General features: G+C 69.5%; 59 protein-coding genes and 2 riboswitches (1 of these 61 only partly in view). Of the genes, 46 read left to right on the plus strand and 13 right to left on the minus strand.

The annotated features are described in order from the left end of the window. The first annotated feature begins 168 nt into the window (after positions 1 to 168). The 4 genes from AB2385_RS04440 to tpx all read left to right on the plus strand — a co-directional run bounded on the left by AB2385_RS04440 (position 169) and on the right by tpx (position 5,638). Entirely contained in the window at positions 169 to 2,109 is a 1,941-nt protein-coding gene (locus AB2385_RS04440; RefSeq protein ID WP_367653730.1) for a hypothetical protein, read from the plus strand. Continuing rightward, complete coding sequence (locus AB2385_RS04445) at positions 2,106 to 4,133, plus strand: ATP-dependent helicase (protein ID WP_367653731.1); 2,028 nt, start codon at positions 2,106 to 2,108, stop codon at positions 4,131 to 4,133. The genes AB2385_RS04440 and AB2385_RS04445 overlap by 4 nt, the downstream gene beginning before the upstream one ends. Before the next feature lie 7 nt (positions 4,134 to 4,140). Continuing rightward, complete coding sequence (locus AB2385_RS04450) at positions 4,141 to 5,043, plus strand: PD-(D/E)XK nuclease family protein (RefSeq protein ID WP_367653732.1); 903 nt, start codon at positions 4,141 to 4,143, stop codon at positions 5,041 to 5,043. A gap of 85 nt (positions 5,044 to 5,128) precedes the next feature. After that, positions 5,129 to 5,638 (plus strand): thiol peroxidase, encoded by a 510-nt coding sequence (gene tpx, locus AB2385_RS04455; protein WP_367653733.1) that lies wholly within the window; start codon positions 5,129 to 5,131, stop codon positions 5,636 to 5,638. Between the two features lie 56 nt (positions 5,639 to 5,694). Here tpx and AB2385_RS04460 read toward each other — a convergent pair whose 3' ends face one another. The 3 genes from AB2385_RS04460 to AB2385_RS04470 all read right to left on the minus strand — a co-directional run bounded on the left by AB2385_RS04460 (position 5,695) and on the right by AB2385_RS04470 (position 8,075). Continuing rightward, positions 5,695 to 6,558: a cation diffusion facilitator family transporter gene (locus AB2385_RS04460; RefSeq protein WP_367653734.1), complete on the minus strand. Its 864-nt coding sequence runs from the start codon at positions 6,556 to 6,558 to the stop codon at positions 5,695 to 5,697. 219 nt (positions 6,559 to 6,777) lie between these two features. Next, positions 6,778 to 7,365, minus strand: coding sequence for a cupin domain-containing protein (locus tag AB2385_RS04465; protein ID WP_367653735.1), 588 nt, complete (start codon positions 7,363 to 7,365; stop codon positions 6,778 to 6,780). A gap of 20 nt (positions 7,366 to 7,385) precedes the next feature. Then, on the minus strand, positions 7,386 to 8,075 hold the full coding sequence (locus AB2385_RS04470) for an RNA polymerase sigma factor (RefSeq protein WP_367653736.1): 690 nt from the start codon (positions 8,073 to 8,075) through the stop codon (positions 7,386 to 7,388). A 153-nt stretch (positions 8,076 to 8,228) separates the two neighbouring features. On the opposite strand from AB2385_RS04470, the gene AB2385_RS04475 reads away from it, so the two are divergent. Together AB2385_RS04475 and AB2385_RS04480 are read left to right on the plus strand one after the other, a co-directional pair. Further along, positions 8,229 to 8,447, plus strand: a complete 219-nt coding sequence (locus AB2385_RS04475; protein WP_367653737.1) for a hypothetical protein — start codon at positions 8,229 to 8,231, stop codon at positions 8,445 to 8,447. Between the two features lie 12 nt (positions 8,448 to 8,459). Next, complete coding sequence (locus AB2385_RS04480) at positions 8,460 to 8,669, plus strand: hypothetical protein (RefSeq protein ID WP_367653738.1); 210 nt, start codon at positions 8,460 to 8,462, stop codon at positions 8,667 to 8,669. Positions 8,670 to 8,781: 112 nt separating this feature from the next. Here AB2385_RS04480 and ypeB read toward each other — a convergent pair whose 3' ends face one another. Together ypeB and sleB are read right to left on the minus strand one after the other, a co-directional pair. Further along, complete coding sequence (gene ypeB / locus AB2385_RS04485) at positions 8,782 to 10,191, minus strand: germination protein YpeB (RefSeq protein ID WP_367653739.1); 1,410 nt, start codon at positions 10,189 to 10,191, stop codon at positions 8,782 to 8,784. A gap of 11 nt (positions 10,192 to 10,202) precedes the next feature. Then, a complete protein-coding gene (gene sleB / locus AB2385_RS04490) occupies positions 10,203 to 10,895 on the minus strand; it encodes a spore cortex-lytic enzyme (protein WP_367653740.1) in 693 nt (230 codons plus the stop codon). Between the two features lie 131 nt (positions 10,896 to 11,026). Beyond that, positions 11,027 to 11,133: riboswitch (TPP riboswitch) on the plus strand. Positions 11,134 to 11,210: 77 nt separating this feature from the next. On the opposite strand from sleB, the gene thiT reads away from it, so the two are divergent. After that, a complete protein-coding gene (gene thiT, locus AB2385_RS04495) occupies positions 11,211 to 11,759 on the plus strand; it encodes an energy-coupled thiamine transporter ThiT (RefSeq protein WP_367653741.1) in 549 nt (182 codons plus the stop codon). 57 nt (positions 11,760 to 11,816) lie between these two features. Further along, positions 11,817 to 11,939 carry a hypothetical protein gene (locus AB2385_RS04500; protein ID WP_367653742.1) on the plus strand — a complete coding sequence of 41 codons (123 nt, stop codon included), beginning with the start codon at positions 11,817 to 11,819 and terminating at the stop codon, positions 11,937 to 11,939. Here the strand turns inward: AB2385_RS04500 and AB2385_RS04505 are convergent. Beyond that, a complete protein-coding gene (locus AB2385_RS04505; protein ID WP_367653743.1) occupies positions 11,906 to 12,334 on the minus strand; it encodes a hypothetical protein in 429 nt (142 codons plus the stop codon). The two genes, AB2385_RS04500 and AB2385_RS04505, sit on opposite strands and share 34 nt — an antisense overlap. A gap of 93 nt (positions 12,335 to 12,427) precedes the next feature. On the opposite strand from AB2385_RS04505, the gene AB2385_RS04510 reads away from it, so the two are divergent. From AB2385_RS04510 to AB2385_RS04520, 3 genes are all read left to right on the plus strand, one after another. Beyond that, positions 12,428 to 12,838: a hypothetical protein gene (locus AB2385_RS04510; RefSeq protein ID WP_367653744.1), complete on the plus strand. Its 411-nt coding sequence runs from the start codon at positions 12,428 to 12,430 to the stop codon at positions 12,836 to 12,838. Between the two features lies 1 nt (position 12,839). Next, positions 12,840 to 13,775 carry an aminopeptidase gene (locus AB2385_RS04515; RefSeq protein ID WP_367653745.1) on the plus strand — a complete coding sequence of 312 codons (936 nt, stop codon included), beginning with the start codon at positions 12,840 to 12,842 and terminating at the stop codon, positions 13,773 to 13,775. Between the two features lie 89 nt (positions 13,776 to 13,864). Continuing rightward, complete coding sequence (locus AB2385_RS04520) at positions 13,865 to 14,137, plus strand: hypothetical protein (RefSeq protein ID WP_367653746.1); 273 nt, start codon at positions 13,865 to 13,867, stop codon at positions 14,135 to 14,137. A 64-nt stretch (positions 14,138 to 14,201) separates the two neighbouring features. Here AB2385_RS04520 and AB2385_RS04525 read toward each other — a convergent pair whose 3' ends face one another. Continuing rightward, positions 14,202 to 14,645: a hypothetical protein gene (locus AB2385_RS04525; protein WP_367653747.1), complete on the minus strand. Its 444-nt coding sequence runs from the start codon at positions 14,643 to 14,645 to the stop codon at positions 14,202 to 14,204. A gap of 158 nt (positions 14,646 to 14,803) precedes the next feature. On the opposite strand from AB2385_RS04525, the gene AB2385_RS04530 reads away from it, so the two are divergent. After that, positions 14,804 to 15,334, plus strand: a complete 531-nt coding sequence (locus AB2385_RS04530) for a YceI family protein (protein ID WP_367653748.1) — start codon at positions 14,804 to 14,806, stop codon at positions 15,332 to 15,334. Positions 15,335 to 15,509: 175 nt separating this feature from the next. Here the strand turns inward: AB2385_RS04530 and ychF are convergent, their stop codons facing one another. Then, positions 15,510 to 16,613, minus strand: a complete 1,104-nt coding sequence (gene ychF / locus AB2385_RS04535; protein ID WP_367653749.1) for a redox-regulated ATPase YchF — start codon at positions 16,611 to 16,613, stop codon at positions 15,510 to 15,512. Positions 16,614 to 16,749: 136 nt separating this feature from the next. On the opposite strand from ychF, the gene AB2385_RS04540 reads away from it, so the two are divergent. From AB2385_RS04540 to AB2385_RS04600, 13 genes are all read left to right on the plus strand, one after another. Next, positions 16,750 to 17,427 carry a Crp/Fnr family transcriptional regulator gene (locus tag AB2385_RS04540; RefSeq protein WP_367653750.1) on the plus strand — a complete coding sequence of 226 codons (678 nt, stop codon included), beginning with the start codon at positions 16,750 to 16,752 and terminating at the stop codon, positions 17,425 to 17,427. Between the two features lie 92 nt (positions 17,428 to 17,519). Further along, positions 17,520 to 17,828, plus strand: a complete 309-nt coding sequence (locus AB2385_RS04545) for a cupin domain-containing protein (RefSeq protein WP_367653751.1) — start codon at positions 17,520 to 17,522, stop codon at positions 17,826 to 17,828. Between the two features lie 127 nt (positions 17,829 to 17,955). Then, positions 17,956 to 18,819, plus strand: coding sequence for a peptidylprolyl isomerase (locus tag AB2385_RS04550; protein WP_367653752.1), 864 nt, complete (start codon positions 17,956 to 17,958; stop codon positions 18,817 to 18,819). A gap of 85 nt (positions 18,820 to 18,904) precedes the next feature. Then, on the plus strand, positions 18,905 to 20,200 hold the full coding sequence (hemL, locus tag AB2385_RS04555; protein WP_367653753.1) for a glutamate-1-semialdehyde 2,1-aminomutase: 1,296 nt from the start codon (positions 18,905 to 18,907) through the stop codon (positions 20,198 to 20,200). A gap of 34 nt (positions 20,201 to 20,234) precedes the next feature. Further along, a complete protein-coding gene (locus AB2385_RS04560) occupies positions 20,235 to 22,244 on the plus strand; it encodes a P1 family peptidase (protein WP_367653754.1) in 2,010 nt (669 codons plus the stop codon). A 184-nt stretch (positions 22,245 to 22,428) separates the two neighbouring features. Next, entirely contained in the window at positions 22,429 to 23,409 is a 981-nt protein-coding gene (locus AB2385_RS04565) for a tetratricopeptide repeat protein (protein ID WP_367653755.1), read from the plus strand. A gap of 94 nt (positions 23,410 to 23,503) precedes the next feature. After that, positions 23,504 to 23,848, plus strand: coding sequence for a hypothetical protein (locus AB2385_RS04570; protein ID WP_367653756.1), 345 nt, complete (start codon positions 23,504 to 23,506; stop codon positions 23,846 to 23,848). 121 nt (positions 23,849 to 23,969) lie between these two features. Then, complete coding sequence (locus tag AB2385_RS04575) at positions 23,970 to 24,347, plus strand: holo-ACP synthase (protein ID WP_367653757.1); 378 nt, start codon at positions 23,970 to 23,972, stop codon at positions 24,345 to 24,347. Further along, the gene (locus AB2385_RS04580; RefSeq protein ID WP_367653758.1) at positions 24,344 to 25,906 is read left to right on the plus strand and encodes an NAD(P)H-hydrate dehydratase; all 1,563 of its coding nucleotides are present in this window, start codon (positions 24,344 to 24,346) and stop codon (positions 25,904 to 25,906) included. The genes AB2385_RS04575 and AB2385_RS04580 overlap by 4 nt, the downstream gene beginning before the upstream one ends. A gap of 22 nt (positions 25,907 to 25,928) precedes the next feature. After that, complete coding sequence (gene alr / locus AB2385_RS04585) at positions 25,929 to 27,062, plus strand: alanine racemase (protein ID WP_367653760.1); 1,134 nt, start codon at positions 25,929 to 25,931, stop codon at positions 27,060 to 27,062. Positions 27,063 to 27,346: 284 nt separating this feature from the next. Beyond that, positions 27,347 to 27,709 (plus strand): type II toxin-antitoxin system PemK/MazF family toxin, encoded by a 363-nt coding sequence (locus AB2385_RS04590; protein ID WP_367653761.1) that lies wholly within the window; start codon positions 27,347 to 27,349, stop codon positions 27,707 to 27,709. A 113-nt stretch (positions 27,710 to 27,822) separates the two neighbouring features. Continuing rightward, positions 27,823 to 28,542, plus strand: a complete 720-nt coding sequence (locus AB2385_RS04595; RefSeq protein WP_367653762.1) for a gamma-glutamyl-gamma-aminobutyrate hydrolase family protein — start codon at positions 27,823 to 27,825, stop codon at positions 28,540 to 28,542. 167 nt (positions 28,543 to 28,709) lie between these two features. Further along, entirely contained in the window at positions 28,710 to 28,928 is a 219-nt protein-coding gene (locus AB2385_RS04600; RefSeq protein ID WP_367653763.1) for a small, acid-soluble spore protein, alpha/beta type, read from the plus strand. A gap of 83 nt (positions 28,929 to 29,011) precedes the next feature. On the opposite strand, the gene AB2385_RS04605 is transcribed toward AB2385_RS04600, so the two are convergent. Beyond that, the gene (locus tag AB2385_RS04605) at positions 29,012 to 29,206 is read right to left on the minus strand and encodes a hypothetical protein (RefSeq protein ID WP_367653764.1); all 195 of its coding nucleotides are present in this window, start codon (positions 29,204 to 29,206) and stop codon (positions 29,012 to 29,014) included. Positions 29,207 to 29,519: 313 nt separating this feature from the next. Between AB2385_RS04605 and AB2385_RS04610 the strand changes: the two genes are divergently transcribed. The 12 genes from AB2385_RS04610 (at position 29,520) to murC (ending at position 40,694) form a co-directional block, all read left to right on the plus strand. Then, the gene (locus tag AB2385_RS04610) at positions 29,520 to 30,101 is read left to right on the plus strand and encodes a DUF1444 family protein (RefSeq protein ID WP_367653765.1); all 582 of its coding nucleotides are present in this window, start codon (positions 29,520 to 29,522) and stop codon (positions 30,099 to 30,101) included. Continuing rightward, positions 30,079 to 30,390 carry a hypothetical protein gene (locus tag AB2385_RS04615; RefSeq protein WP_367653766.1) on the plus strand — a complete coding sequence of 104 codons (312 nt, stop codon included), beginning with the start codon at positions 30,079 to 30,081 and terminating at the stop codon, positions 30,388 to 30,390. The genes AB2385_RS04610 and AB2385_RS04615 overlap by 23 nt, the downstream gene beginning before the upstream one ends. Continuing rightward, positions 30,387 to 32,765 carry a Tex family protein gene (locus tag AB2385_RS04620; RefSeq protein WP_367653767.1) on the plus strand — a complete coding sequence of 793 codons (2,379 nt, stop codon included), beginning with the start codon at positions 30,387 to 30,389 and terminating at the stop codon, positions 32,763 to 32,765. The genes AB2385_RS04615 and AB2385_RS04620 overlap by 4 nt, the downstream gene beginning before the upstream one ends. 586 nt (positions 32,766 to 33,351) lie before the next feature. Further along, the gene (locus AB2385_RS04625; RefSeq protein WP_367653768.1) at positions 33,352 to 34,134 is read left to right on the plus strand and encodes an enoyl-ACP reductase; all 783 of its coding nucleotides are present in this window, start codon (positions 33,352 to 33,354) and stop codon (positions 34,132 to 34,134) included. Positions 34,135 to 34,660: 526 nt separating this feature from the next. Continuing rightward, positions 34,661 to 35,134 carry a tRNA (adenosine(37)-N6)-threonylcarbamoyltransferase complex ATPase subunit type 1 TsaE gene (gene tsaE / locus AB2385_RS04630; protein ID WP_367653769.1) on the plus strand — a complete coding sequence of 158 codons (474 nt, stop codon included), beginning with the start codon at positions 34,661 to 34,663 and terminating at the stop codon, positions 35,132 to 35,134. Then, positions 35,115 to 35,852: a tRNA (adenosine(37)-N6)-threonylcarbamoyltransferase complex dimerization subunit type 1 TsaB gene (gene tsaB, locus AB2385_RS04635; protein ID WP_367653770.1), complete on the plus strand. Its 738-nt coding sequence runs from the start codon at positions 35,115 to 35,117 to the stop codon at positions 35,850 to 35,852. Before tsaE ends, tsaB begins: the two co-directional genes overlap by 20 nt. Beyond that, positions 35,819 to 36,304 (plus strand): ribosomal protein S18-alanine N-acetyltransferase, encoded by a 486-nt coding sequence (gene rimI / locus AB2385_RS04640; RefSeq protein ID WP_367653771.1) that lies wholly within the window; start codon positions 35,819 to 35,821, stop codon positions 36,302 to 36,304. Before tsaB ends, rimI begins: the two co-directional genes overlap by 34 nt. A 2-nt stretch (positions 36,305 to 36,306) precedes the next feature. Continuing rightward, a complete protein-coding gene (gene rnhA / locus AB2385_RS04645; protein ID WP_367653817.1) occupies positions 36,307 to 36,750 on the plus strand; it encodes a ribonuclease HI in 444 nt (147 codons plus the stop codon). A 19-nt stretch (positions 36,751 to 36,769) separates the two neighbouring features. Continuing rightward, positions 36,770 to 37,786, plus strand: coding sequence for a tRNA (adenosine(37)-N6)-threonylcarbamoyltransferase complex transferase subunit TsaD (tsaD, locus tag AB2385_RS04650; protein ID WP_367653772.1), 1,017 nt, complete (start codon positions 36,770 to 36,772; stop codon positions 37,784 to 37,786). Positions 37,787 to 37,792: 6 nt separating this feature from the next. Then, on the plus strand, positions 37,793 to 38,305 hold the full coding sequence (locus AB2385_RS04655; protein ID WP_367653773.1) for a DapH/DapD/GlmU-related protein: 513 nt from the start codon (positions 37,793 to 37,795) through the stop codon (positions 38,303 to 38,305). Positions 38,306 to 38,335: 30 nt separating this feature from the next. Then, on the plus strand, positions 38,336 to 39,235 hold the full coding sequence (locus AB2385_RS04660; RefSeq protein ID WP_367653774.1) for a phosphatase PAP2 family protein: 900 nt from the start codon (positions 38,336 to 38,338) through the stop codon (positions 39,233 to 39,235). A 55-nt stretch (positions 39,236 to 39,290) separates the two neighbouring features. Beyond that, positions 39,291 to 40,694, plus strand: coding sequence for a UDP-N-acetylmuramate--L-alanine ligase (murC, locus tag AB2385_RS04665; RefSeq protein WP_367653775.1), 1,404 nt, complete (start codon positions 39,291 to 39,293; stop codon positions 40,692 to 40,694). A gap of 118 nt (positions 40,695 to 40,812) precedes the next feature. Here murC and AB2385_RS04670 read toward each other — a convergent pair whose 3' ends face one another. Beyond that, complete coding sequence (locus AB2385_RS04670) at positions 40,813 to 41,433, minus strand: uracil-DNA glycosylase family protein (RefSeq protein WP_367653776.1); 621 nt, start codon at positions 41,431 to 41,433, stop codon at positions 40,813 to 40,815. 120 nt (positions 41,434 to 41,553) lie between these two features. Continuing rightward, positions 41,554 to 41,712 (minus strand): hypothetical protein, encoded by a 159-nt coding sequence (locus tag AB2385_RS04675; RefSeq protein ID WP_367653777.1) that lies wholly within the window; start codon positions 41,710 to 41,712, stop codon positions 41,554 to 41,556. A 140-nt stretch (positions 41,713 to 41,852) separates the two neighbouring features. Here AB2385_RS04675 and guaB point away from each other — a divergent pair, with 140 nt between their 5' ends. From guaB to AB2385_RS04700, 5 genes are all read left to right on the plus strand, one after another. Further along, positions 41,853 to 43,313, plus strand: coding sequence for an IMP dehydrogenase (guaB, locus tag AB2385_RS04680; protein ID WP_367653778.1), 1,461 nt, complete (start codon positions 41,853 to 41,855; stop codon positions 43,311 to 43,313). Between the two features lie 203 nt (positions 43,314 to 43,516). Then, complete coding sequence (murA, locus tag AB2385_RS04685; protein WP_367653779.1) at positions 43,517 to 44,788, plus strand: UDP-N-acetylglucosamine 1-carboxyvinyltransferase; 1,272 nt, start codon at positions 43,517 to 43,519, stop codon at positions 44,786 to 44,788. A 16-nt stretch (positions 44,789 to 44,804) separates the two neighbouring features. After that, on the plus strand, positions 44,805 to 46,019 hold the full coding sequence (locus tag AB2385_RS04690; RefSeq protein ID WP_367653780.1) for an FtsW/RodA/SpoVE family cell cycle protein: 1,215 nt from the start codon (positions 44,805 to 44,807) through the stop codon (positions 46,017 to 46,019). Positions 46,020 to 46,257: 238 nt separating this feature from the next. Beyond that, positions 46,258 to 47,448: an acetyl-CoA C-acetyltransferase gene (locus AB2385_RS04695; protein WP_367653781.1), complete on the plus strand. Its 1,191-nt coding sequence runs from the start codon at positions 46,258 to 46,260 to the stop codon at positions 47,446 to 47,448. A gap of 33 nt (positions 47,449 to 47,481) precedes the next feature. Then, positions 47,482 to 48,363, plus strand: coding sequence for a 3-hydroxybutyryl-CoA dehydrogenase (locus tag AB2385_RS04700; protein WP_367653782.1), 882 nt, complete (start codon positions 47,482 to 47,484; stop codon positions 48,361 to 48,363). Positions 48,364 to 48,629: 266 nt separating this feature from the next. Here the strand turns inward: AB2385_RS04700 and AB2385_RS04705 are convergent, their stop codons facing one another. Then, on the minus strand, positions 48,630 to 49,268 hold the full coding sequence (locus AB2385_RS04705) for a TetR/AcrR family transcriptional regulator (protein ID WP_367653783.1): 639 nt from the start codon (positions 49,266 to 49,268) through the stop codon (positions 48,630 to 48,632). A 98-nt stretch (positions 49,269 to 49,366) separates the two neighbouring features. On the opposite strand from AB2385_RS04705, the gene AB2385_RS04710 reads away from it, so the two are divergent. Beyond that, positions 49,367 to 49,921: a hypothetical protein gene (locus tag AB2385_RS04710; protein ID WP_367653784.1), complete on the plus strand. Its 555-nt coding sequence runs from the start codon at positions 49,367 to 49,369 to the stop codon at positions 49,919 to 49,921. A 34-nt stretch (positions 49,922 to 49,955) separates the two neighbouring features. Here AB2385_RS04710 and AB2385_RS04715 read toward each other — a convergent pair whose 3' ends face one another. After that, positions 49,956 to 50,999 carry a hypothetical protein gene (locus tag AB2385_RS04715; protein ID WP_367653785.1) on the minus strand — a complete coding sequence of 348 codons (1,044 nt, stop codon included), beginning with the start codon at positions 50,997 to 50,999 and terminating at the stop codon, positions 49,956 to 49,958. Positions 51,000 to 51,229: 230 nt separating this feature from the next. Beyond that, positions 51,230 to 51,356: riboswitch (molybdenum cofactor riboswitch) on the plus strand. A gap of 83 nt (positions 51,357 to 51,439) precedes the next feature. On the opposite strand from AB2385_RS04715, the gene glp reads away from it, so the two are divergent. The 3 genes in view from glp to moaA are tightly spaced (at most 29 nt apart) and all read left to right on the plus strand, a layout consistent with a single transcriptional unit that may run on beyond the window. Next, a complete protein-coding gene (gene glp, locus AB2385_RS04720; protein ID WP_367653786.1) occupies positions 51,440 to 52,672 on the plus strand; it encodes a gephyrin-like molybdotransferase Glp in 1,233 nt (410 codons plus the stop codon). Next, the gene (locus AB2385_RS04725; RefSeq protein WP_367653787.1) at positions 52,669 to 54,594 is read left to right on the plus strand and encodes a molybdopterin biosynthesis protein; all 1,926 of its coding nucleotides are present in this window, start codon (positions 52,669 to 52,671) and stop codon (positions 54,592 to 54,594) included. The genes glp and AB2385_RS04725 overlap by 4 nt, the downstream gene beginning before the upstream one ends. A 29-nt stretch (positions 54,595 to 54,623) precedes the next feature. Next, positions 54,624 to 54,867, plus strand: partial view of a GTP 3',8-cyclase MoaA gene (moaA, locus tag AB2385_RS04730; protein WP_367653788.1) — the start only. Its footprint extends 746 nt past the window's final position; 244 of the gene's 990 nt are visible here — the first part of the coding sequence; its start codon is at positions 54,624 to 54,626; its stop codon lies off the right edge, out of view.

The following is a 54,867-nucleotide window of genomic DNA, read 5'->3' on the forward strand; positions in this document are numbered from 1 at the left end:
GCTACTACCTGTATAAGGCGTTCGCCCGCTAGGAGGTGGCCTGGTGACCGTCACGCAGCCTTACCAGGGTGCCCCCATGCGCCTGTCCCGGAACGGCGCAGGTCCGGCCGGCGGCGCCGTGTGGCCTGAAGTCCCGCGGGCACAGGCGGGCAGGCGGGCGGGTGCGGCATGACCGCCACCCTCATCACCGGCCCTGCCCGGTCCGGCAAGACGGCGGCCCTGCGGGAGCGCTACCTCGCCTGGCTCCGGGACGGGGTGCGCACCGACCAGATCCTCGTCCTCACCCACGGGGCGGGTCAGACCGCCCCGTGGCTGCGCGGGCTCGACCTCCCGGCGGGCGGCCCCATCGAGGCCGATGACTTCTATGGCTTCGTCCGTGCGGAGCTCACCCTCCACTGGCCCACCATCCAGGCGGCGCTCCCCGCCGCCCGGCAGTGGCTCGCGCCCACGTTCCTGCCGCTCACCGTGGAGCGGTACCTGCTCCAGGTGTTGCTGGAGCCCCACTACGCCCTCTTCGGCGACGTGGTGAAGACCCGGCCCGACCGGCTGGCTCTGCAGCTGCTCACCCGCATCGACTGGGTCGGGGCGGCCGCGGGCCTGGATCCCGGGCAGGCCGTGCTGCGCCTGGCCGAGGCCGACCGCCCCGAGAAGCGGATGCTCTACGGGCAGGTGGCCGCCATGCTGGAGGAGCACCGGACCCGCTGCCTGCGGGCCGGGCTGCTGGACTACGGCCTCTCGCTCACCCTCTTCACCGACGTGCTGCTGCCCGATCCCGGCTACCGGCGCCACCTCAGGACCCGCTTCCGCCGGCTGCTGGTGGACGACCTGGACGAGGCCCTCCCCGTCGAGCAGGCGTTCGTCGCCGCTCTGGCGGAGGCGGTGGAGGAGGCCGCCCTCGCCTTTGACCCCGAGGGCGGCCACGGCCTCCTCCGCGGCGCCGACCCGGCCGGGGTCCTGGCGCGCTTCGCCGGGGCGGCGACCATCTCCCTCCCGGACCCTGCCCAGGACCTGCCGGCGCGGCTTGCGCAGCTCGGCCTTGCCCGGGCAGCGGCCGGCCCGTCGGGCGCCGATTCTGACCGCCCTGCCCCGGCCTGCTCCTGCCCGTCCGACAGCGCCCCGCACCATGCCTCCATCACTGCCGAGTTCTGGGGCGACATGGTGAACGGGGTGGCCGGCGCGGTGGGTGATCTGGTCGCCGGCGGCCTGGCCCCGGGCGAGATCGCGGTGCTCGCCCCCCGGGTGGACAACCTCCTGGCCGCCGCCCTGGGACGGGCCCTGGCCGACCGGGGCGTGCGGTTGCATCCCCTCGTCCCCACCCGCCGGCTGCTGGACGAGCCCGCCGTGCGGGCCATCCTCGCCCTCGCCGGGCTGGCGGTGCCCGCCTGGCGACCGCCGTGGCGCTCGCCGGACCCCTTCACGGACGCGGCCCGTCTCCTGCTGCAACTAGGACCTGCGGAAGCCGCCCGGCTGGGCGAGGCGCTCTGGAAGGCGGAAGATACCCTGCCCGATCCCGCCGACCATCCGGTTCCCTACCGCCGCCTCCACGCCTGGCTGCGGGCGGGCCGGCGCCGGCGGTGGCAGCCCGACGCCTTCGTGCGGGCCGCCCTGCTGGAGGTGCTCATGCCGCTCCGGCCTGACCTGCCGCCTGCGGCCGTCGACGCGTGCCGCCGGCTGCTCCGGGCGTCCGCGGACTTCCGCCTTGCGGCCGAGCGCCTGGGCCCCGAGTCCCTGGGACCCGCCTACCGCCCGCTCCTCACCGAGGCGTCGCTCGTGCCGCTGCTGCCGCCCGAGCCCGAGGGCCCTGGGGTGCTGCTGGCCACGCCGCAGGCCTACCTCTCCAGGCGGCTTGCCTCCACGGTGCAGGTCTGGCTGGACGTCACCTCCCCCGCCTGGCAGCCCAGCGGCGCCTCCGAGCTGGCCAACCCCTACGTGCTCGTGGGATGGCCGGACGGCGCGCCCTGGACCGACGCCGACGCCCTGCGTGCGGCCAGGGAGGCCCGCGACCTTACGGTGCGGGCCCTGCTGCGCCGCTGCACCGGCCAGGTCATCACCGCCTCGGCGGCGTTGAGCCCGTGGGTCCAGGAGCAGGAAGGGGGGCTCTGGGCATGAGCTTCACCCTGCGTCCCGACCAGGCCCGGGTGGCCGAGTACCGCGGCGGCTACATGGCCGTGCCCGCCGTCCCCGGCGCGGGCAAGACCACCGTGCTCGCCTACCTGGCGGCCGACCTCATCGCCGCCGGCCTGCCCGCCCCCGGCCGCATCCTCATCGTCACCTACACCAACTCCGCCGTGGGCAACTTCAAGAGCCGCATCGGCGCTTTTCTCGAGGCGCGGGGGCTGCCCCGGTCCGGTTACGAGGTGCGCACCATCCACTCCCTGGCGGTGCGAATCGTGCGGGAGCGGCCGGAGGCCATCGGCTGGCCCGACACCTTCGCCGTGCTGGACGAGGTCCGCCGCGGGGCGATCCTGGGTGCGCTCACCCGCCGCTGGATCGCCGCCCACGGCGAGGCGTGGCAGTCGCTGCTGCGGGATGGCGAGGAGAGTCCCCCGGACGTGCTCTCCCGCTGGGCCGAGCGGACCCAGGCGCTGGTGGCCCGGCTGATCCAGTCCTTCAAGGCCCGGCGGATCGGGCCGGAGGAGGCGCTGGCCCTTACCCGGTCCCTGCCGGAGCACCTGCCCCTGCGCTGGGCGGCGGAGGTCTACCCTGAGTACCAGCGGGCCCTGGCCCGGGAAGGGCTGGTGGACTTCGACGACCTGATGCTCGGGGCCTACCGCCTGCTGGAAGGGGAGCCGGATCTCCTGCAGCGGCTGCGGCAGCGCTGGACCTACATCTTCGAGGACGAGGCGCAGGACTCGTACCGGCTCCAGGAGCAGGTCCTGCGCCTGCTGGCGGGGCCGGACGGCAATCTCGTACGGGTGGGCGACGCCAACCAGGCCATCATGGGCAGCTTCACCACCGCCGAGCCGGACCTCTTCCGCCGCTTCGTGCGGGAGCCCGGGGTGGCGGTGCGCCCGCTCACCATGGCCGGCCGCTCCAGCCGGGAGATCATCGACCTGGCCAACGAACTGGTGCGCTGGACCCGGGAGGAGCATCCGGACCCGGCGTGCCGCGACGCCCTGGAGGCGCAGTGGATCGAGCCCGTCCCCCCGGGTTACGGGCAGCGGAACCCGGAGCCCGCCGGCCGGCGGGTCTTCTTCAAGGCGTACGGCACCTACCGGGAGGAGCTGGCGGACCTCGCCCGCATGGCTGCCCGCTCGGCGCAGCAGCACACCGACGCGACGGTGGGGGTGCTCCTGCCCACCAACGCCATGGTGGCGGACCTGCTGGACGAGCTGCACCGGCTGGAAGCCCCGGTGGCCCCGGTGGGCGCCACGGCGCCGCAGGAGCGGCTGCGGCTGGGGGCGAACCTCCTGGCGGCGCTGGCCTTCCTGGCTGCGCCGCACATCCCCGGGCGGCGGGCCTCGGCGTCCGCGCTGGAACCCCACCTCGACGGCTGGCTGGCCGCCGCGTCGCTTCCGGCCGATGAGCTGTTGCTGCACATGGCGGCAGACCTGCGCCTCAGCGGCGAGGACCTGGCCCTGGCGCAGTACCTGGCCCTCCGGGCCCGGCGGCTGCTGGAGGAGGAGTCGCTCTACGGCCTGGCTGACGTGGCCCGGGAACTGGCCCTGGGGCTGGAGAAGTCCCGCTGGCTGGCCGATGCCCTCTACGACCGGAAAGGGTTCGAGCCGAAGCCCGGCGTCGTCTACGTGACCACCTGCCACTCGGCCAAGGGGCTGGAGTGGGACACCGTCTACGTGGGTGGCCTCACCCGGGCCCAGCTCCCCGGGTCCGTGACCGATTACACCCCGGCCGAGCTCTGGTTCCTGCACCCCGCACAGGCCAATCCGGAGGCCGCCGCGCTGGATCTGCTGGACCGCCTGACCGCCGCCGACGACACTGCGGGGGTCGCGGATCCCGTCGTCGCCGCCAAGCGGGAGCAGATCGGCGAGCGGCTGCGGCTCTTCTACGTGGCGATCACCCGCGCGAAGGTGAACCTGGTGCTCTCCTTCCACCGGGAGAACCAGTGGGGGAAGGTCGTCAGGCCGACCCCGGCGCTGGTGGCCCTGAACCAGTTTGTGACGAAGGCGAGGTGAGCTGCCCGTGCTTCAGCGCGAGGGAGCCGGCTCTTGCCCGGGCCTGCCGCAGGAGCGTCCCCTGAGCGCCCTGGCCCTGCGCCTCTTCACCGAGTGTCCCCTCCGCTTCCGGCGCCGCTATGTGGACGGCCTCTCCCTCGGCGGCGTGCCCGACGATCCGGCGGAAGCGCGCGCCCTGCGCCTGGGGGAGCAGTTTCACCTCATGGCCCGGCGCTACTTCACGGGCCTGGACCCCGGGACCCTCGGCGACCCCGCAGACCGGGCCGAGCTGACGGACTGGCTGGGCCGGCTGCAGCGGTACCTCCCGCTCAACCCCGGCCGGGCTTACTATCCCGAGCTCGAGCTGCGGCTGTGCGAGCCCGATCCGGCGCCAGGTGGGGTCCCGCTCAGGCTGGTGGCCAAGTTCGACCTGCTGGTGGTGGAGCCCGACGGCCGGGCGACGATCTACGACTGGAAGACCCTGCGCGTCATGCCGCCGCGGGAGCGGCTGGCTGCGGCCTTCCAGACGGTGGTCTACCGGTACGTGCTCTGCGCCGCAGGCGGCGCCTACACCCCCGGGGGCCGGTTCGACCCCGACCGGGTGGCGATGGTCTACTGGAACCCGCTCGGGGGCGGGAGGGAGGAGCGGCTCCCGTACAGCAGGGCGCAGTTTGCGGCCGACGACGAGCGCCTTCGGCGCCTCACCGCGGCGATCCGGACTGCGCCCCCCGACGGTTTCCTGCCCACCGGGGACGGGCGCATCTGCGCCCGCTGCGAGTACCGCCCGCTCTGCCACGGCCCGCTGGCGGAGTGGCCCGCGGACGAGGGCGCAGCGGCGGAGGCGACTGAGGACGACGACCCGCAGGAGGAGTGGGCCGACGGGCCGCCGGACCCCGCCGAGCCGGGCGGCGAATGGCCGCCGCTGCCCTGATCTGTGACCGCCGCCGTCACGAGACGGGGGAACCAGGCGTCTCAAGACACGGGAAACCAAATACTACCGTTGGAGGGAAGCGCCGTTGGAACGTGCAGGTGCGTTTCAGTTCAAGGGCCCGGTGACCCTGGTGGGTCCCGAGCTGCGGGTCGGTGACAAGGCCCCGGCCTTCACCGCGGTGGACAACAACCTCGCCACGGTGGACTCGTCGGCGTTCGCAGGGAAAGTGCGCATCATCTCCTCGGTGCCGTCGCTGGACACGGGCGTTTGCGATACGCAGACCCGGAAGTTCAACGAGGCGGCCGCCAGCCTCGGTTCGGACGCGGTGGTCTTGACCATCTCGTGCGACCTGCCCTTCGCGCAGAAGCGCTGGTGCGGGAATGCCGGCGTCGACCGGGTGATCACCCTGTCCGACTACCGCGACCACAGCTTCAGTAAGGCCTACGGCACGTACATCAAGGAGTGGGCCCTGTGCTCCCGGGCCGTCTTCGTGGTGGACAAGAACGACCGCATCGTCCACGTGGAGTACGTGCCCGCCGCCGGGCAGGAGCCCAACTACGAGGCCGCGCTGGAGGCGGCCAGGGCGGCGCTGTAACCGGCGCGCGAAAGGGCCGGCCCCCCGGAGGGGGGTCGGCCCTTATTTCTGTCTGCTTATCCGGCCTTCACGTCTGGCTCCACGTGCACCTGCACCGTGTGCACGCCGGCGAGGCGCGTCAGCGCGTGCTCCACCCGGTCGGCCACGGCGTGCGCCTCGACGACGCTCATGTGCTGCGGCACCAGTACGGTCACGTCCACCGCAACGCGGTTGCCCAGCAGGCGGGCCCGCAGGTCCTGCACGCCGCAGACGCCCTCGACGCCGCTGACGACGCCCTCCAGCGCGGCGATGCGCTCCTGGTCCGGGCCGCCGTCCATCAGCATGTGCGCCGCCTCGCGGCCCACCGACCAGGCCGTCCGGGCCACCAGCGCCGCCACCGCCAGGCCGGCCACCGGGTCGGCCCAGTACCACCCCAGGCCGCTGCCGGCCACGCCGGCGGCGGTGCCCAGGCTGATGAGCGCGTCCGACAGGTGGTCGTACGCCGCCGATTCCAGGGCGCTGCTGCCGCAGCGGCGGGCAAGCCGGAGGTTGTAGGCGTAGATGGCCAGCAGGACGGCTGCCGAGCCCACGGCCACCCAGAGCGACCAGCCCTCGGGCGCGGCCCGGTCCGTGCTCAGCAGCGAGAGGAACGCACTCCGTGCCACCTCCAGGCTGGCCAGCCCCATGATCGTGGCCACCACCAGGGAGGCCACGCCCTCGGCCCGCGCGTGGCCGTAGCGGTGCTCCTCGTCGGCCGGCCGCTGCGCGATGATGAGGCCCAGCAGCACGGCCACAGACCCCAGCACGTCCGTTGCGTTGTTCACCCCGTCCGCCGCGATCGCCTGCGAACCGGCCAGCCAGCCGACCGTGAGCTTGGCCGCCGTGAGCAGGCAGTAGACCCCGATGCTGAGCCAGGCACCCTTCCGGCCCGTTTCCGCCACCGCGCGCTCCCTCCGTCCCAGCACATGGCAGGGAGTTTCCCTTCGCGCCAAAAAGTTGCCGCCGGGAAAAACCCTTAAGACGACGCAAGACCTGCACCGCCTGGCGGCGGTACAGGTCGTTGCCTTTCACGTGACCATCGTATCATGCGTACGGCAACCATGGCAATAGCGCGGGCGGGAGAATGGGCCGAAAGGGCCACGGCGACCAGTGCTATCGGACTAGCGGTTGGCGGGCTCGTCGTCGGAGTCCTCGCACTCGCTCTCGAGCATGTGCTCCATCGCGCCGGTGGTGACGCACAGGATCCGCGCGGGCCCGCAGCCGCAGTTCTCCACCCGGTGCGGGATATAGCCGTTCCAGTGGAGCGAGTCGCCCTCCCGGAGGATCAGCTCCTCGTCGCCCTGGCGGTAGCGCACCGAGCCCTGCAGCACCAGGTGGCATTCCTCGCCCTCGTGGACGTGGTTGTCGCCCCCGGTGGAGGCGCCGGGCGCCAGTTCCATTAGCAGCATCTTCAGGTTCCGTCCGGGAGCCGAGAGCAGCTGAACGCTCAGCCCCTCGCTTCCCACCGAGTAACCCTGCCGCTCCTCGGCCCGCACCACATACGCCCGCTCCCCGTGGGAGATCAGCAGCAGGGCGACGGGCACGCCCAGAGCGGCGGAGATCCGGTCGAGGGCCTGGAGCGACGGCGAGGCCTTATCGTTTTCCAGCTGGCAGATGAAGCCCTTTGACAGGCCGCTGCGTTCCGAAAGCTCCTGGAGGGTGATGCCCTTTTGCGTGCGTGTCTGTCGAATGCGACTGCCCAGGGACATGCGTGCACCCCCTCAGTACGTCAGGCCAGGTGGGCGGCGGTCTGGGAGGAAGTATACCCCGGCACGTGCACCCCGGCGTCCAGCACCCGCTTCAGGGCCTGGCGGGCCCGGTGCAGGCGGGCCTTCAGGGCGCCGACCTCGATGCCCAGCATGTCGGCCACCTGGCTGTTCGAGAGATCTTCCAGGTCGCGCAGTTCGAGGAGCCGGCGCTGGCTCTCGGGCAGCTTGTCGAGCGCCGCCCGGACCACGTTTTCACGATACTGCTGCTCCAAGTACAGATCGGGATTGTCCGCCGGCTCGTTGTCCAGGATGGCCAGCGAGGCGGCCGGGGAGAACTCCAGGGTCGCTTCCAGCGACTCCGCCGCCGTGCGGCCCCGCTTCCGGCGGATGTCCAGGCAGGTGTTGGCCGCCAGCCTGTAGACCCACGTGCCGAAGCGGGAGCGCCCCTCGAACTTGGGCAGGGCCGCCATGAGTTTCACCAGGATCTCCTGCACGGCGTCCAGCGCGTCGTGGTGGTTGCCCAGCATGCGGTACGACAGCCGGTAGAGCCGGTCCTCGTAACGCCGCACGAGCTCCTCGAAGGCTTCCTTGTCCCCCTTCAGGTAGGCGGACACGAGCTCTTCGTCGGTGGGCACCGGAACCGGGTGCGGGCGCTGGTCAGGTTTGCGGGTAACCGGCACCTCAGAGAGTGCTGCGTTCGCTCCGGCCATCTGGAAATGCCTCCCCTCACGGCAACGCTATGTAAACCCTGTACGAGAGGTAAACAACGTTTGGTCTGGCTAAACTCTACCACATGTGTTTGCCGAAAGTCAACAGGGTTTGCCACGAGAAAACGAGATTTTTTAAGGCGGAAGTTACGTTAAATGCACCGGACCCAGATGGTCAACCCGTCGGGCGGGGCAGACTACCGGCGGGAGGTGTTGCCGATGAGCGAGCAGCCGCAGGGTTGCACCGGCGAGCGGTGCAAGGTTCCCGGCACGTACAGCTGCGAGTCGGGCCACAAGCAGTTCTACAACGAGGGTGACCCGTTCGGCCCGTGTCCCGAGACGGGGCGGGAGACCCGCTGGGTGCGGGTCACCTGAGGGGGGAGCCGGATGCAGCCTGATCCGCGCGTCACTCCCAGGGGCGACACCGTGTCCGACCGCCCCGTCCCGGACCGGCTCACCGCCCAGCGACTGGCCGGGGAGGTGGCGGCCGAGCTGGGCATCGACCTGGACGGCGACGCGGCCGCCGGCCTGGACCCTGGCCTTGTCCGCCGGTACGAGGCGGAGACGCACAGCCCCGACCGGCGGGCGGGCCACTGACCCACCCGCACGCGGCGGCCCCCGGAAGCGCACGGCTTCCGGGGGCCGCGGTCCCACTCCGGGGCGGTATGGGGGTCGGGGCACCGGGCGGCGGTGTGGTCCGGGGGAACCGCTAGAGCGTGAAGGTGCCTCCGTCGGCCTCGATCAGCTGGAGGATCTGCTCCTCTGCGCCGGTCTCAGCGTTGATGTAGACCAGGAAGATGTCTTCCCCCATTTTCCCCTGGAACTCGTACGTCAGGTGCTCGCCGGTACCCGCCAGGTCGGGGATGAGCGCCAGCTGGACCCGGCTCACCTCCAGGGAGGGGTTCAGACCCGCCCTGGCCTGATCAGCCGTGAGGCGTGGCGCAGGCAGCGTGCGCTGCCGGTGGTGGGTGAGATACTGCCGGGCGTCGAACCCCAGCACCTCGCCGTTGTCCAGGGCCACCTTCACCTTGGCCTGGTCGGGGTAGACGATCACGTCGCCCTGCCGCAGGGCGTAGGCCACAAAGGCGAGGCCGTCCTGCACCTGCGCGAAGGTGGGCACCATGTCGGGGTAGCCCACCCGCGCGAGGAACTCCTGCCCGATGGCCTTGGCCTGCTCCAGGTCCAGCGTGGGGCTGCCGAGCACGCGCTCGGTGAGCAGGCTCACCAGGTGGCCGCCCTGGCGGGTCATCTCCACGGTGGCCGTGTACGTCTGGCTGCTCGTGCCTGCCGGAGCCAGGCGGAAGGTGTAGGTTGGAAGGTTCCCTTCGACCTCCGCCACCTCGACCGTGCGGTAGCGCGCCAGGTCTGGCAGGAGGGCCCGCAGCCGCGCCTCGGCTTCCTCCCGGGTGACCGGCCCGCCGGTGAGGGCCGGGGGCGTCTGGCTGACGTGGTCCGAGAAGGGGCCGTCGTAGATGAAAACGGGCATCTGCTCGAATCCGGTGGCCATCTGCGCCCAGCCGCCGTCCAGAAGGGCAGCCACGGCCGGGCTCTGGGTCGCCTCCGGGTTGAAGACCGGGTTTTCGGGCATGTGCAGGAGGGCAGCGAGGCTGAACTGGGCCGGCCGGTGCCAGCGGAAGCCGCCCCGGTTGTACTGCGTCAGAATGGCGTTCAGCTGCTGGTAGAGGTTGGCGGACTCCCGGCGGAGCCGCTCCAGTTCGGCCCGCTCCGCCTCGGTCATGGACCGGCCGGCGGCCTCGTCCCGCAGCAGCGACAGCGAGAAGTCGCCCACCTGCTGCAGGAACTTGCCCGTGGCGGTGGAGACCTCGGCCGGAAGGGGCAGCGAGGAGAAGGCCGTGAAGGCCGCGGCCGCGTGCCGGTTCACGTCGGCCATGTAGCGCATGTTCTGCCGCTCGCTGCCCGTGGCGAGCCCCTTGGCCAGCATCGTCTGAATCTGTTCCACGTGATGGGCCATGTCGACGAAGCTGCGCTGCCGCTCCGCCTCGAGGGCGTTGGCGAGCAACCGGTTGTGCTCGTTCAGGTGGTAGGTCCAGGCCGTCCACACGGCCAGACCGAAGGTGCCCAGGAGGCTGACGGCCAGCCAGGTGACCACTCGACGCACGGCTGATCCCCTCACTTGGCGAAGACGTGGTTGCCGATCCGCTTCACGATGGGCCGCGACCAGATCCAGCCGCTGGAGGCCTTGGCCGGGTTCCAGAAGAACAGGGCGCCGCCGGTCGGGTCCCAGCCGTTCAGCGCGTCCTCCGCCGCGCGCACCGCACTGGCGGTGGGCGCCGCGTAGATCGTGCCGTTGGTCACGGACTCGAAGGCGTGGGCCTGGTAGACCACACCCGCCACCGTGTTGGGGAAGCGGGCGTCGCGCACCCGGTTGAGGACCACTGCGGCCACCGCCACCTGTCCCTCGTAGGGCTCGCCCCTGGCCTCGGCCGAGACCACCCGGGCCAGGAGGTCGCGTTCGGCGGCGCGGCTGCCGGCGGTGGCACCGGCGGTTGCGGCCGCGCGGGTCGACGGGGTGCCACCCCAGTAGCCCAGCGCCGCCCAGGTGTCGGGCCCGACGATGCCGTCCACGGCGAGCCCGTTCCGCTGCTGGAAGAGCCGGACGGCGGCGTAAGTCTGCCGCCCGAAGATGCAGTCCACCGCCCCGGTGTAGTACCCCCAGGCCTTCAGCCGCCGCTGAGCCACACAGACGTCTTCGCCGCGGCTCCCCCAGCGCAGGGTGGACCGCGTCTGGGCCCCCGCGTGCCACGGGAAGGTGAGGAAGAGAAGCAGGGTGAGCAGGGCGATCACAACGCCGCGCTGCTTCATCCTTCGCCGCCTCCTCTGTACGGTTCTCCCTCTGCCTTCCTAACGTGCCACCCGCGGGGCCGGAGTATGCCGCCCAAGGTATTGTCTGCCGGGGGAAGGGGCGGTATAGTAAAGGCAGCATCATACTGGCCGAGAGCCGCTAGGGGAGCCGTGAAAACGGCTGAGAACCGGGGTGTGCCCCGGGACCCTGTCACCTGATCCGGGTAATACCGGCGTAGGGAAGCGAGCCTCGCGGGCATCCCGTCCGCAGCTCGCTGGGCTGCGGTTTTTTCGTGCCACGAGATGTCGAGTCTGTTCCTAATGGAGGTGCCCGATATGTCTGATGCACGGGTCCGTCTGCGCCGTCTGGTGGAGAGCGCGGTCCTCATCGGGGCGGCGGTGGCGCTGTCGTTCGTGAAGGTGTGGGAGATGCCGCAGGGCGGCTCCGTCACCCTCGGCTCCATGGTGCCGATCATCCTCATCGCCCTGCGCTACGGCACGGGCTGGGGCGTGACCGCCGGCGCCGTGGCCGGTGTGCTGCAGTTCATCATCAAGCCCGAGTTCTACCATCCCATCCAGGTGCTCCTGGACTACCCGGTGGCCTTCGGCGCGCTGGGGCTGGCGGGGCTCGCCCGGGGGCACGCCCGGCTGGCGCAGGCCTGGCTCGGCTCCCTGGCCATCGGCGGCCGGTTCCTGGCGCACCTGGTCTCCGGCGTGGTCTTCTTCGCCGAGTATGCGCCGGCCGGCCAGAGCCCGTGGGTCTACTCCGCGATCTACAACGGCACGTACCTGTTGCCTGAGGCCGTGCTGACCGGCGCGCTGCTCATGGCGCTGCTGCCGGCGCTGGAGCGGGCCTTGCCCACCGGGGTGCACTCCACGCAGTAGCGCCCGCTCCCCACCGCCCTGCCCGTTCGTCATAAGGAGGAGGGGAGGTCGGAAGGGATGCGGGTACTGCGCAACCCGGCCGTGCTGGTGGGGCTGGCCATGGCAGTGCTGTTCGCGGTCGTGTGGCTGGTGGGCTACCTGGCCGGCTACTCGGGCGAACTGGAAACGTTCACGCCCTGATCCGGTTCCCGGCCCGCGGCGCGGCGGCGCAGCCACGGCACCCAGCGGGCGATGGTCCGCTCCGACTCCCGGCCCAGGCTGAGCGCCACCGCCTCGCCGTCCGGCCCCTGCCGCACCACGTCTTCCGGCCGGGGGTAGAAGGCGAAGACGGAACGGCCGGGCGCCGTGGGGTCCGGAAACACGCAGTATGGGTAGTAACCGTTCGGATCGAAGGTTTCGCCCCAGCCCTGGGTGTCGGGCGTGTCCGGCTCGTGGGCCAGGGCGTAACCCTCTCGCTGAAGTTGGACAGAGAGCTCGTGGGGGTCCACCGCGAAGGGCAGGTGGACCCACACCTGTCCCTGCTCCAGGGAAACCTGGTAGGTGTGCCCGTCCACATTGACGAGGCTGTGCGGCAAGGTTCATCCCGTCCTTTGCTGCGCGGCTTTCGCACGTAGCATGCCCCGCCCGGGGCGGCAGCGCACCGGGCGATGCGGAGAGAAGGGTGATCGGTGGAGAGTCAGGAGCCCGTCATCTACATGCCCGCCGAGGCCGGGACCGCGTTTGCACCCGACGGCCGCAAGCTTGTCTTCTTCTCGGTGCCCGAGCTGGACGTGATGATCAAGCAGGTGCTGGCCGCCAGCCCCGACCAGTACACCTACCGGTGGGGTTACCACCCCGGCGAGCGCCTGCACGTGCTGCTCTTCGGGTGGCCCACCGGCCACGGCGCCGGGCTGGCGATTCCCGAGGGCGCAGGCGATGCCGTCCTGAACTTCATGCTGGGCACCAGCGACGTCTACATCACCTCCCAGCCGCTGGGGGAGCGTCTGGAGGGCGACGCCTCTCCCGAGGGCATCGACCGGATCCGCTTCGGGTTTACGGTCTACCTGCCCAACGTCAAGTTCAAGCCGGAGGCTACCTGAGATGGCAGCGGGCTGGGCGGAGACCGTGTGGCGCGAGAGCCTGGGCCTGCGGCCGGGCGAGCGGGCACTGATCCTGGCGGAGCCTGCGCTGGCCGGTGCTGCGGCGGAGCTGGCCGAGGCGGCCGAATCCTGTGGGGCCGGCAGCGTGGCGCAGGTATCCCTGCCGCGCCCCCGGGGCGGGCTCCAGGTGGTGCCGCACGGGCTGGCCGGGGCCGTGGCGAGTGCGGACGCCCTGGTCTCCCTGCGGACGGGCCTCCACCTGGAGCACGAGGATGCGGCGATGCGGGCCGCACGCGCCGCCTTCCGGCTGGCGGGGCGCGGGCGCTGGGCGGTCCTGGCGCAGGTGGATGCCGAAACGCTGGCCGTCACCTTGGGCCAGGGGCTGGACGAGGTCGAACGGAAGGCCGCAGCCCTGGCCGACCGGATGCGGGGCGCCACCGGAATCCGTCTGACGGCGCCCGGCGGCACGGACCTGCGGCTTTCCTGGGAGGGGCGGCCGGTGTGCGCGGAAACCGGCCGGATCCGCAGTCCGGGGAGCATCGGCAACCTGCCCCCGGGCGAGGCCTACGTGGCGCCGCACGAGACCCGGTGCGACGGGCGGCTGGTCGTGGACGTGGCCCTGGGCGACATCCCGCTGGACCGGCCGGTGACGCTGACGTTCCAGCGCGGCCGGGTGGTGGAGGTGAGCGGCGGCAGCGCCGCGGCCGAACTCTGCCGCCGCCTGGGCGATGATGCCTGGGCGTGGACCATCGGGGAGTTTGGCCTGGGCGCCAACCCCCACGTCGTACCCTGCGGCCGCGTCGCCCTGGCGGAGAAGGCGCTGGGCACCGCACACGTGGCGCTGGGCGGCAACCGGGCGTTCGGCGGCCGCAACCCCGCCCCCACGCACTACGACTGCGTGATTGCCGCGCCCGAGGTCCGGTTCGTGGGCGCGTAAGGCCAGGGGCATGGTTGCAGTGCGCGTGGCGGCGTGCCGCTCGGATGCCTGGAATGCGGCCACGCGTCAAGCACGTGGGGGGAGTCTCCGTGCCTGATAAGGGGTCGTGGGTCGGGGCCGGTCTGTTCTTCCTGGCGGGCTCACACCTGGTGGCCGCAGCTGTGATCGCGCGCTCCTTGCTGCTGGCCGCACTGTGGAACGCGAGGACCAACTTCGACATGGCGATCGGGGAGAACCAAGTGCCGGCTTTCCTTTACGGCTTCGCCTGGGTCGCGTTCGGGCTCTCCGCCGTGGCCCTGCTGTGGCCCTGGCTCAGGAAGACCCTGGCCGAGTTGGCAAGGGCACTGAAGGCGCCTGAATGAAGAGGGCGGCCCGCCGGAGACAGGCGGGGCCGCCCTCATCATTGGTTCCGTGGGCCGCAGCCGGCTACGCCCGGCCGTCAGGGTTTCCCAGCTCCGGGTTGCCGGGATCGGGGCTGCCGGCGTCGGCCGCACCGAAGAGGCCCACGTGACCCAGCCCGAAGCTCGGGGTCGGGGCATCCTCCGCGGTGACCTCGGCGGTTTCCGGGCCCGGTATGTCCAGGACCGTTGGCAACTGGCCCAGGAGCTGGCCGGAGACCTGCAGCAGCCCGTGGATGGCCGGCAGCACGTTTTCCAGCGCCGGCTCGATGATCGCCGTCCACGTCGCGACCAGAGGGTCGGGCACGTGATGCTCGTAGGGTTGCCAGGCCACTGGGGCGTACCAGGGCTCCGGTGTCATGGGGAACGGGCCGGCCGCCCAGCCGGGGGGCGGGGCGCCCCAGCCCGTCAGGGGCTTGCCGGCGTATGTCGTCCACGGCCGCGGGCCGGGCGATGGGTACGGATAAGGCATGGGCGTCACACCTTCCTGAGGGGTCTCTCCCATACTATGGGCCGCCTCGGCTGAAGGGTGTAGGGCGTCGGCCGTACCCGTTGACCTGTTGACACGCACTAACAGTATGGAGACGCACGGGCTTTGTGCCCGACCAGTATGAGAGAGGGGTGACGAGAGTGGCGAAGAGCGTATGGGTGGTGGATCCCTCGCACAGCCTGGTGGAGTTCACGGTCCGGCACCTGATGATCGCAAGGGTGAAGGGGCGCTTCACCCAGTTCGAGGGCCGCATCGAGGCCGACCCCGAGAACATCCCCGAGGCGACGATCGAGGGCACCGTCACCGCGGCGTCCATCAACACGGCCGATGAGGCGCGGGACAACCACCTGCGGTCGGCCGACTTCTTCGATGTGGAGCACTACCCCAACCTCACTTTCCGCAGCACCCGCATCGAGCGCCACGGCGACGGCTACAAGATGACCGGGGATATGACCATCCGGGGTGTCACCCGGCCCGTCACCTTTGACCTGGAGTACCTGGGCACGGCCAAGGATCCCTGGGGCAACGAGAAGATCGGCTTCGCGGCGACCGCCAAGATCAACCGGAAGGACTTCGGCCTCACCTGGAACGCAGTGCTGGAGACCGGTGGCGTGTTGGTGGGCGACGAGGTCAGGATCGAGCTGCAGATTGAGGCAGCCAAGCAGGCCTGATCGCAGAGGCGTGTTCCTGGACATAATAGAGAAAAGCGTGACCCGGCGTGAAGACTCGCCGGGCCACGCTTTTCTCTGCATCCGTCCCGCTTACCCGCCAGGCGAGGCCGCCCGCGCAGAGAACGGCACCGTCGCCCTGACGTTCCGGGACGGCCCGTCTTCGCGGCGAAGCGGATTACACGTTGAACCGGAAGGTCACCACGTCGCCGTCCTGCATCACGTAGTCCTTGCCTTCCAGCCGCACCTTGCCCGCCTCACGGGCGGCGGCCATGGAGCCCGCGGCGACCAGGTCGTCGTAGGCCACCACCTCGGCGCGGATGAAGCCCCGCTCCATGTCGGAGTGGATCTGGCCCGCCGCCTGCGGAGCCTTGGTCCCCTTGCGGATGGTCCAGGCCCGCGCCTCCATCTCGCCGGCCGTGAGGAAGGAGATCAGGTTGAGCAGGCTATAGCCGTGCTTGATCACCCGGTCGAGGCCCGATTCGGCGAGGCCCAGCTCGGCGAGGAAGGCCGCCCGCTCCTCCTCCGAGAGCTCCGCCAGTTCAGCCTCGATCCGGGCCGACACGGGGACCACCTCGCTGCCTTCGGCGTCGGCCAGCTCCTTCACCCTGGCCACGGCGGGCAGGGCGAACGGGTCGGCCACAAGCTCCTCGGCGACGTTGGCGATGTACATCACCGGCTTGGCGGTGATGAGGTGCAGCTCCCGGAGCACCTTGGCCTCGTCCTCGTTCTGCAGGGCCACGCTCCGGGCGGGCCGGCCGGCCTCCAGGGCCTCCTTCAGCCGGACCAGGAGACCGTACTCCACCTGCGCCTCCTTCACGCCTGCCTTCGCCGCCTTGGCTGCCTTGTCAAACCGCTTCTCCACGGTCTCCAGGTCGGCGAGCGCCAGCTCGAGGTTGATGATCTCGATGTCCGAGATGGGGTCCACCTTGCCGCTGACGTGGGTGATATTGGGATCTTCGAAGCAACGCACCACGTGGGCGATGGCGTCGACCTCTCGGATGTGGTGCAGGAACTTGTTCCCCAACCCTTCGCCTCGGGAGGCGCCCTTCACGAGACCGGCGATGTCGATGAACTTGATGGTGGTGGGCACGATGCGCCCCGAGTTGAACATCTTCGCCAGGACGGCCAACCGGGCGTCGGGTACGTCTACCACGCCCACATTGGGCTCGATGGTGCAAAACGGGTAGTTGGCCGCCTCGGCGCCGGCGCGGGTGATGGCGTTAAAGAGGGTCGATTTGCCCACGTTGGGCAGGCCCACGATGCCGATGGCGAGTCCCATGGAAAGTCCCCCTCTCTTAGACACCCTAACGATTATACTGGATCATTCCCAGGGGCTGCAATTGCGGTAGAAGGGGAATGTACACCGCGTGTCGTACTCTCCGGCACTGGCGTCTGCACCAGGAGGTGATCCGCGCGTGGCGGACCTGGAGTTCCTGCGGAGTCTTTCGCTCTTCAGCGGGCTGAGCGATGAGGAACTGGCCCGCGTCGCAGCTATCGCGCGGGAGCGCCACTACCGGAAGGGCGCCTTCCTGTTCCACGAGGGCGATCCCGGCGAGGCGGTCTACTTCATCAAGCAAGGCCGGGTCAAGGTTTCCCGGGTGTCCGTGAGCGGCCAGGAGCAGGTGCTGCGTGTCTGGGGGCCCGGACACGAAATCGGGCTGGTGGTGCTGGCCGACAAGGCGCCGTATCCCGCCACCGCCCAGGCCACCGAAGACTCGGTGCTGATCGCCTTCCGGGTGGACGACCTCTGGGCCCTGATGCCCGAGAGCCGCACGCTGGCGGCCAACGCCTTCTGCGCGGTGGGCCAGCGGCTCAGGCTGGCCCAGGATACCGCCCACGACCTGGCGGTGCACTCCACCCACGGCCGGCTGGCGAGCCTCCTCCTGCGCCTGTCCGAGGAGCAGGGGAGCAAGACCTTCACCCTCGGTCTCACCCACCAGGAGATCGCCGGCATGATCGGTACCAGCCGCGAGACGGTCACCCGCGCGCTGGCCGACTTCCGGCGTACTCGCTGCATCGCGGTCCAGAACGAAACGGTGACCATCCTCGACGAGCGCAGGCTCCGGGAGTGGATGGGCGACCCGTCCGTGTGACCGATATCACCGGCGACCGGTGCGCAGACGCACGGCTCAGGCCCGCCGCGGCGGGTAGACTAAAGGAAACCGCTGCGAGGAGGGTGACGGGCATGCAGGTGAGCCTGATCCACCGGGACCGGCCGGCCCCCGGGCAGGTTTCCACGCAGATCATTCATAGCTGTCAGGACATGCGGGTGATCCTGCTCGCACTCAGTCCCGGCAGCGGGCTGCCCCCGGCGAACAGCTCCTCCACGGTGAGCCTCCAGGTGGTGAACGGCCGCTGCGAACTCCTCTCGGGCTGCGAGTGGGCCCCTGCCGAGGCGGGAACGATCTGGTTCTACCCGCCGGGGGAGCCCTACGGCGTTCGGGCGACCGACGCGCCGGCCCTGGTGCTGGCCACCTTCGCACCCCGGCCGTGACGGGCTGACCTGGTGGTCCCGCGCAGGCTGCGGTTGGCAGCGAGCCCGAACTGCGTTACCATACGAATGTAACCCCATGAAGCTTGACGAGAAGGAGCGAGACACCTTGGCGAATGGAAATGGCCGAATGACCACCATTCTGGCTGTCGCGGCAGCGGTGGTGGTGGCCGGTGTGGGCGGGTACTTCCTCGGCACCCGCACCGGCGGGCCTGCAGACGGGGCAGACATCGTGGCCACGGTGAACGGGGAGCAGATCACCCGGGCCGAGTTGTACGAGGAACTGGTGGAGGGGCACGGGTCCAGGACGCTGGACAACATGATCACCATGCGCCTGGTGAACCAGGAGGCGGCGAAGGCGGGCGTGCAGGTCACCGCCGCCGAGGTTCAGGAGGAGCTGGACTCCATCAAGGAGTCCCTCGGCGGCGAGACGATGTACCAGTACTACCTGCAGTCGTACTTCGGCATGACGGAGGGCCAGTTCGAGGACTACCTGCGGATGCAGATGACGGCCACCCGCATTCTGGAGAAGCAGGTGGAGCCCGACGACGCCACGCTGCGGCAACACTTCGATGAGATGCAGGCCTCCGAGGAGAGCCGCCAGATCATCGCCCGCCACATCCTCGTGGGAACCGAGGAAGAGGCGAAGGCGATCAAGGCCCAGCTGGACGCCGGTGCGGACTTCGCCACCCTGGCCAAGGAGAAGTCCACCGACACGGCGACCGCTGCGAAAGGCGGCGACCTCGGCCTCTTCGGCAAGGGAACCATGGTCGAGGAGTTCGAAAAGGTGGCCTTCGCCCTGAAGGACGGCGAGATCTCCGACCCCGTCAAGACCAGCTACGGCTGGCACATCATCCAGGTGAACATCCCCGAGTTCGAACGCGACAAGGACAAGATCAAGGAGCAGTACGTGAACGAGCAGGTGAGCCAGCGGCTGTCGTCGTGGCTGACCGAGTTGAAGAACCAGGCGCAGATCACCAACACGCTCGGGTAGTGGCGTTTCCATCGGGCCAGGGGGCATCCTCTGGCCCGTCTTGACATGGAACGAAAGGAGAATCTGGTCAGGAGGGTGCATTCGGATGCCGTTGGATCTGAGCAGGAGCAAGGCCTTGTTCGAGGCCTCGCAGCGGGTGATTCCCGGCGGCGTGAACAGCCCGGTGCGCGCGTTCCGCGCCGTGGGCGGCACGCCCCCCTTCATCGCGCGGGGCTCGGGCTGCCTCCTCTACGACGTGGACGGCAACGCCTACATTGACTATTGTCTCTCCTGGGGGCCGCTGATCCTGGGCCACGCACACCCCGAGGTGGTGGCGGCGCTGCAGGAGGCCGCGACCCGAGGCACCTCCTTCGGCGCACCCACCGAGCTGGAGCTGCGCATGGCGGAGAAGGTGATCGAGTGCCTGCCGTCGGTGGAAGTGGTGCGCATGGTGAACTCGGGCACCGAGGCCACCATGTCGGCCATCCGCCTGGCGCGGGCGTACACCGGCCGTACGAAGGTGATCAAGTTCATCGGCTGCTACCACGGGCACCACGATGCGATGCTGGTGCGGGCCGGCTCGGGCGCGACCGACCTGGGCGTGCCCGACTCGCCGGGGGTGCCGGCGGCCGCGGCGGCGGAGACGATCAGCGTACACTATAATGACCTCGCCGGCGTGGAGGCGGTCTTCCGGCAGTTCGGCGAGCAGATCGCGGCGGTGATCGTGGAGCCCGTGGCCGCCAACATGGGGCTCGTGCTGCCGGAGCCCGGCTTCCTGGAAGGGCTGCGCCGCATCACCCGGGAGTACGGCGCCCTGCTCATCTTCGACGAGGTGCTCACGGGCTGGCGTGTGGCCTACGGCGGTGCGCAGGCCTACTACGGCGTCGACCCCGACCTCACCACCCTCGGCAAGGTGATCGGCGGCGGACTGCCGGTCGGCGCGTACGGCGGCAAGCGGGAGATCATGGCCCTGGTGGCCCCGTCCGGCCCCGTTTACCAGGCGGGCACCCTCTCGGGCAACCCCCTGGCCATGACGGCGGGCCTGACCACCCTGGAGGTGCTGGGCCGCCCCGGCAACTTCGAGCGGGTGGTAGCCCTCACGGAGCGGCTGGTCAGGGGCCTGAACCAGGTGCTGGAGGAGCTGGAGCTGCCCTACCGCGCCCGGTCCGTGGGCACCCTCTTCGGCCTCTTCTTCACCCCCGAGCGGGTGGTGGACTACGCGACGGCCCTCACCGCCGACACCCGCCTGTTCAGCCGGTACCACCACGCCATGCTGAAGCGGGGCATCTACCTCGCCCCCTCGCAGTTCGAGGCGGGCTTCATGAGCCTCGCCCACACCGAGGCGGAAATCGACGCGACCGTGGCCGCGGCCGCGGAGGCCCTGCGGGAGGTGCGCGGTTAGCCGCGGCGGGCGTTCACGCAACAGGAGGGAGGCGGTGACGGTGCAGCGCGCGGCGCGCTGGCGCTTGCTTCTGATCGTGGGCATCCTGGCGCCTGCCGCGATGGGCGCCGTGGGGCTGTTGCTGGGCAGGCTGGCCACCGGGCGATTTCCCGACCTCCTGCACCTGCCCTCCGGGCGTGCAACGCTGGCCGGTCTGGCGGCGGCCGGCCTCTCTCTGGGCGTGGTGAGCCTCGCGGCCCGCCTCAGCGACCGGCTGGAGGAGGCCCTCCGGCGCACCGGCACCCGGGCCGGCGAGGAGGCGCTGCGGCTTGCCGGCTACCCGGTGATGCTGACGCTGGTGACCACCTCCGCCCTGGGCGAGGAGATGCTTTTCCGCGGCGGCCTCCAGCCGCTGGTGGGGCTTCTGCCCGCGGCCTTCCTGTTCGGGTTCAGCCACGGCGGCTGGCAGCGGGAGAACTGGGCCTACGTGGCGGTGGCCACGCTCTCAGGCACGATCTTCGGCAGCGCTTACATTCTGACGGGTGACCTGTGGGCGCCCGTCATCGGACATGCCATCCACAACTGTCTCTCCACCCTGCTGCTGGGACGGCGGGTGGAGGTTTCGTGGCGGGGCCGCCTGCCGGTGATCCGGCTGGTTCCGGAGGAGCCGGAGGTCGAGGACCGGCCCCGCGAAAAGGAGGTGCCTGCGGCGATGTTTCCCAGCCCCTACCCGCCCCGGCCCACGGCCCGAGAACTGGGCCTGGTCACCGGCCGCCTCGAGCCCGGGCCCAACAACGACATCTGCGACGTCCCGGGCGTGCGGGTGGGTCACGCCACCCGGGTGGAAGGCGAAGGCCCGCTGGTGCCCGGGCAGGGCCCGATCCGCACCGGGGTGACGGCGATCCTGCCCCACGGGGGCAACCTGTTCCAGCAGAAGGTGCCTGCAGGGGTCTTCGTGCTCAATGGCTTCGGCAAGGCCGTGGGGCTCGCCCAGGTGGCCGAACTCGGCACGCTGGAGACGCCGATCCTGCTCACCAACACGCTCTCCGTCTTCCAGGCGGCGAACGAACTGGTGAGCTACATGCTGGAGCAGAACCCGGAGATCGGCATCACCACCAGCACCGTCAACCCGTTGGTCGGGGAGTGCAACGACGGCTTCCTGAACGATGTTCAGGGGCGGCACGTGACGGCGGCGATGGTGCGGGCCGCCATCGAAGGCGCATCGGGGGGTCCGGTGCAGCAGGGCGCCGTGGGCGCCGGCACCGGCATGGTCTGCTTTGGGTTCAAGGGCGGCATCGGCTCGGCTTCCCGGCGGGTGGACCGGTACGTGCTCGGCACCCTGGTGGCGGCCAACTTCGGCCGTCGCCCCGACCTGCTCGTCCACGGGGTGCCCGTGGGCCAGTGGCTGGAAGAGGAGGAGCGGGCCAGACGGGAGCAGGAGGAGGATGCGGGGCAGCGAGGCGAGCGGCCGGCGGATGAGGCGGCGCCGGAGGCACCGGTCGGCGAGCCGCTTCCGGGTGCGCTGCGGCCCGACGAGCCCGTCGGTGAGTCGCCGGCCGGCAGCGCTCAGGTGGATGAGTCCGCCGTCGCGCCGCCTGCGGGAGAAGCGGAGCCTGACCAGGCGGCCCCTGAACCCCCACCGGAAGAGGAAGCCCGGTCCGGCCAATCCGAGCCCCCCGAGCCGCCGCCGGGGTCGGTGATGGTCATCATCGCCACCAATGCCCCGGTGGACGCCCGCCAGCTCACCCGGCTGGCGAAGCGCGGCGCCATGGGCCTCGCCCGGGTCGGGTCCAGCGCGGCCAACGGCAGCGGCGACTTCGTGCTGGCCTTCTCCACGGCGAACCGGGTCTCCCACCGGTCTGACTACCCGCTGCGGGCGACTACCCTGCTGCGGGACGATTCCCCCGTGATGAACGACCTGTTCCGGGCCGCCGTGGAGTCGGTGGAGGAAGCGGTGCTGAACGCCCTCTTCACGGCGCAGACCGTGGTCGGACGCGACGGCCACGTGGCGCCGGCGCTGCCCGTCGAGAAGGTGCTGGCCTGGGTCCGCTCGCCGCGGCCGTGATAGTATCAAAAATCTATTGCGACTTGAACGAACCTTCTTGTGATCGTTTTCGTATATGAGGTTGGGGAACGCAGACCCTGCAGGCGACGATGTTCAACACCGTCGAATTCCGTTGCCGCACGTGGCTTGCAACGCACGCAGCCTGTGGCTTCCACCCAGAACAGAAGGGGATGGAGAACACAGAATGGTTGATGCGTTGGCCCGCCTCATGGAGGAGGGCAGGTTCACGCGGTGCATCGACACGGCGGATCAGATGCTTCGGCAGGGCGGCTGGTCACCCGTGCAGATGGCCGCCATCCACCTGATCAGCTGCCGCTGCCGGCTGCAGCTGCAGGACGTTCAAGGGGCCGTCGAGGCGGGGCAGGCCGCCGTCAGGCTGGCGCAGCAGGAGGGACAGTACGACCTGCTGGGCCGGGCGCTCCTCAACCTCGGTACCGCCCATGCGGCGCTGCAGCAGTATGACCAGGCGCTGCGCTGCTTCTTCGACTACTTCACGCACATGCCCCACTACCAGGAGGCGCGCCGGCTGGAAGGTGCGGTGTGGAAGCACCTGGGGGTGACGTACCAGCGCCGGCTGGAGCCCGAGAAGGCCGCCTACGCCCTGGAGGAGGCACAGCGGTGGTTTGCGGTCCGCCAGATCGACCACGGCGCCTTCACCAGCAGGCACGACCTCATCAACGTCTACCTGTACATGTCCGCGGCCGACCGGAGCAAGCTCGTCGCTGTGCGCCGCCTGCTTTTCCGCCAGCAGGAAATTGCGCGCCGGTACCCCACGGAGCCGTACTACACCGGCACGTACTTGCTGGACGTCTCCGCCTGGCTGCTCCGCTCGGGGCGGCCGGTGCTGGCGGCTGTGGCCGCATCGGAGGCCCTGGCGGTCTGGCCGGACGACCCGGTGCACGCCTTCCACTGCCACCTGGTCCTCCACCACTGCGCCCTGGCTCGGGAGAGCCCCCGACTTGCGCTGGGGCACGTGCTGGCGGCGTGCAGCGCGGCGGTGGCCGCCGCCGACCCGCAACTGGAGCGCCTCGCCACCGAGATCCTGGGCGACCTGGTGGAGCGGGAAGGGGTGGCGATCCTGCGGGAACTGGGCCGGTCGCCGGTGGACTCGGTGCTGGCGGAGAAGGTAACGCTGCCGCCTCCTCTACGCCGCAACCTGCAGTAGTGCGGTGCGGAAGCCCCCGGGCCGGGGGCTGTTTGCTTTTCCTCCCGGAGTGGGCAGACTACTGCCAAATTCGGGAGCGGAGGGCAGTCAGACCGTGACGGACGGATTACAGCAGGCGGTAAGCGCGGCGTTTCGGGCGCTGGAAGAGGCCGAGCCGCTCAGCGGTGCGCAGGTGAGGGCACAACTCTGCCTGAGCCATCTCGCCGCTGCGGCGGGAAGGCGCGTGGAGGCGCTCGCCTTTGCGCTGGCGGCCCGCACCACGGCCAGGGAGGCCGCACTCCCCGAGCTTGAGCGGAGCGCCACCGCCCTGCTCGCGGCATGCGTGGACGCCGGAGGCTGGAATGCGCTGAGCGAACTGGCCGGCGCCCTCAGGGAGCAGGGGGTCGATGTGTACGACTACCTCGATCCGGCGGAGGTCCTCCGCCTGGCCGAGGAATGACGCAGAGCCCGGCGGAAGGCCGGGCTCGATCGTGGAAGATGGCAGGGGATCGGCCGCGCACCGGAGAAACCTCTGGAAGTTTGGCCCGCCGGAGGGTGTGAAGAAAAAGGAGGTGCCGGGCGTGATTCTGGGCACCGGTGTCGACATCGTGGAGGTGGCGCGCCTCCGCCGCGCCCTCGACCGCCACGGCGACCGCCTGCTCTACCGCCTCTTCACCGAGGCGGAGATCGCGTACTGCAACGCCAGCCCACCCCACCGGGCGGCGCGCCTTGCCGCGCGGTTCGCTGCGAAGGAAGCGGCCCTGAAGGCCCTCGGACTCGGCCTCAGGCAGGTGCGCTGGACCGACGTGGAGGTTCGGCGCGACGCCGCAGGACGCCCCTCGCTTCACCTGGCCGGCCGCCTGGCGGCCCTGGCGGCAGAGAAGGGCGCAACTCGGTTCCATCTTTCGCTGTCTCATACGCAGGAGTACGCTGTGGCACAGGTGGTGGTGGAAGCGTGAAGGTCGTTTCGGCAGAGCAGATGCGGTCGATCGAGGCCCGCCTTTTCGCCGAGTACGGATTCTCCTCGGCTGTCCTGATGGAGCTGGCCGGCCGCCAGGTGGCAGTGGTGGCCAGGCGCATGATGGAGGGGCGCACAGGGCCCATCGTCGCGGTCTGCGGCAAGGGCAACAATGGCGGCGACGGGCTGGTGGCCGCGCGCTGGCTGCGCCACTGGGGTTACCAGGTGTCCGCCGTCGTCTGGGCGTCGTTCGATGACCTTCCTGCCGACGCGGCCCAAGCCCTCCACGCCGCGCGCATGGCCGGCGTCTCCATTCTCATGCCGGCCCAGGCCGCCGAGGCGCTGCAGAACGCCGCCCTCATCATTGACGCGGTCCTGGGCACCGGCTTCGTCGGTTCGGCGCGAGGCCAGGCGGCCGAGGCCATCAAGCTGATCAACGCGGCCCGGCGGCCGGTGCTGGCCGTTGACATGCCGTCGGGCGTGGGCACTAACACCGGGCAGGTGGACGGTCCCGCCGTCCGGGCGGACGTCACCGTCACCTTCGGCCTGCCCAAGCTGGGGCTGTTCCACTTCCCCGGGGCCGACCTGGCCGGCCGGGTGGTGGTGGTGGACATTGGGCTGGACGAGAAGGCCATCGAGGCGGAAGACATCCAGGTGGAGCTCACACGGGCGGAGAGCGTGCGCGCCTGGCTGCCCGTGTACAGCCGCAACGCCCACAAGGGGACCCGCGGCCGGGTGTTCGTGGCGGCCGGCTCCCGGGGGATGACCGGCGCCGGCGCCCTGGCCGGGGAGGCCGCCCTGCGGGTGGGTGCGGGCCTGGTGACCGTCGCGGCGCCGGAGTCCTCGCAGCCGGTCATCGCCGCGCTCCGGCCGGAGTTCATGACCCTCGCGCTTCCCGAGTCGGCGGCGGGCGGCTTCCGCACCGACGCGGCGGAGCTGTTCCTGCAGCGGGCCGCCAGGGCCGACGCGCTGGCAGTGGGGCCCGGCCTCGGCACGGATCCCGAGGCGCAGATGTTCACCCGGGCGGTGGTGGCCGGGGCGACGGCGCCGCTGGTGCTGGATGCCGATGCCATCAAGGCCTTCGCCGGTCGGCCCGAGTTGCTGGCCGACTGCCCGATGCCGCTGGTGATCACGCCGCACCCCGGGGAGATGGCCCACCTGCTGGGCCTGCCGGTGGAGGCCGTCCAGTCCGACCGGTTCAGCGCGGTGCGCAGGGCGGCGCAGGTGACGAAGGCGGTCGTCGTGCTGAAGGGGGCCTACACCCTGATCGCCGAGCCGGAGGGCGGGCTTTATATCAACCCCACGGGGAACCGGGCGCTGGGCACCGGCGGCTCCGGCGACGTGCTGACGGGCGTGATTGCCGGGCTGCTGGCCCAGGGGCTGGGAGCGCCCGAAGCCGCCGCGGCAGGCGCCTTCCTGCACGGACTGGCCGGTGACCGGCTCGCGCAGCGGATGGGCGAGGACGGCGTGCTGGCCGGCGAGATCGCCGCCGAGCTGCCGGCCGCCCAGCGGGACCTGCGCAGCGGGCTGCCCGACGTGATCGAGGAGTTGCAGGGGTAGCCTGGGAATGGGAGGAGCTTCGATGGATCTGGACCGAATGCGTCCGACGTGGGCGGAAATCAACCTGGAAGCCATCAAGGCCAACGTTGCTGCACTGAAGAAGTTCTCGCGTGCTCCTCACCTGATGGCGGTGGTGAAGGCCAACGGCTACGGCCACGGGGCGGTGCCCGTGGCGGCCGCGGCGATCGAGGCGGGGGCAGACTGGCTGGGCGTCGCTTCGGTGGAGGAGGCTGTGACCCTGCGCCGCAGCGGGATCACGGCGCCGATCCTGGTGCTGGGCTACGTGGCGCCCGGCCAGGCCGAAAGCGTGATCAGGGAAGGAATCCGGGTGGCGCTCTTCGACCCGGAGCTGGGCACGGCCCTGAACGAGGCGGGCCGGCGCCTGGGCCGGAAGGCGCGCGTCCATCTGAAGGTCGACACCGGCATGGGCCGCATCGGGCTCCAACCGGGCGAGGTGGGCGCCGTGGGCCGCCATCTGGCCGCCCTGCCCCACGTGGAGGTGGAGGGCGTCTTCACCCACCTGGCGGCGGCGGATGAGCCCGACAACCCCTACACGGGATACCAGCTGATGCGGTTCGAGCAGGCGCTGGGCGAACTGGCGGCGGCGGGGGTGCGGCCCCCCATCCGCCACGCGGCCAACAGCGCCGCGCTGATGCTGCATCCCGAGGCGCACTACGACATGGTGCGCACCGGCATCGCCATGCTCGGCCTGCCGCCAGACCCGAACGTGCCGTGGCCGGTGCCGCTTCAGCCGGCCCTCACCTGGAAGACCCGGGTGGGTCTGGTGAAGTGGGTGGAGGCCGGGCAGGCCATCTCCTACGGCTGCACGTACGTCGCGCAGAGCCGGGAGCGGATCGTGACGCTGCCGGTGGGATACGCCGACGGCTACACCCGCCGGCTCTCCAACCGGGCGGAGGTGCTGATCCACGGGCGGCGCTGCCCGGTGGTGGGCCGGGTGACCATGGATCAGATGATGGTGCGGGTTCCGGACGACCTCGAGGTGCACGTGGGTGACGAGGTGGTGCTGATCGGCCGCCAGGGGAGCGAGGAGATCACCGCCACCGACCTCGCGCGGCTCAGCGGCACGGTGAACTACGAAATCGTCTGCGCCATCTCGCCCCGCGTCGCGCGCCTGTACCTGCCGGACGGCCAATAGGCCCGGGGTTTTGACCATTCACCGCAGCGGTGTATAGACTAAGGAAGAAGGACGTTCCGGAAGGGGGTGTGCCGAGGCTGTCGTGCGGTGCGCCGCGAAGCCCGGGCCGATCCCGGGTGCAGCAGCGCCGGCAGGCGGCGCCGGGGCTGGAGCGTCCTTGTCCACGACTCTGAGCCAATCTATGGGGAAGAAAGGAAGAAACGGGACATGCGGGAGCAGATGCGGCGGGAGGAAGAGCCGGTCCGCGCGGTGATCGGCGGTTTGCCCTGAGCGGTCCCGGGCCTATGAGCAAACCACTTCAAATCCGCCGGGGCGACGTCTTCTATGCGGACCTGAGCCCGGTCATCGGCTCGGAGCAGGGAGGCGTTCGACCCGTTCTGATCCTTCAGAATGATGTCGGCAACAAATACAGCCCGACCGTGATCGTCTCTGCGATCACCAGTCAGGTCGAGAAGGCCAAGCTGCCGATTCATGTCGAGTTGAACGGGGAACTGTATGGCCTGGAGCGGGATTCTGTGATCCTGCTCGAGCAGGTGCGCACCATCGACAAGCGGCGCCTGCGCGAGCGGGTGACGCACCTGGGCGGCGACATCATGCGCCAGGTGGACGAGGCCTTGATGATCAGCCTGGGTCTTAAGGATTTTTGAGGCAGTGGCCTGGGCATCCCGCGACAAACCCGGGAGTCCAAAGAATGGACCCCGGGTTTTTCACGTGAACATCGGTTTCGGATCAGCCGAGAATAAGGAAGGTGGTCAACGCGATGCAGCCGCTCATCGGCATCACCGCAAGCAGCCTCGGCCACGAGGAGCCGGGCCGCGACTGGCTCTATGCGCCCCACGACTACTTCCGCGCCGTCCGCCGGGCCGGTGGCATTCCGGTGCTGCTGCCCCTGGTGGAAAGCGACGAGGAGGCCGCCCGGGTGTTGGACAGGCTTGACGGCCTGCTCCTTTCGGGCGGTTGCGACCCCGACCCCTTGCTGTACGGCGAGCTGCCCCATCCCGCCCTCGGCGCCGTCGATCCCGCGCGTGACACGGCCGAACTGGCCTACGCCCGCGTCGCCCTCGCCCGCGACATGGCCACGCTGGGCATCTGCCGGGGCCTCCAGGTGCTGGCGGTGGCCTTCGGCGGGGCGCTCTGGCAGGACGTGCCTTCGCAGGTGCCCGGTGCCCTGAAGCACCGGCAGGACGCGCCCAAGGACCATCCATCCCACCCCGTGACCATTCACCCCGGCACGCGCCTCCACGCCTTGCTGGGCCCGGAGCGGCGGGTGAACAGCCGCCACCACCAGGCCGTGAAGCGGGTGCCGGACGGCTGGGTGGCGAGCGCCACTGCCCCCGACGGCGTTATCGAGGCGATGGAGCATCCGGAGAGGCGCTTCGCCCTCGGCGTGCAGTGGCACCCCGAGAACTTCCAGGGGCAGCCGTACAACTTCGACGGGCTGTTCGAGGCGTTTGTGGCGGCGGCCGGGGAGCGCAGGTAACGGCGGGGCGGGCGGCCGCGGCGCCGACCGACGCCGGCCTGGGCGAACCCTAACGGCTGGAGTGCCGAGTATGAAGCGTTGCTGCCGCACCCAGACCCAGTATCTGGTCGTCATAACGCGGCAGTCCTGGCGGCAACATAATAACCGCCAGGAGGTGAGAAACGCAGATGGCCAACACGAACAGCAACGACGTGCTGGTTTCCTCGGCCCGCAACGCCCTCGAGCAGCTGAAGTTCGAGACGGCGGCCGAGCTGGGCATCCCCAACTACAACCAGCAGTACAAGGGTGACCTGCCCAGCCGGGTGAACGGCTCCGTCGGTGGGTACATGGTGAAGAAGATGATCGCCCTGGCCGAGCAGCAGCTGAACGGCGGCACCACGCGGTAACGCAGTCACGACTCCGGCCAGCTGACTGGCTCCTCCGGTACGGCAGGAAGGGGACTCCTCCCCTTCCTGCTTTTCTTGACGTTCTATCCGCCTATTGGTAAACTCATTTCGCCTGCGGCGTCCAGCTGGCCCGCCCGCTCAGCGATCTCCTCCCGGGTGATGACCCCCTTCGCCACCAGGAGATCGATGAGGGCGACGAGAGCCAGGGTCGACCGGTAGTCGACCTCCTTCAGGTCGGCCAGCATGGCGTACAGGTGGATGGTATCGCGGGCCTTCATCGCGGTCACCTCCAGCGCATTCCGCCTGGAAGTATCGACCAGCCCCGGGCAGACTAAACGCCGGGCCGGCCTGAGCCGCGGGGCCAATCGAACACCCGGCCCGGATGGCCCGGACGCTCCTCGGCACGCACCCGTCTGCCGGGTGAGCGGCCCGGTTTGATTCCGCCGCGGCGGATGGGCGGGCGCCGAGTGCTGGCCGCCCACGTCTTTGGGCGAGCCCGGGGTCCGGTTCGTTGTGCGGGTGAACAGGCCGATCCGGTCGGGCGAGTCCTGCACCGGGGAGACCGGCAACAGGCCCGTGGAGGGATGCACGATGAAGCTGATGGAGCAGGAGTTCGCCGACATCCGCACCCGGCTCTATCCTCTGATGATGGACCCGGTGCAGATTCACGAGAAGGGCCAGGGGCAGATGGTGAGCGGCCAGATTGCCGAGGGGCTCTTCGTGATCTACGGCATCGAGGAGCCGGGGGAGAAGATCCGGTACGTCACGTACCAGGACCTGCGGGATTGGGGCGTGAGCCATACGACGGTCCACATCACCGCCGTGAGGAACCTGGAACGGCTCACGCAGGGCAAGCGGGTCACGAAGCTGGACCGGCCCGAGGGCGGCCGTCCGATGTTCATCTGGAACCTGCAGGACGGCTACGATGCGGCCCGCATCCTGCTCACGCAGTGGCTGCGCGACTTCGCTGCCGTTGTGGAGGGCAACCTGGTGATCGGCGTGCCCCACCGCAACTGGCTGGTGGCCATCGGCGACGCCGACGAGGACCTGCTGAAAGTGGTCCAGCGGCGGGTGGCCCTGGAGCACCGGGGCGCCGGGTTTCCGGTGAGCCCGTATCTCTATACATTTGATGGAGAAAGGATCACGCGTTATGTGCGCCGCCCACGTCAGTGAGACCGGATTCCTGCAGCAGCTCGCGCAGGCCATCCGCTACGCGGGCGGTGCTGCGTATGAAGGGGAGCGGGCCCTGGCGCTCGCCCGCACGGTCTGGGCCGAACTCCGCGACGCCGGCCCCGACGACTTCCCTCACATGGTTCAACACGATGACTTGCGCTTCGTCTGCCAGTGGGACGAGCAGCCGCCGCTGATGACCGTCATGCTCTGGGACGGGGAGATGTGGCGTGACATGGCGCGGCTGGTCCTGCCGGGCGAGCCGCAGGCGCGGGAGGGTGGAACAAGATGAGCCAGGACAGGATTTTCGCGCGGCTGGCCCGGGAACTGGGGCTGACGGTCGGCCAGGTGGAGCGCTGCGTCGCCCTGCTGGACGAGGGCAACACGGTGCCCTTCATCGCCCGCTACCGCAAAGAGGCCACGGGCGAGATGGATGAGACCCGGATCCGCACGCTGCAGGAGCGGCTGGCCTACCTGCGGAACCTGGAGGCCGAGAAGGAGAAGGTCCTGCGGGTGATCGGCGAGCAGGGCAAGCTCACGCCGGAGCTGGAGCAGGCGATTCGCCAGGCCGAGAAGCTGCAGGAGGTGGAGGACCTCTACCGGCCCTTCCGGCCCAAGCGGCGGACCCGGGCCATGATCGCCCGTGAGCGGGGCCTGGAGCCCCTGGCGCAGCAGATGCTCGCCCAGGAGGAGAGCATCGGCTCGCCGGAGGCGATCGCGGCGGCCTTCGTCAACCCCGAACTGCAGGTGGAGTCGGCGGAAGATGCCCTGGCCGGCGCCCGGGACATCGTGGCCGAGATCATCTCCGACGACGCGGCGGTGCGCAAGATGGCCCGGGAGCTCACCGCCGCCCGGGGCATCATCCGCTCCGTCGCCAGTGAGAAGGGCGACCCGGAGAAGGCGCAGGAGTTCGAGATGTACTTCGACTTCCAGGAGCCCCTGCGCACGCTGCCGCCGCACCGGGTCCTCGCCCTGAACCGCGGCCAGCGGCTGGAGTGCCTCAAGGTGACGGTGGAGGCGCCGGTTGACGAGATCATCGCCCGCATCGAGCGGCAGTACATCAAGGGCCAGTCCATCTGGACCAACCAGCTGCGCGAGGCCATTCTCGACGCCTACAAGCGCCTCATCGCCCCCTCCATCGAGACGGAGGTGCGCGGCGAGCTGACCGAGAAGGCGGAGGAGCACGCCATCCGCCTCTTCGCCATGAACCTGCGCAACCTGCTCCTGCAGCCCCCGATCAAGGGCATGACCGTGATGGGCATCGACCCGGGCTACCGCACCGGCTGCAAGCTGGCGGTGGTGGACGAGACCGGCAAGGTGCTGGAGACCGGCGTGATCTACGTGACGTTGGGCGAGCGGCAGCGGCAGCAGGGCGAGGAGGTTCTCGTCCGCCTGGTGGACAAGCACAAGGTGGACCTGATCGCCATCGGCAACGGCACCGCCTCCCGCGAGACGGAGCAGGTGGTGGCCTCCATCATCCCCCGCTGCAGCCACCCGACGGCCTACATGATCGTCTCCGAGGCGGGCGCCTCGGTCTACTCGGCGTCGAAAGTGGCTCAGGAGGAGTTCCCCGACTTCGACGTGACGCAGCGCTCGGCCGTCTCCATCGCCCGCCGGGCCCAGGACCCGCTGGCCGAGCTGGTCAAGATCGACCCCAAGTCCATCGGCGTGGGCCTCTACCAGCACGACGTGGACCAGAAGCGCCTGGCCGAGCAACTGGGGGCGGTGGTGGAGTCGGTGGTCAACGCCGTGGGCGTCGACCTGAACACCGCCTCGCCCTCGCTGCTGCAGTACGTGGCCGGCATCAAGGCCTCGGTGGCCAGGGCCATCGTGGAGTACCGGGAGAAGAACGGCAAGTTCCGCAGCCGCAGGGAGCTGCTCAAGGTGGCCGGGCTTGGGCCCAAGGCTTTCGAGCAGTGCGCAGGCTTCCTGCGGGTGACCGACGGCGTCGAGCCGCTGGACAACACGGCGGTCCACCCCGAGTCCTACGCGATCGCCGAGGCGATCCTGAAGGCCGTGGGCGCCACCCGGGAGCAGCTGATCGGCCGCGGCTCGGCGGGCCTCCGGGACGCCCTGAAGAAGCTCTCACCTGAGCAGGTGGCGGCGGAACTGGGCGCCGGGGTGCCCACGGTGCGGGACATTATCGAGGCCCTGCAGAAGCCGGGCCGCGATCCCCGCGACGAGCTGCCCAAGCCCATCTTCCGTACCGACGTGATGAAGCTGGAAGACCTGCAGGTGGGCATGGAACTGATGGGCACCGTCCGTAACGTGGTCGACTTCGGCGTCTTCGTAGACATCGGCGTGCATGAAGACGGTCTGGTGCACATCTCCCAGCTCTCGCACAAGTACGTGAAGCACCCGTCCGAAGTGGTCGCCGTCGGCGACGTGGTCCGGGTGCGAGTGATCGAGGTGGACCTGAAGCGGCAGCGCATCGGTCTTTCGATGAAGCTGGGCGAGCCGCGTGCGGAGGAGCGACAGGCCCCTGGTGAGCGGCGTAGCGCGCAGGATGGCCGGCCCGGATCGCGGACCGAGCGCCGCGGGGGCGCGCCGGGCGCAGGCCGGGGCCAGCGGTCGAGCGGGGCGCGTCTCGGGGAGCAGGCGAAGTCGCGGCAGAAGAGCCTGGAGGAGCAGTTGAAGGCGCTGCAGGAGAAGTTCCGGCGACTGTGAGAGATCGGGGGCGGTTGGTTCCGCCCCCGATTCGCGTGTGGGTCGATGGAGAGGGGGGCCCCGCAGAGGGAACCGTACGCACGGCAGGCACGAGTGCGGTGCGAGTGCCGCCAGCGCTTGTGCCATGAGGTTTCGTGTGGAAGCCGCCAGGAAGTGAGCACGGCAACGCGTCGGTGAGGACCGCCGGCATCGCCTTGCAGAGCGCCTCAAGAGCGTCATGGGAAAAGGGGTTCAGGTAGTCTCAAGCCGGCGGCGGTGCCCTCTGGGGTAGTTCAGGGCTGTAGTTCCGACGGTTTGAGAGGGCGGGCAGCGCCTGTGCTGCAAGGGCTCGGTGTGGAAGCCGCATGGGAGAAGGGGTTCGGGCACTCTCAACACGTCGGAGGGTTGCCGGGGCTGGCGGCCAGAAAGACTCGCTGCGCCGACGACGGCCTGGTTGAACTTGCCTTTCCGCGGCGCCCGGGAGTGTGCCGTTCGCCGCCCGTCCGCTTTCGCGTGCGGTGCGCCGCGCACAAGGGATGGTAAACTCGCCTCTGATAGGCTATTATTAGGACCAGGTGTTAATACAAGGGAGAGGGAGAGGTGCGCCGTGGGACTGATGACCGGGAAGAAGTGCCTGGTGATGGGCGTGGCCAACAAGCGGTCCATCGCCTGGGGGATCGCCCGGGCCCTGCACCGGGAGGGAGCGGAGCTGGCGTTCACGTACGTGAACGACCGGCTGAAGGAGAACGTGGTGGAGCTGGTGGAGACGCTCGAAGGGCACGAGCAGATGCCGATTCTGCCCTGCGACGTATCGCAGGACGGACAGATTGAGGCCGTCTTCGCCGCCCTGAAAGAGCAGTGGGGGAGGCTGGACGTGCTCGTGCACTCCATCGCCTACGCCCGCACGGAAGACCTGCAGCGTGACCTCCTGGACACGCCCCGGGAGGGGTGGCGCATCGCCCAGGAGGTTTCCGCCTGGTCGTTGGTCGCGGCCGCCCGGGAGGCCAGGCTGCTGATGGAGGCCGCGGGCGGCGGCTCTATCATCACCCTCACCTACCTCGCAGCCGAACGGGTAGTCGAACGGTACAACATCATGGCGCCGGCCAAGGCGGCCTTGGAGTGCAGCGTGCGCTACCTGGCCCACGAGCTGGGGCCGCACAACATCCGGGTCAACGCGATCTCCGCGGGCCCGCTGAAGACCCTTGCGGCCAGCGCCGTGAAGGGCCTGAGCACGCTGCGGGACATCGTGGAGGAGCGGGCGCCCCTACGCCGCAACGTCACGGTGGAGGAAGTGGGCGACGTTGGGCTTTTCCTGGCATCGGACCTCTCGCGGTGCATCACGGGTGAGACGATCTACGCGGACAACGGCTTCCACATTATGGGCGTGTAATGGCGAGAGCGCGGTGCCCTGCCTGCGGCGAGGCAGGGACACGGAAGCAGTGTGAGGCGGGCCATCGATCTGCGGCGAGACCGTAACACGAAAACGGTGCGAGGCGAACCGATCAGTCTGCATTCCGGTGGTGGCACGGAAACGATGCGGGGCGCTTGGACCGGCCTGACAGGCCGGGCCACGGATGCGGCGTGACGGGAGCTGGGAGCCCTAGGGCGAGGTCGGGGCACGGAAGCGACCCCGGGAGAGATGATCGGCCTGCTTCCCGGCTGGTTAGGAGAAGGGTGTGAAGCAGGCAGGTGTGCCGAAACCGACCCCCCGGCGGGCGGAGCCGGCGCATAGGGAGCGCCCCGCCCCTGGGGGGCTGTGCGTGTTCGGGGCAGCAGATCCGCGCTGATCTCGCCGGGCGCGGGGGCGGCGGCCGCCACGGCTTCGGCCAGTTCATGCCGCGCAGGCCCCTTTTTACTTGACCCGCCGGCCCGAGACGCCCAGAATAGGTCTTGACCGGTCTTGGGAGGATCAATGCATGCTTCGCATCATCAGTAGAAGCCCGGACGAGACCCTTGCCCTGGGGCGGTGGCTGGGAAGCCGGCTCCGGCCCGGGGATTTCGTCGCCCTCACCGGCGACCTGGGCACCGGCAAGACCGCCCTGGCCACCGGCATCCTCGCCGGGCTGGGCGTGGCCCGCACCGGCGGCAGCCCCACGTTCACGCTGCTGTGGGAGTACGAGGGGCGCATCCCCGTCTACCACTGGGACGTCTACCGGGTGGACGACCCGGCCGAGCTGGAGGACCTGGGGTACGAGGAGTACTTCTTCAGCGAAACCGGCGTCAACCTGGTGGAGTGGGCCGACCGGGTGCGGGAGCTGTGGCCCGACGACGTTCTCGAGATCGCACTCAGTTACGGGGCCGGCGCAGAGGAGCGGGTGCTGGCGTTTACCGGCGCCGAGCGGTACCGGCCGTTGTTGGAGGAGTTGGCCCATGCGGGTTTTGGCCTTTGATACCGCCACAGCCGCCTGCACCGTAGCGGTGGCGTCGGAGGAGCGGGTGCTCGCGGAGCTCACGCTCCAGGTGCCGCGGGCGCACTCCACCCGCCTGATGCCGCTGATTGCCCAGGCGCTGCGGGAGGCCGGGGTCGACCGGCGGGAGCTGGACGCCATCGCGGTTGGCGTGGGCCCGGGATCCTTCACCGGACTGCGCATCGGTCTGGCCACCGCCAAGGGGCTCGCCCTGGCCCTGGACAAGCCGGTGGTGCCCGTCTCCACCCTGGCGGCCGCGGCGTACGGTACCGGCGCCCAGATCGGGCTGGTGGTGCCGCTCTTTGACGCAAAGCGCGACCAGGTGTTTTCGGCCGTCTATGCGGCCGGCGACCGGGACCCCGCCCCCTGGGTGGAGGTGCTGGGCCCGGTGAACCTGCACGTCGACGAACTGGTCGAGCGGGTGCGCACCATCAGGGCCGGGATGCAGCACACGTGGCAGTTCGTCACCCTCTGCGGCGACGTCGCCGAGACGCACGCCCCGCGCTTCGGCCCGGACCAGGCCGTGCGGGTGGCGGCGGCGGGGGCGCTGCTGCCCCGGGGATCGGCTGTGGCGGCGCTGGGCCTGAGCCTCCTCAAGCGGGGCGGCGGCGTGGCTCCCGATGCCCTCGTTCCCATCTACCTGCGCAAGAGCGAGGCGGAAAGTCTATGGGAAGCCCGGAAATCACGATCCGCCCCATGACCCCGGCCGACCTGGACGGCGTGATGGAGATCGAGCACCTCTCCTTCCTCACGCCGTGGTCGCGCGCGGCCTTCGCGTCTGAACTGAAACAGCGTTACACGGTCTATCTGGTGGCCCGGGAGGGCGAGCGGGTGGTGGGGTACGCCGGGATGCACGTGATCTGGGACCAGGCGCACGTCACCAACGTCGCCGTGCATCCGCAACGCCGCGGACGGGGGATCGGCGAGCGGCTGATGCGGGAGCTGATCCAGATCGCCCACAGCCGCGGCGTGACGCACATGACCCTCGAGGTGCGGGTCAGCAACACCCCCGCCCAGGAACTCTACCGCAAGCTGGGCTTCGTGACCGCGCCCGGCGCCATCCGCAAGGGCTACTACACCGATACCGGCGAAGACGCCATCGTGATGTGGAAGGAGCCCCTGATCGAGAACGAGCAGGAGGGAGCGGTTTGAGCTTGCGGGAAGTGATCATCTACACCGACGGCGCCTGCTCCGGCAATCCCGGTCCCGGCGGATGGGCCGCCGTGCTCCTGTCCGGCCCCCACCGCAAGGAGCTGTCGGGTTTCGACCCGCACACCACCAACAACCGCATGGAGCTGCAAGCCGCGATCGAGGCCCTGCGGGCGCTGAAGTACCCCTGCAAGGTCAAGCTCTACTCCGACAGCGCCTACCTGATCAACGCCTTCCGCCAGAACTGGCTGGCGACCTGGCAGCGGAACGGGTGGGTGAACAGCAAGAAGGAGCCGGTGGAGAACCAGGACCTGTGGCAGGCCTTGCTCGAGGCTGCTCGCCCCCACCAGGTGGAGTGGCTGAAGGTGCAGGGGCACGCCGACAACGTGGAGAACAACCGGTGCGACGAGCTGGCTCGCGCCGCCATCGCCGCCGGCACCAAGGGCTAGCGCTGGAGGAGATGAACCTGTGTCGGAAGGGCTGATTCTGGGCATCGAGTCTTCCTGCGACGAGACCGCCGCGGCGGTGGTTGCAGGCGGAAGGCGGGTGCTCTCCAACATCGTCGCGAGCCAGGTCGACCTCTTTCGGAAGTACGGCGGGGTCGTGCCCGAGATCGCCTCGCGCAAGCACCTGGAACTGATCCTGCCGGTGATCCGCGAGGCGGTGGCGACCGCCGGCGTGGGGCTCCACGAACTCGACGCCATCGCCGTCACCCACGGCCCGGGCCTGGTGGGCACCCTGCTGGTGGGGCTCTCGGCCGCCAAGGCGCTGGCCTTCGGCCTGGACAAGCCCCTGGTCGGCGTGAACCACCTGCAGGGGCACATCTACGCCAACTTCCTGGTGGAGCTGCAGCCGACCTTTCCGCTGGTCTGCCTGGTGGTCTCGGGCGGTCACACCGATCTGATCTACATGGCGGGCCACGGAGAGATGGAGCTGATGGGGCGCACGCTCGACGACGCGGCGGGCGAGGCCTTCGACAAGGTGGCCCGCTCGGTGGGGCTGGGCTACCCTGGCGGTCCCCAGGTGGAGCAGCTGGCCCGGTCCGGTAACCCCGAGGCGGTGCCGCTGCCCGTCGCCCACACCGACGGGCCCTTCGACTTCTCCTTCTCGGGCCTGAAGACGGCCGTCCTGCAGTACGTGCAGCGCACGGGCCCGCTCAGCGACCAGCAGCGGGCCGACCTGGCGGCCTCCTTCCAGCGGGCGGTCACCGGCGCGCTGGTGGAGAAGACCCTGAAGGCGGCAGAGGAGAAGGGCGTCCGCCAGGTGATCCTCGCCGGGGGCGTGGCCGCCAACGGCGCCCTGCGGCAGGCGATGCGGGAGGCCCTGGAGCCCCGCGGCATCGCCCTGAGCTACCCGCCGCCTGTCCTGTGCACCGACAACGCCGCCATGATTGCTGCCGCCGGCTACCACCTGTGGCGGGCGGGCGTGCGGCATGACCTCGACCTGAACGCCGTGCCCGGTCTGGGGCTGGGGCTGGAGGGGTGACTTGCCATGGGGCGCAGGCTGACCAGGCTGCCTGATTACGGGCCCCTGAATCCGCTGCAGTACTGGTACCGGCACGTGAACCCGCTCAGGGTGGTCTGGAACTTCATCTGCATCTACCTGGCCAGGTACTCGCCCTCGCTTACTCTGAAGTGCTGGCTTTACCGGCTGACGGGGGCGAAGATCGGCCGAAACGTCTCCATCGGCCTGGCCGTGGTGTTCGACATCTTCTACCCGCACCTCATCCAGATCGACGACAACAGCGTTATCGGCTACAACTCGGTCATCCTGTGCCACGATTTCCGGGTGAGGGAGGCCTTTACCGGTCCCGTGCACATCGGCCGGGACGTGCTGGTGGGGGCCAACTGCACCATCCTTCCCGGAGTGCGCATCGGGGACGGAGCGACCGTATCGGCCATGAGCCTGGTGAACCGGGACATCCCGCCGGGCGCCATGGCTGGCGGCGTGCCGGCACGGGTGCTGCGCACCGCCGAGTCATCGCCTCCCTCCCCTGCGCCATAGAATATTAGGACAGGTGAAAGGGTGGGTGCCGTGTCGGGCGTGGAAATCCTGCGGGCCATCCAGACGCTTCAGTCGCCCTTGCTGGATCAGGTCTTCGGCCTCATCACCAATCTGCACCACGAGATTGTCTACGTCCTGGTACTCCCGCTCCTCTACTGGCTCTACGACAAGCGGTTTGGCCGGTACATGTTCTCGGTATTTTTCATTGGTTTTTGGACGAATGCTTTCCTTAAGTATGTGTTCCGCACGCCCCGCCCCGATCCGAATCAGGTGCGGGTCATCCTCGCCGAGACGGGCGGAGGGTACTCCTTCCCCAGCGGCCACTCACAGACGCCGCTGGTGTTCTGGGGGGCCATTGCCCACCATCTGCGGCGCCGCTGGTTTACCTGGGTCGTCGCCGTCGCGGTCTTCCTGATCGGGTTCTCCCGCCTCTACATCGGCGTGCACTGGCCGGTGGACGTGCTGGGAGGCTGGGCCATCGGCCTCGCGGTGCTTTATCTGATGGTCCGCACCGAACCGTTCTGGACCGGCGAGCGGCAGTCGCCTGGCCTGCGCCTCCTGCTGGCCTTCCTGCTGCCGGGGGCCGCGCTGGGACTGCTGGCCCTGGTGGGCGAGGTCGACGAGATCTCCTGGCTCATCGTGGGCGCGTATGGTGGCCTGCTGTTCGGTTCGGCGCTGGAAGAGGTCTGGGTCGGCTTCGACCCGCGGCGGGGAAGCCCGGTGCAGCACGTGCTGAAAATGGTGGTGGGGCTTGCCCTGGTGCTGGCGGTGAAGGAGGGCCTGAAGCTGGTCCTGCCCGACACCGGCCCCGGCGACCTGGTGCGCTACTGGCTGGTGGCGGTCACCGCCACGCTGGTCGCCCCGTGGATCTTTGACCGGTTGATTACCCGCCGGCCGGCCATCCCAGCAGGACGGGCGCCGGGCGCCTGATGGTACTCTGGAAGAGCGAAGCGGCAAACCTGTTCCCATCAAGGGGGAAGCCTGGGTGTTGAAGGCCCGTAAGGTGCATTTCATCGGAGTCGGCGGCTACGGCATGAGTGCGCTGGCCATGGTGCTCACGCAGCAGGGATATCAGGTCTCAGGGTCGGATGTTGCGGCATCTGACCGGACCCGCCGCCTGGAGCAGGCGGGAGTCGAAGTTCACACCGGCGCGCATGATGCCGCCTACATCAACGGGGCAGACGTGGTCGTCTACTCCACCCAGGTGCCGCCCGACAACCCCGAACTGGCGGCTGCCCGCGCCCGGGGCCTCAGGGTGATGCACCGCTCCGAGGTGCTGGCCGAGTTCGTGAACGGGAAGTCCATCGCCGTGGCCGGAACGCACGGCAAGACCACGACCTCCAGCATGATTGCCTTCCTCCTGGAGCGGGGCGGCCTGGATCCGACGGTCATCCTGGGTGGAGAGGTGGAGGCGATCGGCGGGACGGGAAGGGCCGGCTTGGGCCCATGGGTGGTGGCTGAGGCTGATGAGTCTGACCGGTCCTTCCTGCGCTACCGCCCGGAGGTGGCGGTGGTCACCAACGTGGAGCCCGAGCACCTCGAGTTCTGGGAGGGCTCGTTTGACTGCATCAAAGCGGGCTTCCGCCAGTTCCTGCACCAGGTGCAGCCGGGCGGTCTGGCCGTCCTCTGTGGCGACGACCCGACGCTCCTTGCGCTCGGGCAGGAGCTGCAGTCGACGCCGGGCGCGGCACGGGTGGTCTTCTATGGTACGGGGCCGGAGGCCGCCTGGCAGGCCCGCAATATCCACCCCTGCGAACGAGGTATTGCGTACGAATGCTACCGGGACGGCCAGTTCCTGGGCGAGGTCCGCCTGCCGATCCCGGGGCGGCACAACGCCCTCAACTCCCTCGGGGCGCTGGCCGCGGGGGCCCACGCCGGCCTCTCCTTCGACCAGATGAAGGAGACCCTCCTCTCCTTCGGCAACGCCAAGCGGCGCTTCCAGGTGTGGGCGGAGGTGGACGGCATCCGGGTGGTGGACGATTACGCCCACCACCCCACCGAGATCCGGGCGACCCTGGCCGCGGCGCGGGAGCGGCAGGGCGGGCGGGTGATCGCCGTCTTCCAGCCGCAGCGCTACTCCCGGACGCACTGGCTGATGGACCAGTTCGCCACCGCCTTCCAGGACGCGGACGTGCTCGTGCTCACCCGCATCTACAGCCCTCCGGGCGAGCAGCCGATTCCGGGCGTCACGGCGGAGCGACTGGCCGAGCGTATCGAGGCCAACACCGGACGGCCGGTCACGCTGCTTTCCGATCCCCGGGAGATCCTGGCCTACCTGCTCCGGGAGGTGCGCCCCGGCGACACGGTGATCACAATGGGCGCCGGAGACATCTGGAAGGTGGCGCGGGATCTGGCGGAGGAGCTGAAATCGCGGGCACCTTCTGCGTAGCCGGAGCTCCGGCGGACCGGACAATCCCCGCACGCACGGAGCCCCCGGACCAGGGAGGCGTTGCCTCCCGGGCCGGGGGCTTCTTCAGGCCCTTGCCGGTATGTCTGCCCGGGGCAGACTAGGCGTAGGGGGAGTAGTGGTTGGGGTCCACCAGCTCCCGGTACTTGGCGATGACCATCTTCATGTCGTGCCACACGTCCCGCTTCTTGCTCGGGTCGCGCAGCAGCGCGGCAGGGTGGTAGGTGGGCATGAACCAGATATCCTCCCGCACGATCCACTGCCCCCGCATGCGGGTGATGCGCGCCTGCGGGTCGATAACCCCCTGCAGGGCCGTCGCCCCCAGCAGCACGATGATCTTCGGCTTCACCAGCCGGATCTGCGCCCGCAGGAACGGCCAGCACGCCTGCCGTTCCGCCGGCTCGGGGATGCGGTTGCCCGGCGGCCGGCACTTCACCACATTGGCGATGTAGCAGTTGCGGTGCCGGTCGAAGCCCGACACCTCCAGGATCTTGTCCAGGAGCTGCCCCGCCTTGCCCACGAAGGGGCGGCCGAGCCGGTCCTCGTCGGCCCCGGGGCCCTCGCCGATGCACATGAGTGCCGTCGGCCAGACCCCCTCGCCGAAGACCACCTGCTGGCACCCGGCGCGGAGGCCGCAGCGGTTGCAGCCCCTGGCGATCTCGGCCAGGGTGTCCATGTCGGGTACCAGGTCGAGCGCTGTGGGTTCGCCTGTGTAGATCATCTTCGCCACCTTCGCCAGGGTATTTCCCCCTTCTCATTCGGTGGCGGCAGGGCTGATCCCTGCGGTAGAGCGTGGAAGCGCCCCCGGCGGATTGCACCGGAGGCGCCTCGGACCCGGGCGTCACGCCCCGTCGCGGCGGACTGCCCCCGCCTGCTCGTACATGAGCTGGAGCAGGTGGCGAGGCTGCTCTTCCACGTCGCGCAGGGGTTCGACGTCGGTGAACGGTTTGGACCGGTGTGCGGGGGCAGCCTGGGTGTCCTGACGTTCGACTTCTGCCATCGTTTCCATCACCTCATCGGATAGCCTTTTCCTGTGCCGTCGGACGCATGCAATCGCCGCCGGGCGGCGGTTGCCGTGGATTATGCGCTATGGTATAATGCTTCAAATTCCGAGCGAGATGCTCAGTCGGAGGTCGGATCATGGACTCGAAGTTCGGGCCGGAGGCTTTGACTTTCGATGACGTCTTACTGGTGCCAGCACGCTCCGAGGTGCTTCCGCGCGACGTGGACGTCTCGACCCGTCTGACGCGCAAGATCAGGCTCAACATCCCGCTGGTCTCCGCAGCCATGGACACCGTGACGGAGGCGCGCATGGCCATCGCCATGGCCCGCGAGGGCGGCATCGGCATCATCCACAAGTCGATGTCCATCGAGCGGCAGGCCGAGGAGGTCGACAAGGTCAAGCGCTCCGAACACGGCATCATCGTCGACCCGGTGTACGTCCACCCGGACGACATGATCGACGTCGCCCTGCAGCTCATGGCCCGCTACCGCATTTCGGGCACGCCGGTGGTGGAGCGGGGCACGCACAGGCTGGTCGGCATCCTCACCAACCGTGACCTGCGCTTCGAGGACAACTGGCACCAGCCCGTGGGCAACGTGATGACCAGGGAGAACCTCATCACCGCACCGGTGGGCACGACCCTGGAGCAGGCCCGGGAGATCCTGCGCCACCACAAGGTGGAGAAGCTGCCCTTGGTGGACGAACACGGGGTGCTCAAGGGCCTCATCACCATCAAGGACATCGAGAAGGCCAAGAAGTACCCCAACTCGGCGAAGGACGAGCGGGGCCGGCTGCTCTGCGGCGCCGCCATTGGCGTGGCGCCCGACGTGATGGAGCGGGCCGGGGCCCTGGTCGACGCCGGCGTGGACGTGCTGGTGCTCGATTCCGCCCACGGCCACTCGGCCGGCATCATCGACGTGCTGCGGCGCGTGAAGGCCAACTTCCCCAACGTGCAGGTGATCGCCGGCAACGTGGCCACCCCCGAGGGCACCCGCGACCTGATCGAGGCCGGGGCCGACGCCGTGAAGGTGGGCATCGGGCCGGGCTCCATCTGCACCACCCGGGTGGTGGCGGGAATCGGCGTCCCGCAGATCACGGCAATCTACGAGTCCGCGAAGGCGGCCGACGAGTACGACGTGCCGATCATCGCCGACGGCGGCATCAAGTACTCCGGCGACATCACCAAGGCGATCGCCGCCGGCGCCTCGACCGTGATGATCGGCTCCCTCTTCGCCGGCACCGACGAGTCGCCGGGCGACATGGAGATCTACCAGGGCCGCTCCTACAAGGTCTACCGCGGCATGGGCTCCATCGGCGCCATGAAGGAGGGCTCGGGCGACCGGTACTTCCAGGCCGATGCCCCCAAGCTGGTGCCCGAGGGCATCGAGGGGCGCGTGCCCTACCGCGGCCCCCTCTCCGAGATGGTGTACCAGCTGGTCGGCGGCCTGCGGGCCGGCATGGGCTACTGCGGCTGCAGGACCATCGAGGAGCTGCGCAAGAACGGCAAGTTCCGCCGCATCACCGCCGCGGGCTTGCGGGAGAGCCATCCCCACGACGTGCAGATCACCAAGGAGGCGCCCAACTACAGCGTCTCCTGATGCGGGGGCTCCCCAGAGAAGCCGGATACCAGAAAAAAGGGCCCGGGCGTTGTACCAGGGCCCCTTTTCATGGATTGCTGGCAGTCCGCACCCCTTGCTGGACGGGTAATCACCTTTCTGATAAAGTGGCTAAGGTATGACCTGTCTCAGGTCCTGTCGGCGCATACTAGACTTGACCCTTTATGTACAAGGGGAGACGGATTTTGACAGCTAAGTTCATCGTCCGCGGCGGCAACCGGCTCTCCGGAACCGTGTCCATCGGGGGCGCCAAGAACAGCGCGCTGCCAATCCTCACCGCCACAGCGCTGGCCGTCGAGGGCGAGTCCATCCTGGAAAATGTACCTGATAACTCGGATATACAACACCTCTGCGAAATCCTGCGCGCGCTGGGCTGCCAGGTGGAGCGGGTGGCCGAGACCACGGTGCGCGTGAACGCCCGGAACCTGGAGAACCACGTTGCACCCTACCATATTGCGCGGCGGCTCCGGGGTTCGACCTACGTGATGGGCCTCCTGCTGGCGCGCCTGGGCAGGGGCGAGGTGGCCTGCCCCGGCGGCTGCGAGATCGGCGCGCGCCCGGTGGACTTCCATCTGAAAGGATTCAAGGCCCTCGGGGCCGAAGTGGTGGTAGAACATGGGGCCATGGTGGCACAGCGGGTGAACCTGCGGGGCGGCCGCTTCTACGTGGACCGGTCCAGCGTGGGCACCACGGTGAACATGATCATCACCGCCTCGCTCGCACCCGGGGTGACCATACTGGAAAACGCAGCCTGCGAGCCCGAGATCGTCGACCTGGCCAACTTCATCAACGCCATGGGCGGCCGGGTGCGGGGGGCGGGCACCAACACGGTGCGCATCGAGGGGGTCGACCGCCTGCGGGGCGTGCGGCACGAGGTGATTCCCGACCGCATCGAGGCCGGCACCTACATGATCATGACCGCCGCCGCCGGCGGCGACGTCCGCATCGAGAACGTGATTCCCGAGCACCTGGGCACGGTCATCGCCAAGCTGAAGGAGGCGGGCCAGGAGGTCGAGGTGCAGGGCGACAGCGTGCGGGTGCGGTCCCGCCCCATCCGCGCGGTGGACGTGGAGACGCAGGTCTACCCGGGCTTCCCCACCGATCTGCAGTCGCCCTGGGTCGCCCTGATGGGGCTGGCCGACGGGATCTCCGTGGTGCAGGAGACCATCTTCGAGAACCGCTTCGGCTTCACCAACGAGCTGATCCGGATGGGTGCCAACATCAAGGTGGACCGGAACACCGGCATCATCCGCGGCGTTGAGCGGTACACCGGCGCCCCGGTGGAGGCGCGCGACATCCGGGGCGGGGCGGCCCTGGTCACCGCAGCCCTGGCGGCCGAGGGGGTCACCGAGGTCGCCGGCGTGCGGTACATCGACCGGGGCTACACCCGCATGGAGGAGAAGCTCGCCGCCCTCGGCGCGGACGTGAAGCGGGTGACGGTCGAGGAGGGCCCCTGAGAGGGAGGGGAGCCTGGTGGCACGAGCCCTTCGGTCTGCTGGAGGGAGACCCGCGCAGCCGCCGGCGGCGCGGGGTCAGGCGGCGCGCCGACAGGCGGGGCGCACCGCCCCCGGACGGGGAGCGCCGGTCCTGCTTCCCGGTGCACCGGACGGTCTGCTGATCGCCGCAGTGCTCGGGCTGGTCAGCTTCGGCATGGTGATGATCTACAGCGTCACCATCCACCAGGGCACCTCTACCGAGGTGGTGCGCAAGATGGCCATCCAGTTCGGCGGCGGCGCCGTGGGCCTCCTGGCGGGCATGCTGGTCCCGCTTTCGTGGTGGCGGAAGCTGACGGTGCCGCTGCTGGTGGGGTCCATCGCGGCCCTGGGCTCCCTGCTGGTTCCGGGCAACCCGCTGGCCGTCAGCGGCCTGGGCGCCACCCGCTGGCTGGGCGTCGGCCCGCTCACCGTGCAGCCTTCCGAGTTTGCCAAGCTGGCCTTCATCCTGTTTGGCGCGGCCTTCCTGGACCGGTGGGGTGCGCGGCTCGGGCTGGAACGCCTGGCCACGTATTTGGGCGTGCTGGGAGTGATGGCCGGCCTGATCTACCAGGAACCGGACCTGGGTACTGCCCTGGTGCTGGGCGGCGTCGCACTCTGTCTGCTGTGGGTGGCGCGGGTGCACTGGATCAAGATCGCCGCCGTTGTGGCGCTGGCCGGCTGCGCCGTCTACTTTCTGGCCTCGAACAAGGAGCACCAGAAGGAGCGGCTCGACGCGTGGTGGAACCCGTGGGTCTACGAGGACACCAGCGGCCACCAGGTCATCCAGTCCTGGACGGCCATGGCCCGGGGCGGAATCTGGGGCGTCGGGCTCGGGGAGTCGCTGCAGAAGCTGGACGACCGCCTGCCCGAAGCCGAGACCGACTTCATCTTCTCCATCGTGGTGGAGGAGTTGGGCCTGGTGGGCGGCGCCGTGGTGATCCTGCTCTTCGTGCTGTTTACCTGGCGGGGATTCACCATCGCCCTCGGGGCGCCCGACCGCTACACGATGCTGCTGGCCGCGGGCGTTACCTCATGGGTGGGCGGCCAGGCCTTCCTGAACCTGGGCGTGGTCACCGGTACCCTGCCCAACACCGGCATCCCGTTGCCCTTCCTCTCCTCCGGCGGCTCCTCACTGCTCGCCCTGATGACCGGGGTGGGCATCCTGCTCTCCGTCAGCCGCCTGTGCAACTCGCCGAATGCGGTGCGTTCGTAACGCAAATGGCGCCCCCTGCGCTTGCAGGGGGCTTTTTTTGTGCCCGGGGTGCCCCCGGGTCCACCGCCTCCCCCTCACCCGAGTCCGCAGGAGGCGTTGCCAGAGTCATGTCCGTGAACGCCGCCTGATTCACCCCGCTATTCAATCTCTGTGATAACGAGCAAATAGAGAACGATCTCTGGTATAATGATGGGTACATAAGAGTCCCACCATTCCGACTTGGACAGGGGGAGCGCATATGAGGAGGCGGGAAGCCGTTATCGTCAGTGCCGTGCGCACGCCCTTCGGCGTCTTCAACGGGGCGCTGAAGGACCTCGCCGCCACCGACCTGGGCGGCATCGCCATCCGGGAAGCAGTCCGCCGGGTAGGGCTCCATGACCGGCCCGAGCAGATCGACCACGTGCTCATGGGCCAGGTGGTGCAGGCGGGCGCCGGCCAGATCCCCTCGCGGCAGGCGGCCTGCAAGGCGGGGCTGCCCTTCTCTGTCGTCTCGGAGACGGTGAACAAGGTCTGCGCGTCGAGCCTCTGGGCTGTCAACCTGGCTGACCTGATGATCCGTGCCGGCGACGCCGACGTGGTGGTGGCCGGCGGCATGGAGTCGATGAGCAACGCCCCCTACCTGCTCCGGAACGCCCGGCGGGGCTACCGGATGGGCCACGGAGAGCTGGTGGACGGGGTGATCCACGACGGCCTCTGGTGCGCCTTCGGCGACGTCCACATGGGGACCTACGGCGGCCGGGCCGCCCGGGAGTACGGCATCTCCCGCGCGGAGCAGGACGAATGGGCTTACCGCAGCCACATGCGCGCCGCCGCTGCGTGGGACAAGGGCCTCTTCGCCGACGAGGTGACGCCGGTGACCATACGGCAGAAGAAAGGCGAGGTCACCGTGGCGGCGGACGAGCCGATCCGGCGGGACACGTCGATGGAGAAGCTGGCGGCTCTGCGGCCGGCGTTCGAGCCGGACGGGACGGTCACCGCCGGCAACGCCCCGGGCCTCTCCGACGGCGCCGGCGCGCTGGTCATCATGTCCCGGGACCGGGCCGAAGCCCTGGGCTTGGAGGTGCTGGCCACGATCGTGGCGCAGGGACAGCACTCGGAGGAGCCCCACGCCCTGGACGTGGTGCCCGCCCGGGCAGGGCAGCAGGCCCTGGCGCGGGCCGGGCTCACGGTCAGGGACCTCAAGCTGGTGGAGATCAACGAGGCCTTTGCCTCGGTGGCGCTGGTCTCCATGCGCCTCCTGGGGGTAGACCCGGACATCGTGAACGTCAACGGCGGCGCCATCGCACTGGGCCACCCCATCGGCGCCAGCGGCGCCCGCATCCTCATGCACCTGATCTACGAGCTACGCCGGCGCGGCGGCGGCATCGGCCTGGCTGCCATCTGTTCGGGCGGCGGCCAGGGCGAGGCGACGCTGGTGCGGGTTGACTGATGCAGTCGATCAAACCTGGACGGAGGGGTACGCATGGTGCAACGGATCATGGTGGTCGGCTCCGGCCAGATGGGCTCGGGCATCGCCCAGGTGGCGGCGCAGGCCGGCCTGCAGGTCTACCTGCAGGATCTGGAACAGATGCTCGTGAACCGTGGACTCGGCGTGATCGTGCGGAACCTCACCCGCGACGTGGCGAGGGGGCGGCGCACCGAGGAGGAGAAGGCGGCCATCCTCGGACGCATCACCGGCACGACCGACCTGGCGCCGGCCGCCGAGTGTGACCTGGTGATCGAGGCCATCGTCGAGAACCTCGAGGCCAAGCAGAAGCTGTTCCGGGAACTGGACGAGATTTGCCCGGATGCCACCCTCTTTGCCTCCAACACCTCCAGCCTGCCCATCACGCAGCTGGCGGCGGCGACCCGGCGCCCTGACCGGTTCATCGGAATGCACTTCATGAACCCGGTGCCGGTGATGCAGCTGGTGGAGGTCATCCGGGGCATCGCCACCTCCGACGAGACCTTCGCCACGATCAAAGGGCTGGCCGAGGCGATGGGGAAGACGCCCGTCGAGGTGCGGGACTTCCCGGGCTTCGTCTCCAACCGGGTCCTCCTGCCGATGCTGAACGAGGCCATCTTCTGCGTCTACGAGGGGATCGCCGGCGTCGAAGAGGTCGACACGGTGATGAAGCTGGGCATGAACCACCCGATGGGCCCGCTCGCACTCGCCGACTTCATCGGGCTCGACACCTGCCTGTCGATCCTGAATGTGCTCTACGAGGGGTTCAGGGATCCCAAGTACCGGCCATGTCCGCTTCTGGTGCAGATGGTGCAGGCGGGCTACTACGGCCGCAAGTCGGGCCGCGGGTTCTACGTCTATGACGCGGAAGGCAACGCTACGCCGGTGAAGCGGTTCTAAACGTATGGCCTGGCCGGCGGCCTCGCCGCTCTAGGGCTAAGGCGCCGGCCGTCCGGCTGAACCGAAAGGGCCGCTCCCATCGCAGTAACGGCGGTGGGGGCGGCCTGTTCGTGTGTCGGTGTCGATGCGGAACAGTGGCGCGAGGGTGCTGTCGCTCCTGGTGGGGACAGAGCAGGCTCCGGCTCGCCGGGCGCCGGGCCATGAAACGCGTTTTCTTCGCGGACATGCGGCCCACAGGGGGCCCTGACCGGCAGGTGGGCGACCTGTCAGGAGCGCGCCGGAGCCTGTCGGCCCCCGGGCTGCGTACCCTGCGGGGCAGCTGACCTGCACAGGCGCTCGACCGAAGTGCGAACGACCCGCTCCATCTCCTCTGGCCGGAGCCGACCCGGCTCGAGCAGCGCGTGCACAGCCAGCCCGTCGATGACGGCGTAGAGCCGCTCCGCCTCCAGCGCCAGATCGAGCCCCTCCTGCAGGATCCCTTCGCGGTCGAGGTAGCCGAGCACTTCGCGGATGAACGAGTGCATCCGGTTCTCCGGAACATCCGAGAGGTCCTTGCGATGGCGCACGTACTCCATAAAGGAAAACCAGACGTCCATCTCCGCCCGGCGCTCTCCATCGAGCGGCACCAGCTCCAGAAGCAGCCGGACCGCCTTGGCGACCGGGGGGAGCGGTTCGGAAACGAGCTGTCGGATGCGTTTCTCCACCCGTTCGTTCACGAGCCGCATCGCGTAGACGAGCAGGTCATCCTGGGTCTTGAAGTAGTGCCGCAGGGCACCCGCGGACATGCCCGCTTCTGCGGCGATCTTACGCACCGTCGCCCCTTCCATGCCGCTTTTCAGGATGACCCGCCACATCGCCTCGGCGATGCGGGTGCGTTGCTCCGCATGACTGACGATTTTTGGCATGGCCCTATCATAACACAACTGTGTTGCAAAAACCAGGTGATTGTGATAGACTCCCGCTTGGCAATACAGTTGTGCTAAAAAGGGGTGCGCTCCTTCCGATGAGCCTCATCGCCTACCTGATCATCGGGGTGGAGATCGGGTTCTGGGTGTTCGTCTCTGCCGGTCTGGCGGCGCGCTATCTGCTGAACCGGCCCCGCCTCGGCCTCGCGCTGCTGGCGATGACGCCCGTGCTCGACGCCGTTCTGCTGGTGGCGACCACGCGCGACATTCTGGTCAACGACGCAGCGGCCTCCCTCGCCCACGGCATCGCCGCGGTCTACCTGAGCGTCTCGCTCACCTTTGGAAGGCGCATTGTCCGCTGGGCCGATGAACGGTTCCAGCACTACGTCCTCAGGCGGGGTCCCCGGCCGAAGGCGTTCTATGGCCGCGCCCACGCCGTCTACAACTTCAGGGGCAGCCTGCTCTACCTTCTGGCATGGCTCCTGGGGGGCGGCTACCTCTTCCTGCTCATCACCCTGGTCGGCGATCCAGACCGGACCCGGGCCCTGTCCGGGGTGCTCCGAGTCTGGACAGCGTCTGTGATCATCGACCTCCTGATCTCGCTGTCATACTTCGTCTGGCCCAGGCAACCGCAGCCGGACGGCGCCGACTGACGCGCCGTCCGGTTTTCGTGCGCCCTTTCGCCAATCAGCTGCCCAGCCTCCATGAGCGCCGCATCAGCCCTGCCAGCACCACCAGCGCCACCAGCCCGAACAGCGGGTAGAAGAAGGCGAGCAGCTGGCTGAAGCCGAAGCCGCTGCCGGCGAGGGCCAGGCAGATCGTGGCGACGACGGCTTCCCGGTAACGCCACAACTGGCCCAGGCGGCCGGCGAACCCGTAGGCGCAGGCGACTGCCGTGGTGTAGATTTCGGCCCAGAGGATCAGCGCGTAGAACCACTGCACGACCTGGCTGTGCGAGCGGCTGAGGTAGAGCATGGGAATCTCGACCGCCGCCTCGGGCAGATGGGCCCCCACCGTGAGGGTCATACCCGCCGCCATCAGGCCCAGGGTGAGGCCCCCCAGGGTGCCGCCCCAGAGGAGAACCCGCCGGTTGCCCACCTCTGCCCCCAGCGGGCCCAGTACCGATATCGAAAGCGCCAGGTTGTAGCTCACGTAGAGCAGCGCTGCCATCCACCAGGAGCGTGCCGGGGCCAGGGCGGGATGGGGGGCGAGTTGGCTGAAGGCGGGCCCGACTCCCAGGTCGTGCAGCGAGGTGGCGACCAGGAACACGACGGCCGTGGTGAGCAGAGGCACCACGATGCTGTTGGCCGCCATGATGCCCCGCATGCCGGCCAGGATGGTCGCACCGGTCAGCAGCGCGGTGACCAGCGTGCCCAGGGCGTAGGGCGCCCCGAACTGCTGGGCGAAGATCGCCCCGCCCCCCGCCACCATCACCGTGAGCGTGGCAGACAGGAAGAAGGTGATGGCGACGTCCATGACGCGGCCGAGCCGCGGGCCGCAGGCGTGGTCCAGAACCTCCCGGTGCGTCCGCGCCCGGAGCCGCCGGCCCAGTTCCATCACTGTGATGCCGAAGAGGCAGAAGAGCGCCGTAGCCACCGCCACGCCCGCGAGTCCGAACCGCCCGTAGGCGGCGAAGAAACGAAGCGTCTCCTGACCCGACGCGAAGCCCGCTCCCACCACCGTGCCCACGTAGGTCGTCGCCACGCGGAACACCTGCCATTCGCGGCGCATCGATTCGCCACCGCCCTCTCCCACCGTGATGTTGCCGCTCCTCCGGCCCGCCTGCAGCGGTCAGGGTCCAAGCCTGCCGTAACCTTTTCATAGACTTTGGTACTCTCGTGCCTCCCGTCTCCCGTCTGTTGGTGCCGCAGTTTGTCCTCGTTTCTGAACGATATGTGCCTTCGGCCGCCCGTTTGCTTGCCCTGCCCCTGTCCGTCACCTTATAATGGATGAGACAAGTTCATTTTTTCGCGTCCCGAGTCAGGTGGCCTGATGAGACGGCTGCCTGACCGGTCCCGGGTTGCCGGGCCAGGGTTGTCGGGGAAACCCGGCAGCCTCCCGTTGGAAAGGGGCGGAGCTATGGGCGTTGCCCGTTGCATTCTGCTGTCTACCCATCGGGAGATGGCATTTTTTGTTCTTCCGGGCCACTGATGCACAAAGCAGGTGAGCGTATGGACTTCTTCACTCTTCTGTCCGTTGAGGAGGCGCAGGCCCGGCTGCTGGCTGCCGTCCGGCGGCGCATGCCCGCAGAGCGGGTGGCCACCGCCGCCGCAACGGGGCGGGTCACCGCCGTTCCTGTCCTGGCTGCCGAGGACCTGCCGCCCTTCGACCGCAGCAGCGTGGACGGCTACGCCGTCCGCTCCGCCGACACGTTCGGCGCGTCGGAGGCGCTGCCGTCCTACCTCACCGTCACCGCCGAGATCGCGATGGGCGCGGCCCCGACGGTGCCGCTGAACCCGGGCGAGGCGCAGAAGATCGCCACGGGCGGCGCCCTGCCGGAAGGGGCCGACGCCGTCATCATGGTCGAACACACCGAGCAGTCGGCGCCCGACGAGATTGCGGCGCTGCGCCCCGTGTCGCCCGGGGAGAACGTGATGCACCGGGGCGAGGACTGCCGGGCCGGCGAGGAGCTGCTCCCCGCCGGGCGGCTGCTCCGTGCGCAGGAGGTCGCCCTGCTCAGCCACGCCGGCATCCTGGAGGTCGACGTGGTGCGCCGGCCGCGGGTGGCCATCATCTCCACCGGCGACGAGTTGGTGCCCGCCGACCAGGTGCCGGCGCCGGGCCAGATCCGGGAGTCCAACGGCCAGGCGCTGCAGGCCCTGGTGCGCCGCGACGGCGGTGAGCCCACCTTCCTCGGCCTGGCCCGCGACGACGAGACGCAGATTCTCGCCCTGCTCCAGCAGGGCATGGCGTATGACGTCATCCTGATTTCGGGCGGCTCCAGCGTGGGTACGCGGGATCTCACGTCCGAGCTGATCGGGCGGCTGGGCAGCCCCGGCGTGCTGGTGCACGGCGTGAAGCTGAAGCCCGGCAAGCCCACGATCCTGGCCGTGGCCGACGGCGTACCCGTCATCGGGCTGCCCGGCCACCCGGTGAGCGCCCAGGTGTCCTACAACCTCTTCGTAACGCCGCTCCTCCGGCAGATGCAGGGGCTCTCGCCCGAGCCGGAGTTCCGGCCCACGGTGCGGGCGAGGCTGACCAAGAACGTCGCATCCGCCACAGGCCGCACCGACGTGGTGCGGGTGCGGCTCTTCCGCCGGGACGGCGAGCTCTGGGCCGAGCCGGTGCACGGCAAGTCCGGGCTGATCACGACCCTGGTCAAGGCAGACGGGCTGGTGGTGATTCCCTCGGCCCGGGAAGGCCTTCTGGCCGGCGATACGGTGGAAGTGGAGGTCCTGGAATGAGCACGCGACAGATCTACCTGGAATCGCTGCCCCGCGACGAGGCACTGAACCGGCTTCTGACCGCGCTGGATCAGGTCGGCTGGGGGCCGCAGACGGAGGTCGTCCCCACCACCGACGCCCTGGGCCGCATCACCGCCGCCCCCGTGCGGGCGCACATCTCCGCGCCCCACTACAACGCCTCCGCCGTGGACGGCGTGGCCGTCAAGGCCAGCGATACTTTCGGCGCCACCGAGACGGCGCCCATCACGCTGCGCATCGGGGTGCAGGCGCACTGGGTCGACACCGGCGACCCCCTGCCGCCGGGGTGCGACGCGGTGATCATGGTGGAGCACGTCAACCTGCTGGACGAAGGCCACGGGCAGGGAGACCGCTGCGAGATCCTGGCCCCGGTGGCCCCGTGGGAGAACGTGCGCCAGATTGGCGAGGACGTGGTGGCCACGGAGATCCTCCTGCCCGAACGGCACCCCATCCGTCCCCAGGACATGGGCGCGCTGCTGGCGGCCGGGGTCCTGGAAGTGCCCGTGGTGCGCAGGCCCGTGGTCACCTTTATCCCCACCGGCACGGAGATCGTGGAGCCCAAGCCCGACCCCGCCCCGGGGGAGATCATCGAGTTCAACTCCCGGGTCATCCTCTCCATGGTGCGGGAGTGGGGTGGCCAGCCGGTGCGGGCGAATATCGTGAAAGACGACTACGACCTCATCCGCCGGGCGGTGAAGGAGGCCGTGGCCACCTCCGACATCGTGATCGTCAACGCCGGCTCCTCCGCCGGCAGCGAGGACTACACGGTGCATGTGCTCAAGGAGCTGGGCCAGGTGCTGGCGCACGGCGTGGCCATCCGGCCCGGCAAGCCGGTGATGCTGGGCCTGATCGACGGCAAGCCCTTCGTGGGTCTGCCCGGCTATCCCGTCTCCACCTGGCTGACGGCCGACCTCTTCGTGAAGCCGCTGGTCTACCGCGCCCTGGGCCTGCCGGTGCCGAAGCGCCCGACGGTCCGGGCCTCGCTGGCCCGCCGGATCACCTCGCCCATGGGGGTGGAGGAGTACGTGCGGGTGAAGCTGGGCCGGGTGGGCGACCGGCTGGTGGCCACGCCCATGAGCCGGGGGGCCGCGGTGATCTCGTCGCTGGTGCGGGCCGACGGCCTGCTGGTGGTCGAGTCGGACCGGGAAGGCATCGGCGAGGGCTCCCCGGTGACGGTGGAGCTGCTCCGGCCGCTCAGCGAGGTTCAGGAGACCGTGGTGGTCATCGGCTCCCACGACACCTCCCTGGACCTGATGGGCTCCTTCCTGCACCGCAAGAGCGGCTATTACCTCTCCAGCGCCCACGTGGGCTCCCAGGGCGGGCTTCTGGCGCTCAGGCGGGGCGAGGCGCATATGGCCGGCGTCCATCTGCTGGACGCGGGCACGGGTGACTACAACACCTCGTACGTGCAGAAGTACCTCGGCCGCCCGGCGCTGCTGGTGCTGCTGGCCCGGCGGGAGCAGGGTTTCATCGTGCCGAAGGGGAATCCCAAAGGCATCACCAGCTTCCGGGATCTGACCCGGCCCGACGTCCGGTATGTGAACCGGCAGCGGGGTGCGGGCACTCGCCTGCTGCTGGACTACCACCTGCGGCAGGAAGGGATTTCGCCGGCGCAGGTGCAGGGGTACGATTGGGAGCTGTTCACGCACCTGAACGTGGCCGCCGCCGTGAAGGCGGGCGACGCAGACACGGGGCTGGGCATCCGCTCCGCTGCCCAGGCGCTGGACCTGGATTTCGTCCCGGTGGCCTGGGAAGAGTACGAGCTCTGCATCCCGGCGGAGCTGGAGTCTCACCCTGGGGTGCAGGCGGTGCTGGAACTGCTGCGCGATCCCGAGTTCCTGAAGGCCGTGGAAGCGCTGGGCGGATACGACTGCAGCGAGTCCGGCCGGATTCGCCGGGTGTAGCCGCCACGACCAGAAAGGGGGAGACCGCGGTGATCGACCAGTGGGGCCGGAAGATCAACTACATGCGGGTCTCGGTCACGGACCGCTGCAACCTCCGCTGCGTCTACTGCATGCCCCTCACGGGCGTGCAGCTGGGCCCGCATCACGAGTTCCTCACCTACGAGGAGCTGCTCCGGATCATCCGGATCGCCGTCGGCCTTGGCATCGACCGCATCCGCGTCACCGGCGGGGAGCCGCTGGTGCGCAAGGACATCGTGAAGTTCCTGGCCCAGC

Origin of the sequence: Symbiobacterium sp., from assembly GCF_040797425.1 — a bacterium.
Lineage (GTDB): Bacteria > Bacillota > Sulfobacillia > Symbiobacteriales > Symbiobacteriaceae > Symbiobacterium.

Coding starts and splice junctions, on each gene's coding strand:
- AB2385_RS04615 (WP_367653766.1), top strand. CDS start 30,079: ATGTGCGCCGCCCACGTCAGTGAGACCGGATTCCTGCAGCAGCTCGCG.
- AB2385_RS04605 (WP_367653764.1), bottom strand. CDS start 29,206: ATGAAGGCCCGCGATACCATCCACCTGTACGCCATGCTGGCCGACCTG.
- AB2385_RS04475 (WP_367653737.1), top strand. CDS start 8,229: ATGCACCGGACCCAGATGGTCAACCCGTCGGGCGGGGCAGACTACCGG.
- AB2385_RS04525 (WP_367653747.1), bottom strand. CDS start 14,645: ATGCCTTATCCGTACCCATCGCCCGGCCCGCGGCCGTGGACGACATAC.
- glp (WP_367653786.1), top strand. CDS start 51,440: ATGGACTTCTTCACTCTTCTGTCCGTTGAGGAGGCGCAGGCCCGGCTG.
- tsaE (WP_367653769.1), top strand. CDS start 34,661: ATGCTTCGCATCATCAGTAGAAGCCCGGACGAGACCCTTGCCCTGGGG.
- AB2385_RS04620 (WP_367653767.1), top strand. CDS start 30,387: ATGAGCCAGGACAGGATTTTCGCGCGGCTGGCCCGGGAACTGGGGCTG.
- AB2385_RS04470 (WP_367653736.1), bottom strand. CDS start 8,075: ATGGCCGGAGCGAACGCAGCACTCTCTGAGGTGCCGGTTACCCGCAAA.
- AB2385_RS04695 (WP_367653781.1), top strand. CDS start 46,258: ATGAGGAGGCGGGAAGCCGTTATCGTCAGTGCCGTGCGCACGCCCTTC.
- AB2385_RS04670 (WP_367653776.1), bottom strand. CDS start 41,433: ATGATCTACACAGGCGAACCCACAGCGCTCGACCTGGTACCCGACATG.
- tsaB (WP_367653770.1), top strand. CDS start 35,115: ATGCGGGTTTTGGCCTTTGATACCGCCACAGCCGCCTGCACCGTAGCG.
- AB2385_RS04725 (WP_367653787.1), top strand. CDS start 52,669: ATGAGCACGCGACAGATCTACCTGGAATCGCTGCCCCGCGACGAGGCA.
- AB2385_RS04700 (WP_367653782.1), top strand. CDS start 47,482: ATGGTGCAACGGATCATGGTGGTCGGCTCCGGCCAGATGGGCTCGGGC.
- thiT (WP_367653741.1), top strand. CDS start 11,211: ATGTCTGATGCACGGGTCCGTCTGCGCCGTCTGGTGGAGAGCGCGGTC.
- sleB (WP_367653740.1), bottom strand. CDS start 10,895: ATGAAGCAGCGCGGCGTTGTGATCGCCCTGCTCACCCTGCTTCTCTTC.
- AB2385_RS04600 (WP_367653763.1), top strand. CDS start 28,710: ATGGCCAACACGAACAGCAACGACGTGCTGGTTTCCTCGGCCCGCAAC.
- AB2385_RS04655 (WP_367653773.1), top strand. CDS start 37,793: ATGGGGCGCAGGCTGACCAGGCTGCCTGATTACGGGCCCCTGAATCCG.
- hemL (WP_367653753.1), top strand. CDS start 18,905: ATGCCGTTGGATCTGAGCAGGAGCAAGGCCTTGTTCGAGGCCTCGCAG.
- AB2385_RS04500 (WP_367653742.1), top strand. CDS start 11,817: ATGCGGGTACTGCGCAACCCGGCCGTGCTGGTGGGGCTGGCCATGGCA.
- AB2385_RS04550 (WP_367653752.1), top strand. CDS start 17,956: ATGACCACCATTCTGGCTGTCGCGGCAGCGGTGGTGGTGGCCGGTGTG.
- alr (WP_367653760.1), top strand. CDS start 25,929: ATGGATCTGGACCGAATGCGTCCGACGTGGGCGGAAATCAACCTGGAA.
- ychF (WP_367653749.1), bottom strand. CDS start 16,613: ATGGGACTCGCCATCGGCATCGTGGGCCTGCCCAACGTGGGCAAATCG.
- AB2385_RS04465 (WP_367653735.1), bottom strand. CDS start 7,365: ATGTCCCTGGGCAGTCGCATTCGACAGACACGCACGCAAAAGGGCATC.
- AB2385_RS04440 (WP_367653730.1), top strand. CDS start 169: ATGACCGCCACCCTCATCACCGGCCCTGCCCGGTCCGGCAAGACGGCG.
- AB2385_RS04675 (WP_367653777.1), bottom strand. CDS start 41,712: ATGGCAGAAGTCGAACGTCAGGACACCCAGGCTGCCCCCGCACACCGG.
- AB2385_RS04545 (WP_367653751.1), top strand. CDS start 17,520: ATGCAGGTGAGCCTGATCCACCGGGACCGGCCGGCCCCCGGGCAGGTT.
- AB2385_RS04715 (WP_367653785.1), bottom strand. CDS start 50,999: ATGCGCCGCGAATGGCAGGTGTTCCGCGTGGCGACGACCTACGTGGGC.
- rimI (WP_367653771.1), top strand. CDS start 35,819: ATGGGAAGCCCGGAAATCACGATCCGCCCCATGACCCCGGCCGACCTG.
- AB2385_RS04705 (WP_367653783.1), bottom strand. CDS start 49,268: ATGCCAAAAATCGTCAGTCATGCGGAGCAACGCACCCGCATCGCCGAG.
- AB2385_RS04610 (WP_367653765.1), top strand. CDS start 29,520: ATGAAGCTGATGGAGCAGGAGTTCGCCGACATCCGCACCCGGCTCTAT.
- AB2385_RS04445 (WP_367653731.1), top strand. CDS start 2,106: ATGAGCTTCACCCTGCGTCCCGACCAGGCCCGGGTGGCCGAGTACCGC.
- AB2385_RS04565 (WP_367653755.1), top strand. CDS start 22,429: ATGGTTGATGCGTTGGCCCGCCTCATGGAGGAGGGCAGGTTCACGCGG.
- AB2385_RS04590 (WP_367653761.1), top strand. CDS start 27,347: ATGAGCAAACCACTTCAAATCCGCCGGGGCGACGTCTTCTATGCGGAC.
- AB2385_RS04595 (WP_367653762.1), top strand. CDS start 27,823: ATGCAGCCGCTCATCGGCATCACCGCAAGCAGCCTCGGCCACGAGGAG.
- AB2385_RS04515 (WP_367653745.1), top strand. CDS start 12,840: ATGGCAGCGGGCTGGGCGGAGACCGTGTGGCGCGAGAGCCTGGGCCTG.
- AB2385_RS04710 (WP_367653784.1), top strand. CDS start 49,367: ATGAGCCTCATCGCCTACCTGATCATCGGGGTGGAGATCGGGTTCTGG.
- AB2385_RS04480 (WP_367653738.1), top strand. CDS start 8,460: ATGCAGCCTGATCCGCGCGTCACTCCCAGGGGCGACACCGTGTCCGAC.
- guaB (WP_367653778.1), top strand. CDS start 41,853: ATGGACTCGAAGTTCGGGCCGGAGGCTTTGACTTTCGATGACGTCTTA.